53 protein-coding genes and 1 pseudogene (2 of these 54 only partly in view) are annotated in these 56,148 nt (G+C 62.7%); 25 read left to right on the top strand and 29 right to left on the bottom strand.

Annotation, left to right across the window (positions count from 1 at the left end; translation table 11 throughout):
* From pcaD to pcaR, 8 genes are all read right to left on the bottom strand, one after another.
* A protein-coding gene (gene pcaD / locus F8N82_RS02705) for a 3-oxoadipate enol-lactonase (RefSeq protein ID WP_038998955.1) crosses the window boundary here: on the bottom strand, positions 1-166 show its 5' end (the start). 632 nt of this gene lie to the left of the window's left edge; only the first 166 of its 798 coding nucleotides appear in the window; the start codon lies at positions 164-166; its stop codon lies beyond the left edge, outside the window.
* Positions 167-177: 11 nt separating this feature from the next.
* A complete protein-coding gene (locus F8N82_RS02700; RefSeq protein WP_038998954.1) occupies positions 178-1,542 on the bottom strand; it encodes a 3-carboxy-cis,cis-muconate cycloisomerase in 1,365 nt (454 codons plus the stop codon).
* Positions 1,543-1,561: 19 nt separating this feature from the next.
* Complete coding sequence (locus tag F8N82_RS02695; protein ID WP_038998953.1) at positions 1,562-2,851, bottom strand: MFS family transporter; 1,290 nt, start codon at positions 2,849-2,851, stop codon at positions 1,562-1,564.
* A 120-nt stretch (positions 2,852-2,971) separates the two neighbouring features.
* On the bottom strand, positions 2,972-4,177 hold the full coding sequence (gene pcaF, locus F8N82_RS02690) for a 3-oxoadipyl-CoA thiolase (protein WP_176470436.1): 1,206 nt from the start codon (positions 4,175-4,177) through the stop codon (positions 2,972-2,974).
* Complete coding sequence (locus tag F8N82_RS02685) at positions 4,174-4,953, bottom strand: CoA-transferase subunit beta (RefSeq protein WP_038998951.1); 780 nt, start codon at positions 4,951-4,953, stop codon at positions 4,174-4,176. The genes pcaF and F8N82_RS02685 overlap by 4 nt, the downstream gene beginning before the upstream one ends.
* The gene (locus tag F8N82_RS02680) at positions 4,950-5,807 is read right to left on the bottom strand and encodes a CoA transferase subunit A (protein WP_038998950.1); all 858 of its coding nucleotides are present in this window, start codon (positions 5,805-5,807) and stop codon (positions 4,950-4,952) included. The genes F8N82_RS02685 and F8N82_RS02680 overlap by 4 nt, the downstream gene beginning before the upstream one ends.
* Positions 5,808-6,046: 239 nt before the next feature.
* Complete coding sequence (locus F8N82_RS02675; RefSeq protein WP_038998949.1) at positions 6,047-7,393, bottom strand: MFS transporter; 1,347 nt, start codon at positions 7,391-7,393, stop codon at positions 6,047-6,049.
* Positions 7,394-7,670: 277 nt separating this feature from the next.
* Positions 7,671-8,546 carry a pca regulon transcriptional regulator PcaR gene (pcaR, locus tag F8N82_RS02670; RefSeq protein WP_174242307.1) on the bottom strand — a complete coding sequence of 292 codons (876 nt, stop codon included), beginning with the start codon at positions 8,544-8,546 and terminating at the stop codon, positions 7,671-7,673.
* A 586-nt stretch (positions 8,547-9,132) separates the two neighbouring features.
* Here pcaR and F8N82_RS02665 point away from each other — a divergent pair.
* A complete protein-coding gene (locus F8N82_RS02665) occupies positions 9,133-9,333 on the top strand; it encodes a hypothetical protein (protein WP_038998948.1) in 201 nt (66 codons plus the stop codon).
* A gap of 341 nt (positions 9,334-9,674) precedes the next feature.
* Positions 9,675-11,147 carry an inorganic phosphate transporter gene (locus F8N82_RS02660; protein ID WP_038998947.1) on the top strand — a complete coding sequence of 491 codons (1,473 nt, stop codon included), beginning with the start codon at positions 9,675-9,677 and terminating at the stop codon, positions 11,145-11,147.
* 56 nt (positions 11,148-11,203) lie between these two features.
* On the opposite strand, the gene F8N82_RS02655 is transcribed toward F8N82_RS02660, so the two are convergent.
* The gene (locus F8N82_RS02655) at positions 11,204-12,682 is read right to left on the bottom strand and encodes a helicase HerA-like domain-containing protein (protein ID WP_038998946.1); all 1,479 of its coding nucleotides are present in this window, start codon (positions 12,680-12,682) and stop codon (positions 11,204-11,206) included.
* A 169-nt stretch (positions 12,683-12,851) separates the two neighbouring features.
* On the opposite strand from F8N82_RS02655, the pseudogene F8N82_RS27490 reads away from it, so the two are divergent.
* The 5 genes and pseudogenes from F8N82_RS27490 to F8N82_RS02635 all read left to right on the top strand — a co-directional run.
* A pseudogene (locus F8N82_RS27490) lies at positions 12,852-13,874 on the top strand (HAMP domain-containing protein); the annotation flags it as partial.
* Positions 13,875-13,967: 93 nt separating this feature from the next.
* A complete protein-coding gene (locus tag F8N82_RS27485) occupies positions 13,968-14,732 on the top strand; it encodes a methyl-accepting chemotaxis protein (protein WP_371128668.1) in 765 nt (254 codons plus the stop codon).
* A gap of 202 nt (positions 14,733-14,934) precedes the next feature.
* The gene (locus F8N82_RS02645; RefSeq protein WP_038998943.1) at positions 14,935-16,056 is read left to right on the top strand and encodes a glycosyltransferase family 4 protein; all 1,122 of its coding nucleotides are present in this window, start codon (positions 14,935-14,937) and stop codon (positions 16,054-16,056) included.
* Positions 16,049-16,810: a DUF2334 domain-containing protein gene (locus F8N82_RS02640; RefSeq protein ID WP_038998942.1), complete on the top strand. Its 762-nt coding sequence runs from the start codon at positions 16,049-16,051 to the stop codon at positions 16,808-16,810. Before F8N82_RS02645 ends, F8N82_RS02640 begins: the two co-directional genes overlap by 8 nt.
* On the top strand, positions 16,807-17,811 hold the full coding sequence (locus F8N82_RS02635) for a lysylphosphatidylglycerol synthase transmembrane domain-containing protein (RefSeq protein ID WP_038998941.1): 1,005 nt from the start codon (positions 16,807-16,809) through the stop codon (positions 17,809-17,811). Before F8N82_RS02640 ends, F8N82_RS02635 begins: the two co-directional genes overlap by 4 nt.
* On the opposite strand, the gene F8N82_RS02630 is transcribed toward F8N82_RS02635, so the two are convergent.
* Together F8N82_RS02630 and purU are read right to left on the bottom strand one after the other, a co-directional pair.
* The gene (locus tag F8N82_RS02630) at positions 17,786-17,959 is read right to left on the bottom strand and encodes a hypothetical protein (RefSeq protein WP_167336597.1); all 174 of its coding nucleotides are present in this window, start codon (positions 17,957-17,959) and stop codon (positions 17,786-17,788) included. The two genes, F8N82_RS02635 and F8N82_RS02630, sit on opposite strands and share 26 nt — an antisense overlap.
* A gap of 23 nt (positions 17,960-17,982) precedes the next feature.
* Positions 17,983-18,834, bottom strand: coding sequence for a formyltetrahydrofolate deformylase (gene purU, locus F8N82_RS02625; protein ID WP_038998939.1), 852 nt, complete (start codon positions 18,832-18,834; stop codon positions 17,983-17,985).
* A gap of 314 nt (positions 18,835-19,148) precedes the next feature.
* Here purU and mvaT point away from each other — a divergent pair, with 314 nt between their 5' ends.
* Positions 19,149-19,526, top strand: coding sequence for a histone-like nucleoid-structuring protein MvaT (gene mvaT, locus F8N82_RS02620; protein ID WP_010220862.1), 378 nt, complete (start codon positions 19,149-19,151; stop codon positions 19,524-19,526).
* Positions 19,527-19,601: 75 nt separating this feature from the next.
* Here mvaT and sbcB read toward each other — a convergent pair whose 3' ends face one another.
* From sbcB to F8N82_RS02605, 3 genes are all read right to left on the bottom strand, one after another.
* Positions 19,602-21,032, bottom strand: a complete 1,431-nt coding sequence (gene sbcB, locus F8N82_RS02615) for an exodeoxyribonuclease I (RefSeq protein WP_038998938.1) — start codon at positions 21,030-21,032, stop codon at positions 19,602-19,604.
* Between the two features lie 61 nt (positions 21,033-21,093).
* Positions 21,094-21,453, bottom strand: coding sequence for a PilZ domain-containing protein (locus F8N82_RS02610; protein WP_038998937.1), 360 nt, complete (start codon positions 21,451-21,453; stop codon positions 21,094-21,096).
* A 126-nt stretch (positions 21,454-21,579) separates the two neighbouring features.
* Complete coding sequence (locus F8N82_RS02605) at positions 21,580-21,966, bottom strand: tetratricopeptide repeat protein (RefSeq protein WP_038998935.1); 387 nt, start codon at positions 21,964-21,966, stop codon at positions 21,580-21,582.
* Between the two features lie 229 nt (positions 21,967-22,195).
* On the opposite strand from F8N82_RS02605, the gene pyk reads away from it, so the two are divergent.
* Complete coding sequence (gene pyk, locus F8N82_RS02600) at positions 22,196-23,647, top strand: pyruvate kinase (RefSeq protein ID WP_038998933.1); 1,452 nt, start codon at positions 22,196-22,198, stop codon at positions 23,645-23,647.
* Positions 23,648-23,794: 147 nt separating this feature from the next.
* Here the strand turns inward: pyk and F8N82_RS02595 are convergent, their stop codons facing one another.
* On the bottom strand, positions 23,795-24,733 hold the full coding sequence (locus tag F8N82_RS02595) for an iron-sulfur-binding ferredoxin reductase (protein WP_038998932.1): 939 nt from the start codon (positions 24,731-24,733) through the stop codon (positions 23,795-23,797).
* A complete protein-coding gene (locus F8N82_RS02590; RefSeq protein ID WP_038998931.1) occupies positions 24,726-25,838 on the bottom strand; it encodes a GGDEF domain-containing protein in 1,113 nt (370 codons plus the stop codon). The genes F8N82_RS02595 and F8N82_RS02590 overlap by 8 nt, the downstream gene beginning before the upstream one ends.
* A gap of 316 nt (positions 25,839-26,154) precedes the next feature.
* Between F8N82_RS02590 and F8N82_RS02585 the strand changes: the two genes are divergently transcribed.
* A complete protein-coding gene (locus tag F8N82_RS02585; protein ID WP_038998930.1) occupies positions 26,155-27,678 on the top strand; it encodes a fumarate hydratase in 1,524 nt (507 codons plus the stop codon).
* A 142-nt stretch (positions 27,679-27,820) separates the two neighbouring features.
* On the opposite strand, the gene F8N82_RS02580 is transcribed toward F8N82_RS02585, so the two are convergent.
* The 6 genes from F8N82_RS02580 to F8N82_RS02555 all read right to left on the bottom strand — a co-directional run bounded on the left by F8N82_RS02580 (position 27,821) and on the right by F8N82_RS02555 (position 32,573).
* On the bottom strand, positions 27,821-28,402 hold the full coding sequence (locus F8N82_RS02580; RefSeq protein ID WP_038998929.1) for a DJ-1/PfpI family protein: 582 nt from the start codon (positions 28,400-28,402) through the stop codon (positions 27,821-27,823).
* A gap of 64 nt (positions 28,403-28,466) precedes the next feature.
* Positions 28,467-29,624, bottom strand: coding sequence for a phospholipase D-like domain-containing protein (locus F8N82_RS02575; RefSeq protein WP_038998928.1), 1,158 nt, complete (start codon positions 29,622-29,624; stop codon positions 28,467-28,469).
* Position 29,625: 1 nt separating this feature from the next.
* Positions 29,626-30,207, bottom strand: coding sequence for a YceI family protein (locus F8N82_RS02570; protein WP_038998927.1), 582 nt, complete (start codon positions 30,205-30,207; stop codon positions 29,626-29,628).
* Between the two features lie 45 nt (positions 30,208-30,252).
* On the bottom strand, positions 30,253-30,549 hold the full coding sequence (locus tag F8N82_RS02565; RefSeq protein WP_038998926.1) for a hypothetical protein: 297 nt from the start codon (positions 30,547-30,549) through the stop codon (positions 30,253-30,255).
* Positions 30,546-31,622 carry a serine hydrolase domain-containing protein gene (locus F8N82_RS02560; protein ID WP_095162300.1) on the bottom strand — a complete coding sequence of 359 codons (1,077 nt, stop codon included), beginning with the start codon at positions 31,620-31,622 and terminating at the stop codon, positions 30,546-30,548. Before F8N82_RS02560 ends, F8N82_RS02565 begins: the two co-directional genes overlap by 4 nt.
* A 63-nt stretch (positions 31,623-31,685) precedes the next feature.
* Positions 31,686-32,573 (bottom strand): acyl-CoA dehydrogenase, encoded by an 888-nt coding sequence (locus tag F8N82_RS02555; RefSeq protein WP_038998923.1) that lies wholly within the window; start codon positions 32,571-32,573, stop codon positions 31,686-31,688.
* A gap of 133 nt (positions 32,574-32,706) precedes the next feature.
* Here F8N82_RS02555 and olsB point away from each other — a divergent pair, with 133 nt between their 5' ends.
* The gene (olsB, locus tag F8N82_RS02550) at positions 32,707-33,462 is read left to right on the top strand and encodes an L-ornithine N(alpha)-acyltransferase (RefSeq protein ID WP_038998922.1); all 756 of its coding nucleotides are present in this window, start codon (positions 32,707-32,709) and stop codon (positions 33,460-33,462) included.
* A complete protein-coding gene (locus tag F8N82_RS02545) occupies positions 33,462-34,247 on the top strand; it encodes a lysophospholipid acyltransferase family protein (RefSeq protein WP_038998921.1) in 786 nt (261 codons plus the stop codon). The genes olsB and F8N82_RS02545 overlap by 1 nt, the downstream gene beginning before the upstream one ends.
* On the opposite strand, the gene F8N82_RS02540 is transcribed toward F8N82_RS02545, so the two are convergent.
* On the bottom strand, positions 34,244-34,816 hold the full coding sequence (locus F8N82_RS02540; protein ID WP_038998920.1) for an ACP phosphodiesterase: 573 nt from the start codon (positions 34,814-34,816) through the stop codon (positions 34,244-34,246). The genes F8N82_RS02545 and F8N82_RS02540 overlap by 4 nt on opposite strands.
* Positions 34,817-34,971: 155 nt before the next feature.
* On the opposite strand from F8N82_RS02540, the gene F8N82_RS02535 reads away from it, so the two are divergent.
* Genes F8N82_RS02535 through F8N82_RS02525 form a run of 3 tightly spaced genes read left to right on the top strand, consistent with a single transcriptional unit; the run spans position 34,972 to position 37,524 of the window.
* Entirely contained in the window at positions 34,972-35,274 is a 303-nt protein-coding gene (locus F8N82_RS02535; protein WP_038998919.1) for an ArsR/SmtB family transcription factor, read from the top strand.
* Between the two features lie 13 nt (positions 35,275-35,287).
* Positions 35,288-36,457 (top strand): MFS transporter, encoded by a 1,170-nt coding sequence (locus tag F8N82_RS02530; RefSeq protein ID WP_038998918.1) that lies wholly within the window; start codon positions 35,288-35,290, stop codon positions 36,455-36,457.
* Between the two features lie 17 nt (positions 36,458-36,474).
* Entirely contained in the window at positions 36,475-37,524 is a 1,050-nt protein-coding gene (locus F8N82_RS02525) for an alkene reductase (protein WP_038998917.1), read from the top strand.
* Between the two features lie 24 nt (positions 37,525-37,548).
* On the opposite strand, the gene F8N82_RS02520 is transcribed toward F8N82_RS02525, so the two are convergent.
* The 3 genes from F8N82_RS02520 to F8N82_RS02510 all read right to left on the bottom strand — a co-directional run bounded on the left by F8N82_RS02520 (position 37,549) and on the right by F8N82_RS02510 (position 40,426).
* Complete coding sequence (locus tag F8N82_RS02520) at positions 37,549-38,391, bottom strand: hypothetical protein (RefSeq protein WP_038998916.1); 843 nt, start codon at positions 38,389-38,391, stop codon at positions 37,549-37,551.
* 87 nt (positions 38,392-38,478) lie between these two features.
* Positions 38,479-39,483 carry an NAD-dependent epimerase/dehydratase family protein gene (locus F8N82_RS02515; protein WP_038998914.1) on the bottom strand — a complete coding sequence of 335 codons (1,005 nt, stop codon included), beginning with the start codon at positions 39,481-39,483 and terminating at the stop codon, positions 38,479-38,481.
* A 52-nt stretch (positions 39,484-39,535) separates the two neighbouring features.
* Positions 39,536-40,426: a LysR family transcriptional regulator ArgP gene (locus tag F8N82_RS02510; RefSeq protein WP_038998913.1), complete on the bottom strand. Its 891-nt coding sequence runs from the start codon at positions 40,424-40,426 to the stop codon at positions 39,536-39,538.
* A 122-nt stretch (positions 40,427-40,548) separates the two neighbouring features.
* Between F8N82_RS02510 and F8N82_RS02505 the strand changes: the two genes are divergently transcribed.
* The 10 genes from F8N82_RS02505 (at position 40,549) to F8N82_RS02460 (ending at position 54,494) form a co-directional block, all read left to right on the top strand.
* The gene (locus F8N82_RS02505; protein WP_038998912.1) at positions 40,549-41,148 is read left to right on the top strand and encodes a LysE/ArgO family amino acid transporter; all 600 of its coding nucleotides are present in this window, start codon (positions 40,549-40,551) and stop codon (positions 41,146-41,148) included.
* A gap of 189 nt (positions 41,149-41,337) precedes the next feature.
* Positions 41,338-41,934 carry a superoxide dismutase gene (locus tag F8N82_RS02500; RefSeq protein WP_038998911.1) on the top strand — a complete coding sequence of 199 codons (597 nt, stop codon included), beginning with the start codon at positions 41,338-41,340 and terminating at the stop codon, positions 41,932-41,934.
* Between the two features lie 295 nt (positions 41,935-42,229).
* Positions 42,230-42,487 (top strand): hypothetical protein, encoded by a 258-nt coding sequence (locus F8N82_RS02495; protein WP_150776757.1) that lies wholly within the window; start codon positions 42,230-42,232, stop codon positions 42,485-42,487.
* Positions 42,488-42,831: 344 nt separating this feature from the next.
* Positions 42,832-44,883, top strand: coding sequence for a putative bifunctional diguanylate cyclase/phosphodiesterase (locus F8N82_RS02490; RefSeq protein ID WP_038998908.1), 2,052 nt, complete (start codon positions 42,832-42,834; stop codon positions 44,881-44,883).
* Positions 44,884-45,031: 148 nt separating this feature from the next.
* Positions 45,032-46,372 carry an imelysin family protein gene (locus tag F8N82_RS02485; RefSeq protein ID WP_038998907.1) on the top strand — a complete coding sequence of 447 codons (1,341 nt, stop codon included), beginning with the start codon at positions 45,032-45,034 and terminating at the stop codon, positions 46,370-46,372.
* Between the two features lie 171 nt (positions 46,373-46,543).
* A complete protein-coding gene (locus F8N82_RS02480) occupies positions 46,544-47,971 on the top strand; it encodes a di-heme oxidoredictase family protein (protein WP_038998905.1) in 1,428 nt (475 codons plus the stop codon).
* A gap of 15 nt (positions 47,972-47,986) precedes the next feature.
* Complete coding sequence (locus F8N82_RS02475) at positions 47,987-49,051, top strand: imelysin family protein (RefSeq protein WP_038998904.1); 1,065 nt, start codon at positions 47,987-47,989, stop codon at positions 49,049-49,051.
* Between the two features lie 2 nt (positions 49,052-49,053).
* Positions 49,054-50,151, top strand: coding sequence for a DUF1513 domain-containing protein (locus F8N82_RS02470; protein ID WP_038998903.1), 1,098 nt, complete (start codon positions 49,054-49,056; stop codon positions 50,149-50,151).
* Positions 50,152-50,275: 124 nt separating this feature from the next.
* Entirely contained in the window at positions 50,276-51,433 is a 1,158-nt protein-coding gene (locus F8N82_RS02465; protein ID WP_038998902.1) for an efflux RND transporter periplasmic adaptor subunit, read from the top strand.
* A gap of 13 nt (positions 51,434-51,446) precedes the next feature.
* Positions 51,447-54,494, top strand: coding sequence for a multidrug efflux RND transporter permease subunit (locus F8N82_RS02460; RefSeq protein WP_038998901.1), 3,048 nt, complete (start codon positions 51,447-51,449; stop codon positions 54,492-54,494).
* 55 nt (positions 54,495-54,549) lie between these two features.
* Here the strand turns inward: F8N82_RS02460 and F8N82_RS02455 are convergent, their stop codons facing one another.
* The 3 genes in view from F8N82_RS02455 to F8N82_RS02445 are tightly spaced (at most 7 nt apart) and all read right to left on the bottom strand, a layout consistent with a single transcriptional unit that may run on beyond the window.
* The gene (locus F8N82_RS02455) at positions 54,550-54,777 is read right to left on the bottom strand and encodes a hypothetical protein (protein WP_038998900.1); all 228 of its coding nucleotides are present in this window, start codon (positions 54,775-54,777) and stop codon (positions 54,550-54,552) included.
* Entirely contained in the window at positions 54,777-55,487 is a 711-nt protein-coding gene (locus F8N82_RS02450; RefSeq protein WP_038998899.1) for a lipopolysaccharide kinase InaA family protein, read from the bottom strand. Before F8N82_RS02450 ends, F8N82_RS02455 begins: the two co-directional genes overlap by 1 nt.
* Positions 55,488-55,494: 7 nt before the next feature.
* Positions 55,495-56,148, bottom strand: partial view of a class I SAM-dependent methyltransferase gene (locus tag F8N82_RS02445; RefSeq protein ID WP_038998898.1) — the 3' portion only. The gene runs 27 nt beyond the window's last position; the window shows 654 of its 681 coding nt (coding positions 28-681); its start codon lies off the right edge, out of view; it ends in the stop codon at positions 55,495-55,497.

Genomic DNA, 56,148 nt, shown 5'->3' with positions numbered 1-56,148 from the left:
GGGTGTCATAGCGCAGCACGCGAAAATGCGCGGTCAGGGCCGGTACCTGGGTGTCCCACATGTGCAGGTCGGTACCCAGGGAGTTGGACAGCACCAGCACCGGCAGGTGCTCCGGGCCTTCGAGTTGATAATTGAGTACGCCATCGGCGAGTTGTACCTGTGCCACTGCAGCCTCCTTCAGGCATTGACGCGGTGATGTTCAGCCAGCGCCCGCTCGACCCAGGCGCGGGCCTGGCCGAGGTAATGGGCTGGGTCGAGCAGACGATCGAGTTCGTCTGGCGAAAGTTCGGCGCTGACTTGCGGATCGTCACCCAGCACGGCGCGCAGGTGGCGCTGCTCGGCCACTGCACGCTGGCAGCAGGTTTCCAGCAAGTGGTGGGCGCGGTCACGGCCCAGGCGTTGGGCCAGGACGATACTCACCGCTTCCGCCAACACCAGGCCCTGGGTCAGGTCGAGGTTGCGGCGCATGCGTTCGGCGTCCACTTCCAGGCCGTCGGCGATGATCTGTGCCTGGCGCAGCGCGCCGGAGACCAGGCAGCAGATCTCCGGCAGGGTTTCCCATTCGGCATGCCACAGGCCGAGGCTGCGCTCGTGTTCCTGGGGCATGGCGGCAAACAGCGTGGCCAGCAGTCCGGGCACACGGGTGGCGGCGCCGATCAGCACCGCAGCACCAACCGGGTTGCGCTTGTGCGGCATGGTTGAGGAGCCGCCCTTGCCGGGCGCCGAAGGTTCGAACACCTCGGCAGCTTCAGTCTGCATCAGCAGGCTGACATCACGGCCGAGCTTGCCGAGGCTGCCGGCGATCATGCCGAGTACCGATGCAAACTCCACCAGACGGTCGCGCTGGGTGTGCCAGGGTTGTTCAGGCAGCGTCAGCTTCAACTCTGCGGCCAAGGCTTCGGCCACCGGCAACGCCTTGTCGCCCAGCGCCGCCAGGGTGCCGGATGCGCCGCCAAACTGCAGGGTCAGCAGGCGCGGCTTGAGTTCCTGCAGGCGCTCGCGGTGGCGGCTCAAGGCGCCCAGCCAGCCGGCGATCTTCATGCCCAGGGTGACCGGCGTAGCATGCTGCAGCCAGGTGCGCCCGGCCAAGGGGGTTTCGGCGTAGGTCTGGGCCTGGCGCGCCAGGGCATCGGCCAGCCGCGCCAGATCCGTCTCGATCAAGGCCAGTGCCGCCCGCAGTTGCAGCACCAGGCCGGTGTCCATGGCATCCTGGCTGGTGGCGCCCAGGTGCACATAACGCTCGGCCTCGGGTACGCCACTGGCAATCACCTTGCCCAGCGCCTTGACCAGCGGGATCGCCGAGTTACCGGCCAGCGCAATGGCTTCGGCCAACGCGGCAAAGTCATAGCGCTCGGCATGGCAGGCGGTTTCGATCGCCGCCACGGCCACCTGGGGGATGACCCCGGTGGCGGCTTCGGCACGGGCCAGGGCCGCTTCGAAATCAAGCATGCCCTGGACCCGACCACGGTCGGAGAAAATCTCGCGCATCCCCTGCGCGGTGAAGTAGGCATCGAACAGCTGATTGCCCGGACGCGGGTTCATTGGCGGGTCCTTGAACAGGTCAATGGTCGTGGTGCAGGTACGCAGCCTGCTTCGGCAGGCGCAGGCTGAACAGGAAGGCAATTGCCATCATCGCCGTAACGTACCAGTAAAAGGTGTTTTCCATGCCCATGGATTTCAGCCCCAGGGCCACGTACTCGGCCGATCCGCCGAACAGCGCGTTGGCCACCGCATAAGCCAGGCCGACACCCAGGGCGCGTACCTGCGGCGGGAACATCTCGGCTTTGACCAGGCCGCTGATCGAGGTGTAGAAGCTGACAATGCACAGCGCCAGGGTGATCAGCACGAAGGCCAGGAACGGGCTGGTGACGGTTTTCAGCGCCAGCAGGATCGGCACGGTGAACAACGTGCCCAGGGCGCCGAACAGCAGCATCGAGTTACGCCGGCCGATGCGGTCCGAGAGCTTGCCGAACAGCGGCTGCATGCACATGTACAGGAACAGCGCGCCGGTCATGATGAAGCTTGCGGTCTTGGCGCTCATACCGGCGGTGTTGACCAGGTACTTCTGCATGTAGGTGGTGAAAGTGTAGAAGATCAGCGAGCCGCCGGCGGTGTAGCCGAGCACGGTGATAAACGCCGCCTTGTGATTGCGGAACAACCCGGCGATGCTGCCAGCGTCCTTGTCGTTGCGGGTTTCGGCGCTGCTGGTCTCTTCCAGCGAACGGCGCAAGAACAGCGAAATCACTGCAGCGATGGCGCCGACCACAAACGGTATACGCCAGCCCCAGGCGCGCAGTTCATCCTCACTGAGCAGTTGCTGAAGAATCACCACCACCAGTACTGCCAGCAACTGGCCGCCGATCAGCGTCACGTACTGGAACGAGGCAAAAAAACCACGCTGGCCGCGCAGGGCCACTTCACTCATATAAGTGGCGGTGGTGCCGTACTCACCGCCCACCGACAGGCCCTGGAACAGCCGCGCCAGCAACAGCAGCGCCGGCGCCCAGGCACCGATCGAGGCATAGGTTGGCAGGCAGGCGATGACCAGGGAACCGGCGCACATCATCAGCACCGAGATCATCATCGAATTCTTGCGCCCGTGGCGGTCGGCGACACGGCCGAACAGCCAGCCACCGATCGGTCGCATCAGAAAGCCGGCGGCGAACACCCCGGCAGTGTTGAGCAACTGCACCGTCGGATCATCGGAGGGGAAGAAGGCCGGGGCGAAATAGATGGCGCAGAAGGCATAGACGTAAAAGTCGAACCATTCGACCAGGTTGCCCGAGGACGCACCGACAATGGCAAAGATGCGTTTACTACGTTCCTCACCGGTGTAATAGGCTGTTGTCATGGCTTGGTACTCTTGGTGGGTTCTGAGAGTCTAGACACACTCAGTAACACTCACGTTCCACAGAACAATCACCCCGACCGCGCAGCCTTGCGTGGAGGCTGCGCGACCGGAGTCATTGATTTACACCCGCTCGATGGCCAGGGCCAGGCCCTGGCCGACGCCGACACACATGGTCGCCAGGCCTTTGCGCCCGCCGGATTTTTCCAGTTGGTGCAAAGCGGTGAGGATCAAACGCGCGCCGCTCATGCCCAGCGGATGGCCAAGGGCGATAGCGCCACCGTTAGGGTTGACCTGCGGCGCATCGTCGGCCAGGCCCAGTTCGCGCAGCACCGCCAGGCCCTGGCTGGCAAAGGCTTCATTGAGTTCGATGACATCGAAATCGGCCACCGCCACACCCAGGCGTTCGGTCAGTTTGCGCACCGCCGGTACCGGGCCGATGCCCATCACCCGCGGCGCAACGCCAGCACTGGCCATACCCAGCACCCGCGCCCGCGGGGTCAAGCCGTGTTTTTTCACCGCCTCTGCCGACGCCAGGATCAGCGCTGCGGCACCGTCGTTGACGCCCGATGCATTGCCGGCGGTAACGGTCTTGTCCGGGCCGTTGACCGGCTTGAGCCGGGCCAGGGCTTCGAGGGTAGTATCGGCGCGTGGGTGCTCGTCGTGCTCGACCAGGGTCTCACCCTTTTTATGGGCGATGCGCACCGGCACGATCTCTTCGGCAAAAAAACCCGCAGCCTGGGCGGCCGCCGTGCGCTGTTGGCTACGCAGGGCAAAGGCGTCCTGATCGGCACGCGATACCTGGTAATCGTCGGCAACGTTGTCGGCGGTCTGCGGCATGGCGTCAACACCGTACTGGGCCTTCATCAGCGGGTTGATGAAGCGCCAGCCGATGGTGGTGTCTTCCAGCTTCATGTTGCGCGAGTAGGGGTTGTCGGCCTTGCCCATGACAAACGGAGCTCGGGACATCGACTCGACGCCGCCGGCAATCGCCAGCTCCATCTCACCGCTGGCGATGGCGCGAAAGGCCGTACCCACCGCGTCCATGCCCGAGGCGCAGAGGCGGTTGAGGGTCACCCCCGGCACGCTTTGCGGCAGGCCGGCCAACAGCAGCGCCATGCGCGCGACGTTGCGGTTGTCTTCACCGGCCTGGTTGGCGCAGCCGAGGAACACTTCGTCGAGCTGCTCCCACTGCACCTGCGGGTTGCGCTCGATCAGCGCCTTGAGCGGCGCCGCCGCCAGGTCGTCGGCGCGCACGCCGGCCAGGGCGCCGCCGAAGCGGCCAATGGGGGTGCGAATGGCATCGCAGATGAATACGTCACGCATCAGGCTTCTCCTGGCGCTTGGCCGTGGGCGGCAGCGGTACGTGCTTCGAGATCACGCAAGGCGTTGAGCTCGACGTCGCTCGGTTCCACGGTGGTTTGCACGTCATCGGCAAAACGGATGGCCCAGCCAGTGGCGGCAACAATCTGCTCGCGGGTCACGCCCGGGTGGATCGAGGTCACCACGAACTCATGGGTGCCGGCTTCAGGTTCCATGATGCACAGGTCGGTGATGATCCCCACCGGCCCTTCGCCTGGCAGGCCCAGGCGCTTGCGTGAGTCGCCGCCTTCGCCGTGGCCGACCGAGGTGATGAAGTCGAGCTTGTCAACAAAGGCGCGGTTGGACTGCTTGAGGATAATCAGCACCTGTTTGGCGGAGCCGGCGATCTCCGGCGCACCACCGGCACCCGGCAGGCGTACTTTGGGCTGGTGGTAATCACCGACCACGGTGGTGTTGATGTTGCCGAAGCGGTCGACCTGGGCAGCGCCGAGAAAGCCCACGTCGATGCGCCCGCCCTGCAGCCAGTAGCGGAAGATCTCGCCGGTCGGCACCACGGTGTCGGCGGTTTCGGCCAGCTCGCCATCACCGATCGACAGCGGCAGCACGCTCGGCTTGGCGCCGATCGGGCCGGATTCATAGATCAGCACCACATCCGGCGACGAGGTCAGGCGCGCCAGGTTGGCGGCCTTGGACGGTAGGCCGATGCCGACGAAACAGACGGCGCCATTGCGCAGGCGACGGGCAGCGGCAACGGTCATCATTTCATGGGTGGAGTAGCTCATTGTGCAGCCTCCGCGCTGGCCAGTTTTGCCTTGAATTCGGTGAAGTCGGCGGTGCCGCGAATGTACTGCTCGATCCATGCCGTGAAGCTTTCGCGGCTGCGGGCAATCGGGTCCCAGGCCTGATAGAAACGGTTGTCACGCTCGTAGTAACCATGGGCGTAGGACGGATGCGCCCCACCCGGTACCAGGCACACCGCAGACAGCGCCCAGGTCGGCAGCACGCAGGCATTCATCGGCGCCTTGAGGTCGTCGACGATCTCCTCGACGGTGACGATGCAGCGTTTGGCCGCCAGGGCCGCTTCCTTCTGCACGCCGAGGATGCCCCAGAGCAGCACGTTGCCCTTGCGGTCGGCCTTCTGCGCGTGGATCACGGTGACGTCCGGGCGCACCGATGGCACGGCGGCGAGGACTTCACCGGTAAATGGGCAAGTAACGCTCTTGATCAGCGGGTTGACCTTCGGCAGATCGGAACCGGCGTAGGCGCGCAGCACCGCGAACGGCAGGCCCGAGGCGCCGGCGACGTAGGCATTGGCCAGGTCGGCGTGGCTGTGTTCTTCGATCTCGATCGCGTGCGGCCACTGCTTTTCAACGGCGTCGCGCAGGCGATGAAGGGAACCGACACCCGGGTTGCCGCCCCAGGAGAAGATCAGCTTGCGGGCGCAACCGGCGCCGATCAGCTGGTCGTAGATCAAGTCAGGCGTCATGCGTACCAGGGTCAGATCTTTCTTGCCCTGACGAATGATTTCATGCCCGGCGGCAGTCGGAATCAAATGCGTGAAGCCTTCGAGGGCGACGCTGTCACCGTCGTTGACGAACTGCTTCACGGCGTCGTGGAGCGAGAGGATTTCAGCCATTGCAGACTCCTGGATATGCTGAGTCGGGGTCGGTTTCAAGGCGCCTTGGACGGCGCCGGGTATGGATTCAGATTAAGGTGGGCTTGGGGGCGGTTCAATCCGATAATCGACTAACTGTTCGATTATCGAACTGATTGTTGTCTTGCTAAGAACCCTTGCCAGCGATGCGGGCACCGCGCAAAGCCTGGCATAGCGTCGATACCATCGCCGGCAAGGCCGGCTCCCACACGCTGCCGATATCAGGTCGCATCCGCATGGCTGACCATGCCCTTGATGATCACCGCGATCGTGGCCAGCGCCGCCGGAATCACCAGTGCCGTCAGCACCTGCTCGAAATTCCAGCCCAGGCCCAGCAGGGTCGCCCCCATCCACGCCCCGAGAATCGCGCCGAAGCGGCCGATACCGAGCATCCACGAGACACCGGTGGCACGCCCCTGGGTCGGGTAGAAACGCGCGGCCAGCGAGGGCATGGCCGACTGCGCACCGTTGACGCACATTCCGGCAATCAGCACCAGGGTCGCCAGTACAGTGATGTTGCCCAGGCTCTGGCCTACCGCGTAGGCAAACACCCCAGCCAGCAGGTAGAAAGTGCCGATGACCTTGTGCGGGTTGTAGCGGTCCATGGCCCAACCCACTGCCACGGCACTGAGCACCCCGCCAAACTGGAACAGCGCGCCGATGAAGGCAGCCTGCTCCATGCTCGCGCCACTGTCGCGCATCAGGGTTGGCAGCCAACTGGTCAGCAGGTAGACAATCACCAGGCCCATGAAATAGGTCAGCCACAACAACAAGGTGCCGACGCTGTAGGTACCGGAGAAGATCACCGCGAACACGTTGCGGGCTTTTACCGTCTTCTGTTCAGGCACGCTGAAGCTCGATGCTTGGCCGACGATGGCCGGCTCGATCGGCGCCAGGGTTTTGCGCACCTTGTCGGTGCCGCGGTTGCGTACCACCAGATAGCGGGCCGACTCCGGCAACCACACCACCAATACAACCGCCAGGATCAGCGGCAATACACCGCCAATCAGCAACAGGCTATGCCAGCCAAACGCCGGGATCAGTTTGGCGGAGATGAAGCCGCCACCAGCCATGCCCAGGTTGAAGCCGCAGAACATGCTGGTCACCAGCAGTGACTTGTGCCGCTCTGGGGTGTATTCGGACAGCAGCGTGGTGGCATTGGGCATGCCCGCGCCCAGGCCCAGCCCGGTCAGAAAGCGCAGCACCAGCAACTGGTCGACGTTGGTGCTGTAGGCCGAAGCCAGGCTGAAAGCGCCGAACAGCACCACCGCCCCCACCAGTACCACCTTGCGCCCAAAGCGGTCAGCCAGCGGCCCGGAGCCCAGCGCACCGAAGACCATGCCAATCAAGGCGGCGCTCATCACCGGCCCGAGGCTTGCACGATCAATGCCCCAGTCCTGGGACAGGGCCGGGGCGATAAAACCCATGGCCGCGGTGTCGAGGCCGTCGAGGAAGACGATCAGAAAGCACAGGAGCACCACCCGCCATTGGTAGCGCGACAGCGGTTGGTTATTGATAAAGGACTGCACATCTAGGCAGTTTCCGACAGCAGCTTGAGGACTATTCATTATTTTTATCCAGAAGAAGCGCGCGAGTGTGCAGGTGCGCGCATGAACGGCACAGGCGAACAGGTACAGGTTCGGAAAGCTGGATCAGCTGCCGCGCAGTCCAGCGTAGGACAGGTGCAAGCCGTGCGGGGACAGGAAGTCGGTCATGGGGCGTTTGCCTCTCGCTCATTATTATGGGCGGTCAAGGCAGGTTGACCGCTGCGAGGGACATTAATAAGCAGGCGGGCGCGGCGCAATTCGATAAACGCATCTCTGTGCGTTTATCGAACAGGAACGTTCAGGCGAACAGTTGCGCACTGAGGTCACGGCTGGCGGCGAGCATGATCGGCAGGAAGCGCTGCTCAAGCTCGGTGCGGCTGACCCGGCCGGCGTGGGTACTGACGTTAAGCGCTGCCAGCACCTGGCCGGAGGCGTCGTAGACCGGTACCGCGATCGAGCGCAAGCCTTGCTCAAGCTCCTGATCGACCACGCACCAGCCCTGCTGGCGAACCAGTTGCAGGCACTCGAGCAGGGCCACCGGGTCATGGATAGTGCGGCTGGTCTTGGCCTGCAGGTCGGCGTGCTCAAGGTATTCGTGCAGGGTCGCGTCGTCCAGTGCCGCCAGCAAGATGCGGCCCATGGAGGTGCAATAGGCCGGCAGGCGACCGCCGACTGACAGGTCGACCGAAATCAGGCGCTGCACAGTGGCCGAGCGGGCGATGTAAAGAATGTCGTCGCCTTCCAGGGTGGCCATGTTGCAAGCCTCGTGCAACTGATCGCTCATGCGGTCCAGGTAAGGCTGCGCCGAGACCGCCAGGGGCGTCGACGACAGATAGGCATGGCCAAGGGTCAGCACCTTGGGCAGCAGCGAGTAGGTGCGCCCATCGGTGGTGGCGTAGCCCAGCTTGATCAGGGTATGCAGGCACCGGCGTACCGCCGCCCGGGGGATTTCCGTGCGGTGGCTGATCTGGGCGATGGTCAGGTGGCGCTTGCGCTCCTGGAACGCCTGCACCACGGCAAGGCCGCGGGCCAGCGAGGTCATGAAATCGGGGTCACCGGTAAAGGCCTGGATGCGCTTGGCCGGCGAGGCGACGATGGGCGGCGCCAGGGACGCAAACGAGCTACGCACGTTGTCGTTCAATCCTGGCCCTTTGGGCGTTGTTTCTTCTGTCATGGCTAGCCTCGGCAACACGGTCACTGGGGCGATTATCGAACCATCGACCGATAATCGCAATTGACCGCTACCCTCAATTGCTTATACCTTTCTCCCGCCACTATGTGGCTTCTTGGAGAGACTGGTCAGGTACCCACCGTAGAAGTCCCAGGCACGGCCTTGCCCACGAAGCGAGGCCGTTTTTCCTTCCTCCGTACAACGCGGGGTTTGTCGCCGGAGAACTTTTTCTTTGCTCCCGGTTCGAATTTCATACTCGGCTGACTGACCACATTCATAATGTGGTAACAAATCAGGCGCTCTTATCAACAATAGAGCGTGCTACTGTCAGGCAATCTACTTGCTATAATAAAAATTCGTATCCCCGCCCATGGGCAGGGATAGGGCGGATCCAATCTGCTAGACACAACCGGATCGCTGCAAGTGCCATCAACGTGAACACCTCGATGCTCACTTTCGCTTTCACCATCAAAACCTACTGTTGCTGCGACAGTTATGCCGCTCTGGCTGCGTAGCCGTGTGCATGTTGCGCCCCGCGCAGACAATTGCCCACGTAATCGCCAGGGTTTATATCCATACAGGTAATACTGTGACCAAAGATGAACTGCGCGCAGAACTAGAGCGCCAGGAACAACGTTACAAGGAAGTCTATGGCGGTGAAGTAACCACTTACGCCGCGCAACCCGACCCGGAGCGCAAGCCATGGCGCAAACGCGCAAGCGTGCTTGACCAGGCATTCGCTCAGGAACTGGAAAAAATCGAGAAAGAACTCAAGGATCAGGCGCCCTGACCCACCGTTGCGGGCAACTGGAGCATGCCGTTCAGCGGTGTGCGGGGGAGCTTTTCGCTAGGCACAATGCGGCCTATTTTTGCGCTGTCACCGGCCTTCGGTAACGGAATTTCACAAATTTCATACGGCCGTTTGATTTTTTTATGACAAACATTAAATCGCACAAACATTTAATTTTTATCGATTTTTTCGCATTTTAGCCGACGATCAGCGACGCATCGCCGACTCAGAGGCTCGGACACTCGGGTAGAAAAGGCGTCGACCGGTCAGCAGCAGGGGCATCGATTACCGGGGATTTCTGGCATAATCGCGCCCCCTTATGACCGGGTCAGAATTCCTTCATGATCGATTTATTCAGCGGACTTGATGCCTGGGTACTGGTGAGCTTGCTGCTCGCTCTGACCTTCGTACTCGCCTTCGAGTTCATCAATGGCTTTCATGACACCGCTAACGCGGTAGCTACAGTCATCTATACCAAAGCCATGCCGCCGCACCTGGCCGTGTTCTTCTCCGGCGTGTTCAACTTCCTCGGCGTTCTGCTTGGCGGTGTCGGCGTGGCCTATGCCATCGTCCACCTGCTGCCGGTCGAAATGCTGATCAATGTGAACACCGGCCACGGGCTGGCGATGGTCTTCTCGCTATTGGCTGCCGCCATTACCTGGAACCTGGGTACCTGGTACTTCGGTATTCCGGCGTCCAGCTCGCACACGCTGATCGGTTCGATCCTTGGCGTGGGCCTGGCCAATGCCCTGATCAACGACATTCCACTGGGTGACGGGGTCAACTGGCAGAAGGCAATCGACATCGGCATGTCCCTGGTGCTGTCGCCCATGGCCGGCTTTGCTGTCGCTGCCCTGGTGCTGATCGGCCTGAAATGGTGGCGCCCGCTGTCGAAGATGCACAAGACGCCGGAACAGCGTCGCAAGCTCGACGACAAGAAGCACCCGCCATTCTGGAACCGCCTGGTCCTGGTGATTTCGGCCATGGGCGTAAGCTTCGTGCACGGCTCCAACGACGGTCAGAAAGGTATCGGCCTGATCATGCTGGTGCTGATCGGTATCGTTCCGTCCGCGTTCGTTCTCGACCTGAACAGCACCACCTACCAGATCGAGCGGACCCGCGACGCCACCCTGCACCTGAGCCAGTTCTACCAGCGCAACGAAGCGACCCTGGGCGAGTTCCTGGCCCTGGGCAAAGCCAAAGATGGCGACCTGCCCGAGCAGTTCAGCTGCAACCCGCAGCAGACCGAACCGACCATCAATGCCCTGCAGCAATCGCTCAAGGGTGTAGCGGACTACCACTCGCTGCCGTCGGAAAAACGTATCGAAGTCCGTCGCTACCTGCTCTGCCTGGACGACACCGCGAAGAAGGTCGGCAAACTGCCGGGCCTGCAACCGCGTGAAAAGGCCGACCTGGAAAAGCTGCGTAAAGACCTGACCGCCACCACCGAATATGCCCCGTTCTGGGTCATCCTCGCGGTCGCCCTGGCCCTGGGCCTGGGTACCATGGTGGGCTGGAAGCGCGTGGTACTGACCATCGGTGAGAAGATCGGCAAACAGGGCATGACCTACGCTCAGGGCATGTCGGCACAGATCACCGCAGCCTGCGCCATCGGTATGGCCAACATCTTCAGCCTGCCGGTTTCGACCACTCACGTGTTGTCGTCCGGTGTAGCCGGGACCATGGTGGCGAACAAGAGCGGCCTGCAAGGCGGCACCGTCAAGACCATCTTGCTGGCTTGGGCCCTGACCCTGCCGGCGTCGATGGGCCTGGCAGCCGGGCTGTTCTGGCTGGCGACCAAAGCCATCAGCTAAAGCACCCCGCAGTAAAAAGGCGCCCCGAGGGGCGCCTTTTTTATGCCTGTGTAGAATCAGCGCCGCTTGCTGCCGCCCAGCAACGAGCCCATCAGGCCGCGCACCAACTGGCGGCCGAACTGGTTGGCCGCCTGGCGTACCGCCGACTTGATCGCCTGCCCCGCCGCGCTCTGCAGGAACTCGCCGGCCTTGTCGGCCAAGCTCTCTTCAGCCGCGGCCGGCGCCTGCTCAGGCTCGGCAACACCGCCTTTGCGGGCGTTGAGCATTTCATAGGCCGACTCGCGGTCCACCGGCTTGTCATAACGTCCGAGCAAAGGTGACGCGGCAATCAGCGCTGCCCGTTCAGCGGCGCTCAGCGGCCCGATTCGCGACTGCGGCGGCGCAATCAGTACACGCTGGACCATACCTGGCGTGCCCTTTTCCTGCAGGGTACCGACCAGCGCCTCACCGATGCCCAGCTCGGTGAGCACGCTCAAGGTGTCGAATTCCGGGTTGGGACGAAAGCCATCGGCCACGGCCTTGAGGGATTTCTGCTCTTTGGCGGTGAATGCCCGCAGGCCATGCTGGACGCGCAAGCCCAGCTGTGCCAGGACATCATCTGGTAGGTCGCTTGGTGACTGGGTGACGAAGTACACCCCCACGCCCTTGGAACGAATTAGCCGCACCACCTGTTCCAGGCGGTCCTGCAGGGCCTTGGGCGTACCGCTGAACAGCAGGTGGGCCTCGTCAAAGAACAGCGCCAGCAACGGTTTGTCGGCATCGCCGCGCTCGGGCAATTGCTCGAACAATTCGGCCAGCAGCCACAGCAGGAAGGTCGCATAGACCTTCGGCGCCTCATGCACCAGGCGACTGGCATCGAGCAGGTGAATGCGCCCGCGACCATCGGCGTCCGGCTGCAGAATGTCTTCCAGTTGCAAGGCCGGCTCGCCAAACAACGCCTCGGCGCCCTGCTGTTCCAGGGTTGCCAAGCGCCGCAACAGGGCCTGGCTTGAACCTGTGGTCATCAGCGCACTGTCTTCACCAAGCAGCTGCGGGTTGTCCTTCAGATGCGCAAGCAGCGCCTTGAGGTCCTTGATGTCCAGCAGCAACAGGCCTTCACGGTCGGCGACCTTGAACGCGGCATACAGCGCCGCCTGCTGACTGTCGGTCAGCTCCAGCAGGTTGCCCAGCAGCAACGGGCCCATTTCGCTGAGGGTGGTGCGCAATGGATGACCGGACTGACCATGGATATCCCACAGGCTGACCGGATAAGCCTGCGGCCGATGGTTCAGCCAGGGCATGCCGGCAATGCGTTCAGCCACCTTGCCCTGGGGGTTGCCCACTGCGCCGAGGCCGCACAAGTCGCCTTTGACATCGGCGGCAAACACCGCCACGCCCGCATCGCTGAAAGCTTCGGCCATATGTTGCAGGGTCACGGTCTTGCCGGTACCGGTCGCCCCGGCCACCAGGCCGTGACGGTTGGCCAGGCGCATGGCCTGGGCCACCGGCTGCCCGGCAAGGTCGGCGCCGAGCACGAATTGCGAAGAGTCAGGCATGTTTTTTCACCCTCTGTTTAAAGCTTTGGCTTGAAACGGCCGATATTAAATAGCGATAGACCACCAGGAAGACAGGAATATCCCGACAAGGAATTGGGACCTGCACTGCTTTCACGCTGTTCTTTGTGCGAACGACCCGGACAACAAGACCTTAGCGGACCGACACGTTATGAACAAAAGCCTCCGATTCAGCCACAAGATCCTATTAGCCGCCTCGCTGATCGTCATGATCGCCTTTACCCTGTTTACGTTGTACAACGATTTCTTGCAGCGTAATGCCATTCGCGAGGATCTGGATAACTATCTTGAGGAAATGGGCGAAACCACTTCGACCAATATCAAGAACCTGTTTGACGGTCGTATTCTGCTGGTACAAAACGTTGCACAAAACATTGCCGCGTTTCCCGAGGCTGACAAGATCGGCACGCTGCTCGGCCAACAAGCCCTGGTCTCAAGTTTCCTGACCATTTACCTGGGTGACGTCAACGGCGGTTTCACCATTCGCCCACAGACCAAGATGCCGGACGGCTACGACCCGCGCGTTCGTCCCTGGTACAAGGACGGCATGGCGGCCAACGGGCCGATCCTGACCGAACCTTACATTGATGTCAGCACCGGCAAGATGGTTATCTCGGTGGTGGCGACCGCAGCCCGCAATGTCGGCGTGGTCGGTGGCGACCTGGCCCTGGACGGCCTGACCGAAATCATCAACTCGCTGAACTTCGGCGGCATGGGCTATGCCTTCCTGATCAACGATCAGGGCAAGATCCTCGTGCACCCGGACAAGAACCTGGTGATGAAGTCGCTGTCGGACCTGTTCCCGCAAAACACCCCGCGCATCAGCAAGGAACCGAGCGAAGTCCAGCTCGACGGCAAGACCCGGATCCTCAGCTTCGCCCCGGTAAAAGGCCTGCCTTCGGCCAACTGGTACATCGGCCTGTCGGTAGACAAGGACGAGGCCTACTCGATGCTGAGCAAGTTCCGCACCTCGGCGGTAATCGCCACCCTGGTCGCCGTGGTCATCATCATTGCCCTGCTCGGCTTGTTGATCCGCGTACTGATGCAACCGCTGCACACCATGACCCGGGCCATGGAAGACATCGCCGAAGGTGAAGGCGATCTGACCAAGCGCCTGGCTATTCACAACCACGACGAGTTCGGCATCCTCGGCACTGCTTTCAACCGCTTCGTCGAGCGTATCCATGGTTCGATCCGCGAAGTGTCCTCGGCCACCGAGCAGGTCAACGAGGTCGCCCTGCGGGTGGTCAGCGCCTCCAACTCGTCGATGGTCAACTCCGACGAGCAGTCCAACCGCACCAACAGCGTGGCCGCAGCAATCAACCAATTGGGCGCCGCCGCCCAGGAAATCGCCCACAACGCCGCGCAAGCATCGCAACAGGCAAGCTCGGCGCGCCATCTGGCCGAAGAAGGTCAGCAGGTGGTCGATCGCAGCATCCAGGCGATGAACCGTCTGTCGGACCTGATCTGCACGTCCAGCGCCCACATCGAGACGCTTAACAGCAAAACGGTGAACATCGGCCAGATCCTCGAAGTGATCACCAGCATCTCGCAGCAGACCAACCTGCTGGCACTCAACGCCGCCATCGAGGCTGCACGGGCCGGTGAAGCCGGTCGCGGTTTTGCCGTGGTCGCCGATGAAGTGCGCAACCTGGCGCACCGCACCCAGGAGTCGGCGCAACAGGTGCAGAACATGATCGAGGAACTGCAGGTCGGCGCCCGCGAGTCGGTCGACACCATGGGCCAGAGCCAGCGCCACAGCCAGGACAGCGTCGAGATTGCCAACCAGGCCGGCGAGCGCCTGGGCAGCGTGACCCTGCGCATCGGCGAGATCGACGGCATGAACCAGTCGGTGGCCACCGCCACTGAAGAACAGACCGCCGTGGTTGATTCGATCAACATGGACATCAACGAAATCAACATGCTCAACCAGGAAGGCGTCGAGAACCTGCAGTCGACCCTGCGCGCCTGCGCCGACCTGGAGCAACAGGCCAGCCGCCTGAAACAACTGGTGGGCAGCTTCCGTATCTAAACTTGAGCTGCAAGCGGCAAGCTTTAAGCTGCAAGAAGAACCAGAGCCGAGTGCGCTGGTCTTTTTCTTGCAGCTTGTAGCTTGCAGCTAGCCGCTGCCGAACCCCATCGAACAAACTATCCTTCATAGAGGTCAACCTTAGGGCGCGTCATCCATCGCATAGCCATGCGGGACGACACACTCTGGAGACGATCTCGGAGGGATGCTGATCGTGCACATCGCTGACATCACCATGTTCTACGCGCCTGCCAGTGGCGGCGTGCGTACCTATCTTGATGCCAAACACCGCCGCCTGGGCCTTACCCCCGGTGTCCGCCACAGCCTGTTGATCCCCGGCGCCAGCGCCAGCCACGACAACGGCATCTACAAGGTGCCGGCACCCGCCTTGCCATTCGGCAACGGTTATCGCTTCCCCCTGCGCCTGGCCCCTTGGCGAAATGTCCTGCAAGATCTTCAGCCGGATCTGATCGAAGTGGGCGACCCCTACCTGACCGCCTGGGCGGCGCTGGATGCCAGACGCCAGCTGGATGTACCGGTGATCGGCTTCTACCACTCCGACCTGCCGTTACTGGTGAGCAACCGCATGGGCAACTGGTTCACGCCCAACGTCGAAGCCTATGTCAGCAAGCTCTATGGCAACTTCGACCGGGTGCTGGCGCCAAGCCAGGTGATGGCCGACAAGTTGCGCGGCCTGGGCATCGACAATGTCCACGTGCAGCGCCTGGGCGTCGACCTGACGACCTTCAACCCCCTGCACCGCGACCTGTCCTTGCGCCGTGAGCTGGGCATTGCCGATACCACCCGGCTGCTGGTATTTGCCGGGCGTGGCTCGCGGGAGAAAAACCTGCCGGTGCTGCTCGACTGCATGAAGCGCCTGGGCAAGCACTACCATCTGCTGCTGGTCGGTTCGCATATGCCGACCAATGTGCCGGCCAATGTCAGCGTTATCGACCACTTCTGCCCGGCCAGCGAAGTCGCCCGCCTGCTGGCCAGTGCCGATGCGCTGCTGCATGCCGGCGACCAGGAAACCTTCGGCCTGGTGATTCTCGAAGCCATGGCCAGCGCCATTCCGGTGATCGCCGTGGCGGCCGGAGCCTTCACGGAAATCGTCAACGACCAGTGTGGTCGTCTGTGCACGCCCAACGACGGTCAGGCGATGGCCCGTACAGTCAGGGAAGTGTTCGAAGCCGGTGCGCGACAGATGGGCCAACAGGCACGCACGTATGTCGAGCAGCACTACGCCTGGGACACCGTGGTCAACGGCCTGCTGGAACATTACCGGGCGGTGTTGGGCCACCCGATGCCGGTGCGCGTCCATGCCTGAGCCTGCTGATCGACCAAGCCTGCTGCTGGTGCTGCATGACGTTGCGCCGCAAACCTGGCCGGACTACCAGCCCTTCGTCGAAGCGGTCGATGCCCTGGGCGACATCCCCATGACCTGGCTGGTGGTGCCAGACTTTCACAAGCGCAATGCCCTGGAGCAGTCGCCCGGTTTTCGCCTGATGCTCGACCGGCGCCTGCAGCGTGGCGACGAAATGGCCCTGCATGGCTACTTTCACGCTGATGACAGCCCGCCGCCGCGCTCGCTACAGGAGTACCTGATGCGCCGTGTCTACACCTGGGAAGGCGAGTTCTATAGCCTCGACCAGGCCCAGGCGCGCGAACGGCTGGAGGCCGGCATCGCGCTGTTTCGCCGTTATGACTGGCCATTGGCGGGCTTCGTCGCCCCCGCCTGGCTGATGAGCGAAGGCACCCGCCAAGCCCTGCGCCAATTGCCGTTACGCTATACCAGTGATCCGCAGTACCTCTACCGCCTGCCCGACTTCACCCCGATCCCGGCACCTGGCCTGGTCTGGAGCGCCCGAAGCAGCTGGCGCCGCGGCCTGTCGAAAGTGCTCTGTGATGTCCGTGAAACGCGCCTGCGCCAGGCGCCGGTGATACGCCTTGGCCTGCATCCAGTGGACATGCGCCATGACTTTTCCCGCCGCTACTGGCTACAGACCTTGAAACGTCTGCTGCGCCAGGGTCGCGAGCCCATGACCAAATCCGCCTGGCTGACCAGCAGGCACGGCCAGTGAACCGCCTGCTCTGGCTGCTCCTGGCACTGATGGTGGCGGTGCTGGTACCGGCTGTGCTCGGCGGCGGCGAACTGTTGCCGCGTCTGTGGGGTTTTGCTCCGCCGTTGTTGCTGGGCCTGTTCGCCATGATCGTGCTGTGCTGGATCATCAACGCCATTCGCCTGCGACTGCTGCTAGGCAGCCAGGGCGCAGCACTGGGACGCCTGCGCAGCCTGGGGGTGATCATGGCCACCGAGTTCGCCATCTGCACCACCCCCGGAGGCAGCGGCGGCCCGCTGGCGCTGATGGCCTTGCTGGCCCGCGACCGCATCGGGCCTGCGCGCAGCAGCGCGGTGTTTGCCGCCGACCAGCTCAACGACCTGCTGTTCTTTTTCTGCGCCATGCTGGGAATCGCCGGCTACGCGCTGTTTCACAGCCTCAACCGCAGCCTGGAAGGCATGTTGCTCGCCAGCGCGCTGTTGATGTTCTCAGCCTTTGGCGCGTTGCTCGGGTTGGTGCGCTACCGCCGCGCACTGCTGCGCCTCAATGGCCGGCTGCTGCACAGGCTCAGGGTGTCCGGCCCCAGACGTCGGCGCTGGACGCGCAAGCTGCTGCACTTCTTTCGCGCCTTCGGCGAAACCTGGCGCCTGCCCAAACGCACCCTGGCCCTGGTGTTTGCCCTGACCTGCGTGCATTGGGGGCTGCGTTACAGCGTGCTGTACCTGGCACTGCGCGGGCTGGGCGTGGACCTGCAATGGATACCGAGCTTTCTGGTGCAGATGCTTTCGCTCAGCGCCGGTCAGTTCAGCCTGCTGCCGGGAGGCGCAGGCGCTGCCGAAATGACCTCGGCCGCGTTGCTTTCGCCCTTGGTGGGTACATCCACAGCGGCGGCGGCAATCCTGATCTGGCGGGTGGTGACGTACTACTTCTACCTGGTCGCCGGTGGCCCGGTGTTTCTCTGCCTGTTGGGCCGGCCGCTGCTGGAGCGCTTGCGGCTCAGTCAGGCGCGGGCTCGTCGCTAGCCGGTTTGTGCTGCTCCCAGAGCTCGGCGGCACCCGGGAAATCGGTGCCGTCTTCGCTGTCCAGCGCATCCGGGTCGTAGCGGCTCAGGCAGCCCTCGCCGAGGGTCGGCGGGGCTTTGGAGGTGGCTTTGTCGAGGGGATCGGCCATTGCCCAACCTCCTGCACTTAGGCTTAGTTGAACACCACGGTCTTGTTGCCGTGCACCAGCACACGGTCTTCCAGGTGATAGCGCAGGCCACGGGCCAGGACCATCTTCTCGACATCGCGACCGAAACGCACCATGTCTTCGATGCTGTCGCTATGGCTGACGCGAACCACGTCCTGCTCGATGATCGGGCCGGCATCCAGCTCTTCGGTGACGTAGTGGCAGGTCGCGCCGATCAGCTTGACCCCGCGCAGCGAAGCCTGGTGGTACGGCTTGGCACCGACGAACGACGGCAGGAAGCTGTGATGGATGTTGATCACCTGCTGGGCGTACTCCTGGCACAGCTGCGGCGGCAGGATCTGCATGTAGCGCGCCAGCACCACCACGTCGGCACCGTGCTCCTTGACCAGGCGCGATACTTCGGCAAAGGCCGGCTGCTTGTTCTGCGGATCGACCGGTACGTGGAAGAACGGGATGCCGTGCCACTCGACCATGCTGCGCAAGTCGTTATGGTTGGAGATCACGCAGGGAATGTCGCAATCGAGCTCTTTGGCGTGCCAGCGGTGCAGCAGGTCGGCCAGGCAGTGGGATTCACGGCTGGCCATCAGCACGACGCGCTTCTTCTGGTCGGTATCGGTGATACGCCAGACCATTGAGAACTCTTCGGCGATCGGTGCAAAGGCCTCACGGAATTGCTCAATGCCGAACGGCAGGGTCTCAGCGCGGATTTCGTGGCGCATGAAGAACCAACCGCTCTGCTCATCGGAGTGATGGTTGGCTTCGTTGATCCAGCCGTTGTAGGACGCCAGGAAATTACTGACTTTGGCGACGATGCCAACGCGGTCGGGGCAGGCAATCACCAGCCGGTAGGTGCGCATGAAATGGACTCCAGAAACTTTCGCAAAGGCGCACATTCTAGCGAGTGCCCGGCAAAACTGCAGTACTCATTGCTTGCGTCCCGCCGACTGACCCGGTGCCGCCGCAGCCGCCAGGTACCGGCGCTGCACAGGGCATCAATTTAAGTTAACTTTTGAAGAATCGTCTTAGTTTGTAAATTTTTCTTAACCTACTCTATCGCCGCGATAAAGAACTCATTGAGCTAATTGCCTGCTTTAATGTTTACTTGGCGAGGACGTCTGATTACTATTGCCGCACTGTCTGTCTAAAAACCTTCATCTCCAAGGAACGCCTCATGTCCCTGATCAACGAATATCGCGCCACCGAAGAAGCCATCAAAGAACTGCAAGCGCGTTTGCAGAACCTGTCGCAAGACGACAAGCTGAAAACCGAGCTGGAGTTCGAAGGCAAACTGCGCGCACTGATGGGCGAATATTCGAAGTCCCTGCGTGACATCATTGCGCTGCTGGATCCAGAAGCCAAACTGAGCAAAGCCCCACGCGGCGCGGTAAAAACTACCGGCACCAAGCGTGCACGCAAGGTCAAGCAATACAAGAACCCGCACAACGGCGAAGTCATCGAAACCAAAGGCGGCAACCACAAAACCCTGAAAGAATGGAAAGCCAAATGGGGTGGCGATGTGGTTGAAGGCTGGGCAACCCTGCTGGGTTAATTAGCCCGCTGGTAACCTTGTGTTACTCGCTTAAAAACGCCAGCCACGCTGGCGTTTTTTATTTTCAACGATTGCTTACATTCCCAACTGCAACTTCAATGTCTGCACATGGCTACGCCATTGGCCGAGCAATGCCTGTTGACCGGCATCGGCTTGCACCCAGCAGTCCTGCAGGGCCCGCTCGAAATCACCAAGGGTATTAGGCGCGCCCATCAGCGGATCGCTCAGGCGTTGCTGGACGAAGGATTGCCAGCGCTGGCGCTCCTCGGCATTCAGGGTTTCGATGAAATTACGTGCGCGATAGCGGAACAACAGTTCCGGTAAACGTTCATCATCGAACATCCACTGGCCCTGCCCCAATTGCTGTGGATCGACATTGCGCACTTGCTCGCACAACCGACGATCGCGGTCGCCAAGAAAACCATCGTACAACTGCTGTTCCGGGTCTTCGCTGGGGGCAAACTCCTCAGCGCTGTAGATCACCGGCAGTTTGTCTTGCCATTGTCCGGCGGCACCAATCAGGCGGGCGGCACGCGCCTGATAAACAGACATATCCAGTTCCAGACGCTGCTGATCTTCGCTGCGCAATACACTCAACGGCGCGACCACCGGGCATCGATTGATATGGATTAGTTTCAGCGGCACCGGCAATTGTCCGTCAGGCATTTCCTCGCGACGGGTGTATAAACGCTGACGCAGAGAATCCGCATCCTCATCTATCAAGGGTTGAGCATCCAGATGCAGGTCACAGACAATCAGGGCATTGCGATTACGCGGATGCCAGGCCAGCGGTAATACCACCCCCAGATAATTGCGGGCCGCAGAGAAGCGTCCGGAAATATGCACCAGCGGTTGTAATAATCGAACCTGGTCGAGGACTTTCTGCTTGCTGCGCAGTTGAAACAGCCAGTCATAGAGCTTGGGCTGTTTCTGTCGGATCAATCGCGCAAGTGCAATTGTCGCACGCACATCTGACAACGCTTCGTGTGCCTGACCATGGTCGATGCCGTTGGCGGCGGTGAGCAACTCCAGACGCAAACTGGTACGCCCATCCTGTTGCGGCCATTCAATCCCGTCCGGACGCAGGGCATAGGCGGTGCGCACGATGTCGATCAAATCCCAGCGGCTGTTGCCGCCCTGCCACTCGCGAGCGTACGGGTCAAAGAAGTTGCGATACAGGCTGTATCGGGTGACTTCATCGTCGAAACGCAGGCTGTTATAACCGGCGCCGCAGGTGCCAGGACGTGCCAGTTCGGCATGCACCCGGGTCATGAACTCGGCTTCGCTCAGGCCCTGGCTGGCCAGTTGCTGCGGGGTGATGCCAGTGACCAGGCAGGCCTTGGGATGCGGCAGGATGTCGTCGCTGGGTTGGCAATAAAAGTTGATCGGCGCCTCGATCTCGTTGAGGTCAAGGTCGGTGCGCACACCGGCGACCTGCAAGGGCCGGTCGTTGCGCGGGTTGATGCCGGTGGTTTCGTAGTCGTGCCAGAAAATGCTGGAGCTCACGGGGTCGTCCTGAACAGAAGATCGACCAGAGTCTAGGGCCAGGAGCCCTTCACGGCCAGCGTCAAGCCGAGGCGTTCAACGGATGGAAGCTGAAATAGTTGCGCAGGGCACGCACCAGTTGCTCGTAGTCGCGTGGCGCCTGCAACAGCATGAAGCCAGAGTCATAATGCCCGGGCGTCTGGTCTTCATGGCTCCACAGGCAACTGGCGGTGAGATTGATCGGGTGCACAGTGCCGTCGCGACCAGGGACTTTGAGTTGCAGCTCGAAATCCGGGCCGACCAGCATCGGCAGCTGACTGATCAGCATCAGGCCGTCTTCAGACACGTTGCCCAGATAGCCGATGGGCTGGTCGGTGAAACGGTTGAAGACTCTGAGAAAGTAAGGGAGCTGGTGTCGCTCGATGCGGCGCTCGTCAAACATGGTCGGGATCGCTGTCGAAGACCCTTTTAGCAGGGCCGCGCTAGGGCTGCTGTTTTTCATTCATCTCAGCAACAAGATTAGCGCACCCTGACCCATGCGTCACAATCAGACCTGCTGACTTTAGTATTAACGCCAAGGCGTGGTCGTGGCCGGGCGGGCGATCGCTGCCTCGCCGGTACGGTAGTGGCCCAGTTGTTCGAGGGTCTGCAGGCGCGCGCGGGCGCGGAAAGCGTATTCGCTCTGCGGGTAGCGCTGGATGATGAACTGGTAGGTCTGCGCCGCATCGACGAACAGCTTCTGTCGTTCCAGGCACTGGCCGCGCAGCAGCGACACTTCCGGCTGGATGAACGGTCGGGCACGGCTGGTGCGGTCGACCTGGGACAGCTCCAGCATCACCTTCTCGCAGTTGCCCCGGTCATAGGCGCGGTAGGCATTGTTCAAATGATGGTCCATCGACCAGCGGGTGCAGCCGACGACGCTGGTGGCCAGGGCTAAAACGATCAAGGCTCGCATGGGGGATCTCCTGTGTTGAGCAGTGTATCGGCTTTGTGCGGAAAATCTGTAGACGTTGCTGGCTGTACTGGCCTCATCGCGGGGCAAGCCCACTCCCACAAGGGCTGCGCTCGGGCCCTGCCGCCGTTCAAATGCCACCCCCGCTAACCGGCAGGTAGTGCAAAGGAACAATGACTACAGCGATTTTCCGGAGTAGCCTTTCGCTGCGCTTCACTATAGGAGTCTGTGCATGACCATCCGCCGTACCAAAATCGTCGCCACCCTTGGCCCCGCCAGCAACTCACCGGAAGTGATCGAGCAACTGATCCTTGCCGGCCTGGATGTCGCTCGCCTGAACTTCTCCCACGGCACGCCTGACGAGCACAAGGCTCGCGCGCGCCTGATCCGTGATATCGCTGCCCGCCTGGGCCGCCACGTGGCGCTGCTCGGTGACCTGCAAGGGCCGAAGATCCGCATCGCCAAGTTCAGCAACAAGCGTATCGAACTCAAGGTCGGTGACCGCTTTACCTTCTCTACCGCCCACCCGCTGACCGAAGGCACCCAGGATATCGTCGGCATCGACTATCCGGACCTGGTCAAGGACTGCGGCGTCGGTGACGAACTGCTGCTCGACGACGGCCGTGTGGTCATGCGCGTAACCAGCGCCACTGCCGACGCCCTGCACTGCGAAGTACTGATCGGCGGCCCGCTGTCCGATCACAAAGGCATCAACCGTCGCGGCGGCGGCCTGACCGCTCCGGCCCTGACCGAAAAAGACAAGGCCGACATCAAGCTGGCAGCCGAAATGGACCTGGACTACCTGGCCGTTTCCTTCCCGCGCGATGCCTCCGACATGGAATACGCCCGTCGCCTGCGCGACGAAGCCGGCGGCAGCGCCTGGCTGGTGGCCAAGATCGAGCGCGCCGAAGCAGTTGCCGATGACGAGACCCTCGACGGTCTGATCGCCGCCAGTGACGCGGTCATGGTTGCCCGTGGCGACCTGGGCGTGGAAATCGGCGATGCCGAGCTGATCGCGATCCAGAAGAAGATCATCCAGCACGCCCGCCGCAACAACAAGGCGGTGATCGTTGCGACCCAGATGATGGAGTCGATGATCCAGAACCCGATGCCGACCCGTGCCGAAGTGTCGGACGTGGCCAACGCCGTGCTGGACAACACCGACGCAGTGATGCTGTCGGCCGAAAGTGCCGCCGGCGCCTACCCGATCGAAGCGGTACAGGCCATGGCGCGCATCTGCCTGGGTGCGGAAAAACATCCGACCAGCCAGAAGTCCAGCCACCGTCTGCACACCCGCTTCGAGCGCTGCGACGAAAGCATCGCCCTGGCGGCCATGTACACCGCCAACCACTTCCCCGGCGTCAAGGCGATCATCGCCCTCACCGAAAGTGGCTACACCCCGTTGATCATGTCGCGCCTGCGCTCTTCGGTGCCGATCTACGCGTTCTCGCCGCACCGCGCCACCCTGGCCCGCGCCGCGATGTTCCGTGGCGTGTACCCGGTGGCCTTCGACCCGGCAGCCCTGCCGGCCGAGAAAGTCAGCCAGGCAGCAGTCGACGAGCTGCTGCAACGCGGCGCGGTCGAGTCCGGTGACTGGGCGATCCTGACCAAAGGCGACAGCTACCACACCATCGGTGGCACCAACGGCATGAAGATCCTGCACGTCGGCGATTCGCTGGTCTGATGCTCAGGCCTTGCTGAATAAAGCCCCGCAGCTTGTGCTGCGGGGCTTTTTTTTGGTTCTTCACGGAATCCCGGGGGCTATGATTCTTGGGTTGGGTTGCGGGCTTATCCATTCGGTGTGGCGCCGCGGCTGGCCCCCCAACCCAATTCAAGCGTGACCGATAAAAACATCGGCAAGCAACTGGTTGCGCGGCAGGCCGGCAAGGAACATGCGCCGGGAAAACTGCTCGACACTGGCCGCCGAGCCGCAGGCCAGGGCCACGGTCTGGCGTGACTGCAGGCACAGCGCTGCCAGGGCCTGGGGCAACTGGGCCGGGGTCAGCAGCTCGACCTGCAGTTGCGGATGTCGGCTGGCAAGTGTCGTCAGTGCCTGCGCCAGGTAATGTTCCTGCTCGTCGTGAGCCAGATGCAGCAGGCGAATCGGCCCGTGGTGCTCCTGGCGCAAGGCTTCGCGCAGAATCCCCCACAGCGGCGCCAGGCCGGTGCCGGCGGCCAACAGCCACAACGGGCGCTCCTGCCAATCCGGGTCGTAATGCAGGGCGCCGCCGCGCAACTCGCCCAAGCGCAGGGTTGCACCAATACTCAGTTGCCGCGCAGCCGTGCAGAACGCCCCGGGTTGCCGGCAATCGAGATGAAACTCAAGAAAGCCCTCCTCTCCCGGCAAGCTGGCCAGCGAATAAGGCCGGGCGACCCCGCTCGGGCTCCACAACACCAGGTGCTGGCCGGCCTGATAGCGCAACTGTCTGTGTGGCTCTAGACGCAGGCGCAGCACCGTCGGGCTCAGCCAGTCGAAGCCGCTGACCTGGGCCGGCAAGCCATCCTCAAGCGGGTCGAACAAGGCCACCTGCAAGTCTTCGTCGACGCTGCACTGGCACGACAGGCGCCAGCCTTGCTGGCGCTTGTCCGCCGTCAGGGCATCGGGCCGGGCATCCCCCGGCCGGCCTTGCAGGCAGCGCACCAGGCAGGCGTGGCAGCTGCCGGCACGGCAACTGTAGGGCACCGCCAGCCCGGCATCATTCAAGGCGTCGAGCAGGTTGCTGCCCGGCGCCACCGTCCATTGCCGCGCACCGACCCGCAACTCAGGCATCGACAACCTCCCAGGCGGCCAGGCAGCGATTGCGCCCGCTGCGCTTGGCCCGATACAAGGCCTGGTCGGCGCGCTGCAAAGCGTCATCGAGGTCGTCGCCGGCGCCCAGCAGGGTCAACCCGGCCGACAGGCTCAACGGCTCGACACGCAAGCCGACCGCCGGCGGCTGAGCCAGGGCAAAGGCCTTGCGCAGCCGCTCGCAACAGCTGGTCAGTTGCGCTTGGGTACAATCGGGCAGCAACAACACGAACTCCTCGCCACCGTAACGGGCCAACACCGCCGTGTCCTCCAGGCAGTCCCTGGCGACCGCGGCAAAGGCCTGCAGTACCTGGTCACCGGCGGCATGGCCATAGACATCATTGATGCGTTTGAAATGGTCCAGATCGATCAACGCCAAGCCATGGCAACTCTGTGCGCGCATGCGCTCCAGCTCGCGGCTGGCCAGGGTCAAAAAGTGCCGACGGTTGAACAGGCCGGTCAGCTCGTCGGTGGCTACCAGGTCTTCAAGCTGACGCATCATGCCGCGCAAGATGTCCTGGTGGGCCTGCAGGGCGTAGCGCCGCTGGCGCATGCGCTGACGAGCGGCCTGCACATAACGGGCATACAGGCATAACCAGCCCAGCACCACCAGCAAGGCACAGGCCTGCAATGCCAGCAGCGACCCGGCGAAATGCGGCGCCTGCCAGGCCTCCCAGGCGATCACGCCGAAGAAACTGCACAACACCAGCAGCGCGCAGCGCACAAACACCCGCCCGCTCAGGTGAAACAGGCCGAACATCAGGATCAACGGATAAAACATCAGAAAGGTGCCGCGGCCCTGGTCGAGCTGGGCCAGCAGCCAGGTCTGCCAGGCGATCGCCAGCAACACCTGGAATTCGGTCAGGCTCGGGTCGCTAAAACGCAGGTTGCGACCGCTGGCAAATACCCAGCCGAGCAATAGCTGGCACAGCAGCAACAAGCCGCTGCCCAACAGCAAAACGTTGCTGGAGGCTTGCAGATGACCGCTCAAAAGCGCGACCCAGACCAGCGCCAACACCAACAGATAGGTGCCAGCCGCCAGGAGAAAGCGTTTGAGGAGAAGCTTCTGCAGGGCTGTTTCGGTCACTGGTGGCTCACCGTGCTCTGGCCAGGGCAGAGGAATAAGGCATGGCCAACCGCCACTTTAGGGTGTGTGAAGAATAATTGCCATATTTGCACAAATCGCTCCCGACTGGCGCTCAGGCAAGAACAGTGCCCGGCCACTGCCGACCTTGGTGGGGACCTTTGGTACGTGTACCGGCGGCGGATGCGCGCTATACTGCCGCGCCTTTTTTGCGCCGACAGCCTTGCGTTGGCGCCTGTTGAAGGTCGTTTCGACACCTCGGCCAGTCCGCGTCGGAATACCTTAATGAATGTTCCCGTCTTTAAGAGGAGCGCGCTGCATGACCGTGATCAAGCAAGACGACCTGATTCAGAGCGTTGCCGACGCCCTGCAGTTCATTTCGTACTACCACCCCGTTGATTTCATCCAGGCCATGCATGAGGCCTATCTGCGTGAAGAGTCGCCGGCTGCGCGCGATTCCATCGCCCAGATCCTGATCAACTCGCGCATGTGCGCCACTGGCCACCGGCCGATCTGCCAGGACACCGGTATCGTCACCGTGTTCGTGCGCGTCGGTATGGACGTGCGCTGGGACGGCGCGACCATGAGCCTGGACGACATGATCAACGAAGGCGTGCGCCGCGCCTACAACCTGCCGGAAAACGTCCTGCGCGCCTCGATCCTGGCCGACCCGGCCGGCGCGCGTAAAAACACCAAGGACAACACCCCTGCGGTCATCCACTACTCCATCGTCCCGGGTAACACCGTGGAAGTGGACGTGGCGGCCAAGGGCGGCGGTTCCGAGAACAAGTCGAAAATGGCCATGCTCAACCCGTCCGACTCGATCGTCGACTGGGTGCTCAAGACCGTTCCGACCATGGGTGCTGGCTGGTGCCCACCGGGCATGCTCGGCATCGGCATTGGCGGTACCGCCGAAAAAGCCGCGGTGATGGCCAAGGAAGTGTTGATGGAGTCCATCGACATCCACGAGCTCAAGGCCCGTGGCCCGCAGAACCGCATCGAAGAGATCCGCCTGGAGCTGTTCGACAAGGTCAACCAGCTGGGCATCGGCGCCCAGGGCCTGGGCGGCCTGACCACCGTGCTCGACGTCAAGATCATGGATTACCCAACCCACGCCGCCTCGTTGCCGGTGTGCATGATCCCCAACTGCGCCGCCACCCGTCACGCCCACTTCGTGCTCGACGGTTCCGGCCCTGCCGACCTGGAAGCGCCATCGCTGGACGCCTACCCGGAAATCGTCTGGGAAGCTGGCCCGTCGGCCCGCCGTGTCAACCTCGACACCCTGACCCCGGAAGACGTGCAGAGCTGGAAGCCGGGCGAGACCATCCTGCTCAACGGCAAGATGCTCACCGGTCGCGATGCTGCGCACAAGCGCATGGTCGAGATGCTCAACAAGGGCGAACAACTGCCGGTCGACCTCAAGGGTCGTTTCATCTACTACGTTGGCCCGGTTGATCCGGTCGGTGACGAAGTGGTTGGCCCGGCCGGCCCGACCACCGCAACGCGGATGGACAAGTTCACCCGTCAGATCCTCGAGCAGACCGGCCTGTTGGGCATGATCGGCAAATCCGAGCGCGGCCCGACCGCCATCGAAGCGATCAAGGACAACAAGGCCGTGTACCTGATGGCCGTCGGCGGCGCTGCCTACCTGGTGGCCCAGGCGATCAAGAAATCCAAGGTCCTGGCCTTTGCCGAACTGGGCATGGAAGCGATCTACGAGTTCGAGGTCAAGGACATGCCGGTCACCGTCGCGGTCGACAGCAACGGCGAGTCAGTACACATCACAGGGCCCGCGATCTGGCAGCACAAGATCGCTCAAAGCCTGGCGGTGGAAGTGAAGTAAGCCCCAGGGCTTGCGGATAGAAAAAAGCGGCAGGTGGAGTATTCCCCTGCCGCTTTTTTTATTGCCTGTCAGGACCTCATCGCGGGTCAAGCCCGTACACAGTGGGAGCGGGCTTGACCCGCGATGAGGCCAGCACCTTTGTTCACAGGATAATGCGCGTCCCCAGTAGTTGCAGGAAGCCCGCCAGCCATGCCGGGTGCGCCGGCCAGGCTGGCGCCGAGGCCAGGTTGCCCTGCACGTGGGCCTGGTCGACGGCGATTTCGACATACTGCCCGCCAGCCAGGCGCACTTCCGGGGCGCAGGCCGGGTAAGCGCTGCACTCGCGCCCTTCGAGCACGCCAGCCGCCGCCAGCAGTTGCGCGCCATGGCACACCGCCGCAATTGGCTTGCCGGCCTGATCGATCGCCTTGACCAGCGCCAGCACCTGCTCGTTCAATCGCAGATACTCCGGTGCCCGGCCCCCCGGGATCAGCAGCGCGTCGTAGTCGTCCGCCTGAACCTTGGCAAAATCGAAGTTCAGGACAAAGTTGTGCCCAGGCTTTTCGCTGTAGGTCTGATCCCCTTCGAAATCGTGAATCGCCGTGCGCACCGTCTGCCCGGCGCTCTTGCCCGGACACACCGCGTGCACGGTATGGCCAACCATCTGCAGGGCCTGGAACGGCACCATCACTTCGTAATCTTCGACGTAGTCGCCAACCAACATCAGAATCTTCTTCGCAGCCATGTCATCAACTCCTTCAGGTGCAGTGAAAAGTAAAGACACCATAGACCGCCAACAGGCGACCGGCTCAATCACGCCGGTCGAGCATGTTGACCACCAGGCGGTCGAGCCAACCCCACAAGCGTTGCTGCACGCGCTTCCACAACGGCCGTGCATGCCAGTGGGCCAGGTCGATAGCCAGGCTCTGTGCAAAGTCGCGCTCGAAGCTCGCCGTCACATCGGCGGTCAGTGGCGGGTCGATCGCTTCGACGTTGGCTTCGAGGTTGAAGCGCAGGTTCCAGTGGTCGAAGTTGCACGAGCCGATGCTCACCCAGTCATCCACCAGCACCATCTTCAGGTGCAGGAAACACGGCTGGTATTCGAAGATTTTCACCCCGGCACGCAACAGCCGCGGGTAATAGCGATGGCCGGCATAACGCACCGACGGGTGATCGGTACGCGGCCCGGTCAGCAGCAAACGCACATCAACCCCTCGGGACGCGGCGCGGCGCAGGGAGCGACGGACCTTCCAGGTCGGCAGGAAATACGGCGTGGCCAGCCAGATGCGCCGCTGGCCGCTGTTCAGGGCGCGCACCAGCGACTGCAGGATATCCCGGTGCTGGCGGGCGTCAGCGTAGGCCACCCGGCCCATACCGGCGCCACTGAGCGGGATCCGCGGCAATCGCGGCAGGCCGAAATGGGTCGGTGGCCGCCAGGCCGTGCGGCGCAGGTTAGCCCGCCACTGGCGGTCGAACAGCATCTGCCAGTCGGCCACCAGCGGGCCTTGCATCTGCACCATCACTTCGTGCCATTCGCTGACGTCTTCGTTGGGCGTCCAGAACTGGTCGGTAACGCCGGTGCCGCCCACCACTGCCCAGTGCTGGTCGACCAGCAGCAGCTTGCGGTGATCGCGATACAGATTGCGAAAGCCCCGACGCCAGCGCAGGCGGTTGTACCAGCGCAATTCCACACCCGCAGCCAGCAGGCGCTGGCGCAAGCTCAAGGTGAAGGCCAGCGAGCCGTAGTCATCGAACAGGCAGCGCACCTGCACCCCGCGCTCGGCGGCCTGTACCAGAGCGCGGACCATGGTTTCGGCACAAGCCCCCGCCTCGACCAGGTACAACTCCAGGTCCACCTGGTGCTCGGCGCGCACGATTGCGGTGAGCATGCGCGGAAAAAACTGCGGACCGTCGATCAATAGCTCGAACTGATTGCCATCGCGCCAGGGAAAGACCGGTCCGGCCATATCAGCGCGCCGTAAAGATCAGTACCGCAGCCACCGGCACCGACGGACTGATGGACTTGAGCCCGGCCAGCTTGCGCAGGGTGGCAAGGCCGGGAAGCAGATCGAAATCATCGACGCGCAGCATCAACGGCTCCAGGGTTACCACCTGAAAGCGCCGGTCATCCAGGCGCGTGGCCAGCAACAGGGCACTGTAGCTGTGCTGCTTGCCATGCAGGCTGACGGTCAGCGGCAGGCGCAGCTCCACCTGGGCACCGTTGGCCAGGTCATTGATCGGGCGCAGGTCGATCTGCGCGGTGACCGTGGCTTCGGGGAATTTAGCGAACTCGAACAGCTCCTTGCGCATGCGCTCGTCACGCAGCGGTACCCCACTGCTGTTGGAGTCCATCTCGATCTGCAGCTCGGCGGCGCCCTTGCGATCGACCTTGCCATGCAGGACGAGGAAGCGATGCACTTCGGCGGTGTCGCCATTCTTGCTGGAGACGAACGACAGGCGCGACGATTCGCCGTCCAGGTGCCAGTTGGCCTGGGCAGGGAGACTTAGAACGACCAGCAGGGCAAGCAGAAGACGCGGCAGACTGAACATGTGAAATCCTGTAACACAATGGTCGTCAACCTTACCCGGCTGCCTTCACGGCAGCAAGCGACAGCCCACACGCGGGCCCAGCCACTGCGCACGATTCTCTACCCCGAGCCCCACAGCGCTGATCAGACGCTGCTGCGCATCCTCGTCCAGGCGGCTCAACGGCAGGTACTGCTGCACGTAGCCCCGGCAATACTGCGAATCAAAGCCCATGACATACCGGCAAGAACAGTACTCCTTGGCCGAGTAGGCGCTGAGAATACCGGGGAAATCCGCCAACGCCTGGCGTTCGTACCACGCCCAGCCGCCTGCCAGCAGCAACAGCACCAGCAACACGCGCTTCATGGCTGCACCTCGTTGACCGCGGCCAGTACCCGCTTGAGCAGCTCGTTGTGGGTGAAACTGGCGTCGCGGTCATCGGCATAGCGCACGATCAGCAGTTTGCGCGCCGGCAGCACATACAGCGCCTGGCCCCAGTGCCCAAGGGCTGCATAGGTATCCGGCGGCGCATCCGGCCAGGGTGGCGGGCTGCCGGGCAACGGCTGGTTGAGCCACCAGTGCCCACCCGGGTTGGCTTCACCGGGTTGCGCGGTGGCCTTCAAGAACGGCTGGCGATTGAAAGCAACCCAGTCGCTGGATAGCAATTGCCGCGAGCGCCAGCGCCCTTCGCGCAGCATCAGCAAGCCGATACGGGCCAGATCGCGGGCGCTCATATACAGGTAGGAGGAACCCACCAGGGTGTTGTTACCGTCCCGCTCCCACACTGCGCTGCTGATGCCCAGCGGGTCGAACAAGGCCTGCCAGGGATAGTCGGCATACCCTGCATTGCCGAGCATGCCGCGCAAGGCCGCTGCCAGCACGTTGCTGTCTCCGCTGGAGTAGCGAAAGCGTTGCCCGGGGCTGGCCGCTTCGGGCCTGGCCGCCGTGTAGCCGGCCATATCGCCGCGCCCGCGGGTGTAGAGCATGGCCACCACCGAGGACTTGAGCGGCGCATATTCGTAGTCTTCCTGCCAGTTCAGGCCGCTGGCCCAGTGCAGCAGGTCTTCGATGCGCACCAGGGGATGGCCACCCATCGGCGGATAGAAGCGCGCGAGCGGATCCTGCAGATCAAAGCGGCCCTCGGCATGGGCGACGCCCAGCAGGGTCGCCAGCACGCTCTTGCTGATCGACCAGGTCAGGTGTGCGGTGTCAGCTGTACTGGGCGCGGCATAGTGCTCATAGACAATGCGCCCGTCGGCGATCACCAGCAGTGCGTCGGTGCGCACGCCCTGGCGCTGCTGATCATCGCGTGGGGCGAAGGCATAGCTTTCGACTGCCTGCCAGGTGCCAGGATTGGCAGCGTGCGCCACCGTCCAGTCAGGTACCGGCCATTGCTCCTCGGCCGACACTGCCTTGCTGAAAACCAACACAGCCAGCATCCACCACGCCACTTTGCTCATGCCACTTACTCGAGGCCAGGGTTCGCCCAGACTGCCAGCGTTTCATGACAGTCCGGCGGCGGCCCAGGCCTTGGCCAGGCGTTTGGCCCGGGCGGCGCTGGCGATCTCCAACAGGCCCTGGTCGCGTTGCCACAGGCTTGCCCATTCGCCAGAGCTTGCCAGCAGCGCCTGGTTGATTTCCTCCTTCAAGGCGTTGAACTGGGCAAACAGGCCGCCCAGCAGCAAATGGCTGGCTGCGACATCAGCACACTGGCGGGTACTTTCGGCGCACGCACCGAGCAGGCCGATCAGGCGCAATTGCAGGCTTTGCGGCCAGCCCGTTTCCTGGCCGACGCCATATAACCAGGCACACAGGGCACTGAGCACATAGAGATCTTCCAGCGAGCGAAAGGGTTTGACGTAAGCGTCCCAGCCGTCCCCCGCCAGGCGCTCGCACAACGCCGCTTGCAGATGCAGGCGGGCATGGCCGACTTCCGGCATCAGCGGCAAGGCCGGCAGCGGTTCGAGGCGCACGCCCGGTTCACCGGCGTAGACCACCGCCAGGCTCAGTTCCACCGGCTGCCCTTGCGCCTCGCAGCGCGCCGCCACCAATAGCCATTCGGCATCGAGCCCGGCGGTGACGAAGTCCTTGCTGCCACGCAGGCGCAGATCCTCCAGGCGCACCTGCATATCGGCCGGGCGCACGCTGCGCCGTTCACTGGCGCACAGGGCACCGAGACTCGGCGGCGCACTCGGCCACAGCACCCGCAGGGCTGCCTGGTAACCGACCAGAAAGGCCAGTCCCGGAGTGGCCATGGCCCGCCCGCCGAGCACCGCCAGCTCGAACGGGCTGACCGGGCCCAGGCGCGCCAGCAGGCTGGAATAAGTGTCGGCCAGCGAGGCCGCCTGGGGGTGTCGCTGTCGGTCGTTGAGTCGTTGCAGCCAGGCCATCGGAGCGCTCCTTGAGGGCTGTCATACAAGCATCACCAATTGTTCACGGGGGTGACACCCCATCTACCTAGGCTGAGCTTGCACAACAAAGTCGACCGGCCGCAACCCCATGGCTGGCTTATGGAGACACGCAATGACTCGGATCGCTCGCTCTGGCGACAACAGCACTGAACGCCGTCTGCAAGCCGAACGCCTGGTCGGCCCGGCAGCCCTGCAGGAAGCACAGGCCCTTCGATTCAGCGTATTCAGCGGTGAATTCAAGGCCAAACTCAAAGGCGCCGAGCTGGGCCTGGACATGGACGACTACGACATTCATTGCCGCCATATTGGCGTGCGTGACTTGAGCAGCGGGCGGCTGGTCGCCACCACCCGCCTGCTCGACCATCAGGCCGCCAGCAGCCTGGGGCGCTTCTACAGTGAAGAAGAGTTCAGCCTGCATGGCCTCGGCCACCTGCAAGGGCCGATCCTCGAACTGGGCCGTACCTGCGTCGACCCCGCCTACCGTAACGGCGGCACCATCGCCGTGCTCTGGGCGGAACTGGCCGAAGTGCTCAACGAAGGCCGCTACAGCTACCTGATGGGCTGCGCCAGCATTCCCATGCAGGATGGTGGTGTGCAGGCCCATGCGATCATGCAGCGCTTGCGTGAACGCTACCTGTGCACCGAACACCTGCGCGCCGAACCGAAAAACCCATTGCCGAGCCTGGCCCTGCCGGGCAACGTCATCGCCGAGATGCCGCCGCTGCTCAAGGCTTACATGCGCCTGGGGGCGAAGATCTGCGGCGAACCGTGCTGGGATGAAGACTTCCAGGTCGCCGACGTGTTCATCCTGCTCAAACGCGACGAGCTGTGCCCGCGCTATGCCCGGCACTTCAAGGCGGCGGTCTGATGCGGCGCCTGCGCGTTTATGCGCGCGTGGCCCGGGTGCTGCTGGTGGTGCTGTTCGGCCTGGCCATGGCCGCGCTGTTCACGCTCTATGAGCGCCTGCGCGTACCGGCCTCGACCGAGCGCCGCCAGCGCTGGTCGCAACTGTTCATGGGCAAACTGAGCAACGCCCTGCCGTTCAAGGTGCGGGTGGTGGGCCAGTTACCGCAACAGCCGATGCTGTGGGTCAGCAACCATGTCTCGTGGACCGACATCCCGCTGCTGGGCATGCTCGCGCCGCTGTCGTTCCTGTCCAAGGCCGAAGTGCGCACCTGGCCGATTGCCGGCTGGCTGGCGCTCAAGGCCGGCACCCTGTTCATCCGTCGTGGCGGCAACGACAGCCAACTGCTGCGCAAGCAGATCAGCCAGCACCTGCAACAGGACAGCACGCTGTTGATTTTCCCCGAAGGCACCACCACCGACGGGCGCAGCCTGCGCACCTTCCACGGCCGCCTGCTGGCCAGCGCCATCGATACGCAAACACCGCTGCAACCGGTCGCCCTGCGCTACCTGCGCAATGGCCAAAGCGATGCAATCGCACCGTTTATCGGTGATGACGATCTGCTCTCGCACCTGTTCCGACTGTTTGCCAATGATTGCGCCGAGGTCGAGATCCATTTGCTCGCACCGATCGCCAGCGCCGGTGAGGAACGCGCCGCTCTGGCCTTCAAGGCGCAGCAGGCGATCCAGCAGGCATTGTTCGGCAGCGAGCCGGTTGCCGAGGGGCAACGTCGGGCCAGGGCTGCCTAGGTATTGGCCCTGGCAAAGCGCTGCAGCTCTGGATAGAAGTTGCGAAAGTCATCCAGCAACGGCTGGTACAGCGCCGCCACCTCCTCCACCGCGCCGTCCATGCCTTCGGGCCGCGACAGGCGCCGGGCGATCCCGCGAAACACCTGCTCGAGCACCGCGAACTCGCGGTAAGACCCCAACCAGTCATCGGCCGCCATGTATGGCGCTATCTGCGCCAGGCGCCCGGGCAAGGCCGGCTCTGCGGCGAGTACCTGGTACACGCGGTCGGTGAACTGGCCCAGCGGCTGCTCGGCATAATCCTGCCAGTGCAAGGCCAGGCAGTGATCGAAAAACACATCGAGAATGATCCCGGCGTAACGCCGCCGCTCCCGCGGAAAACGCGCCAACGCCGCCAGCACCAGCGGATGGCTGTCGGTGTAGACATCGATTTGTCGGTGCAGGCGAATCGCTGCTTCCAGCGGCGCAGGGAAGCGTCCCTGCAGCGGCCCCTTGACGAAATCGCCATAAAGACTGCCGAGCAATTGCTCGGGTCGCTGACCGCCGAGATGAAGGTGTGCAAGGTAGTTCATAGACAGGGATTCTAGCACCTCACGGCCTATATCGTTATAACCCGATATAGCGATTTAAGCTGAACTCAGAACCACATCATATTTGTATATCGCGAAATATCGATTTATATTTCGCTCCATCGCGATATACCGCTACACACACCACGAGCCCAACCATGCCTCTCGATCTCGACGAAATAATAAAAGCCCTGGCCCACCCAGTACGGCGAGAAATTCTCAACTGGCTGAAGGACCCCGACGCGCAGTTTCCCGACCAGCACCACAGCACCGAACACGGTGTGTGTGCCGGGCAGATCGATCAACGCTGCGGCCTGTCGCAGTCGACCGTTTCTGCCCACCTGGCGACCTTGCAGCGGGCGGGCCTGATCAGCAGCCAGAAGATTGGCCAGTGGCATTTTTTCAAACGCAACGAGGAAACCATCCAGGCCTTCCTCCAGCAGATGAGCCAAGAGCTCTGACAAGGACCTTGCAATGCCCCTTTCGTTGATAATCCTGGCGCTCAGCGCCTTCGCCATCGGTACCACCGAGTTCGTCATCATGGGTCTGTTGCCCGATGTGGCGGCAGACCTGGGTGTATCGATTCCTGGCGCCGGCTGGCTGGTCACCGGTTACGCCCTGGGCGTGGCCATCGGTGCGCCGTTCATGGCCCTGGCCACCTCGCGCCTGCCGCGTAAAGCGGCGCTGATTGCGCTAATGGGCGTGTTCATCGTCGGCAACCTGCTGTGTGCGGTGGCCAGCGACTACAACCTGCTGATGTTCGCCCGGGTGGTGACCGCCCTGTGCCACGGTGCCTTCTTCGGTATCGGCTCGGTGGTGGCGGCAAGCCTGGTGCCGGCCAACCGCCGTGCTTCGGCAGTCGCCCTGATGTTCACCGGCCTGACCCTGGCCAATGTCCTCGGCGTGCCGCTGGGTACTGCGCTGGGGCAGGAATACGGCTGGCGCTCGACTTTCTGGGCGGTGACCGTGATCGGTGTGATCGCCTTGATCGGCCTGATCCGCTTCCTGCCGTTTCGCCATGACGAAGAGAAACTCGACATGCGCGCTGAACTTGCCGCGCTCAAAGGCGCCGGTATCTGGTTGTCGCTGTCGATGACCGTGCTGTTCTCGGCCTCGATGTTTGCCCTGTTCACCTATGTCGCACCGCTGCTCGGTGATGTCACTGGCGTCTCGCCCAGTGGCGTGACCTGGACGCTGCTGTTGATCGGCCTGGGCCTGACCCTGGGCAACATCCTCGGCGGCAAGCTGGCCGACAAGCGCCTGGGCGCTACCCTGATCGGCGTGTTCGCCAGCATGGCGGTGGTCTCCACCGTCCTGAGCTGGACCAGCGTCGCCCTGATCCCGGCAGAAATCACCCTGTTCCTCTGGGCTACCGCTGCCTTTGCCGCCGTGCCTGCCCTGCAGGTCAACGTGGTGACCTTCGGCAAGGCCGCGCCGAACCTGGTCTCGACCCTGAACATTGGCGCTTTCAACCTGGGCAACGCCCTCGGCGCCTGGGTCGGCGGCACCGTCATCGCCCAGGGCCTGGGCCTGACCCGCGTGCCCCTGGCCGCCGCAGCGCTGGCAGTACTGGCGCTGATCGTCACCCTGATCACCTTCAGCCAGAGCGGTAACAAATCCGCACTGGCACCCGCCACCCACTGATAAGCCTTGAGGTATTTATGACGACGCTTTTTGATCCGATCACCCTCGGCGACCTCCAGTTGCCGAACCGCATCATCATGGCCCCGCTGACCCGCTGCCGCGCCGACGAAGGCCGGGTGCCCAACGCACTGATGGCCGAGTACTACGTACAACGGGCCAGCGCCGGGCTGATCCTCAGCGAAGCGACTTCGGTCACGCCAATGGGCGTCGGCTACCCGGACACCCCGGGCATTTGGTCCAACGATCAGGTACGTGGCTGGACCAACGTCACCAAGGCCGTGCATGGCGCCGGCGGGCGGATTTTCCTGCAGCTGTGGCACGTCGGGCGTATCTCCCACCCCAACTACCTCGAGGGTGAAAGCCCGGTCGCACCGAGCGCGATCCAGCCTAAAGGCCATGTCAGCCTGGTGCGTCCGCTGTCCGACTACCCGACTCCACGGGCGCTGGAAACCGCAGAAATCGCCGACATTGTCGAGGCCTACCGGACCGGTGCCGAGAATGCCAAGGCAGCCGGTTTCGACGGCGTTGAAGTGCATGCAGCCAACGGCTACCTGATCGACCAGTTCCTGCAGAGCAGCACCAACCAGCGCAATGACCAATACGGTGGTTCGCTTCAGAACCGTGCACGTCTGCTGCTGGAAGTGACTGACGCGGTGATCGAAGTCTGGGGCGCACAACGGGTTGGCGTGCACCTGGCGCCACGGGCCGATGCCCATGACATGGGCGATGCCAACCGTGCCGAGACCTTCACTTATGTCGCCCGGGAACTGGGCAAGCGCGGCATTGCGTTTATCTGCTCGCGGGAGAAAGAGGCCGACGACAGTATCGGCGCGCTGATCAAGCAAGCCTTTGGCGGCCCGTACATCGTCAATGAGCGCTTCACCAAGGCCAGCGCCAATGCTTCGCTGGCCTCTGGCAACGCTGATGCGGTGGCCTTCGGCATTCCGTTCATTGCCAACCCGGACCTGCCGGCCCGACTGGCGGCGGATGCACCGCTGAACGAGCCACACCCGGAGACCTTCTATGCCAAGGGGCCGGTGGGCTATATCGATTATCCGCGGATGTAGATGCTAAAAGCATCGCGGGTCAAGTCAAGGCCGGGCGTTGATCTGCTGTTGCAGGTTCTGCACCTGGCTTTGCAGGGTATTGATGTTGCGGGTCACCTGGCCACGAAACGCGTCGAACTCAGCCGTCGAGGCGCCACCGCTTGCCGCAGGCGCCGGGCGGTTCTCCTGCTCGCTCTTGAGCACGATCAGGTCCTGCTCCAGGCGCTGGATCGCCGCGGCCGGGTTGCCCTGTTTCTTCAACGCTGCCACATCAGCGTTCAGGCTCTTGAGCTCACCATTAAGCTTGCCGCCATCCACCTGCGCCGACTTCAATGCAGTCAGCTCGTCGTTCACACGCTTGAGCTGTGCCTGCAACTGCTCCTGCAACTTGGCATTGGCCGCCTGTTGCTCACTGGCCTGCGCCAGCACCTGCTCCAGACGCTTGCCCAGATCACCGGTCTGCCCCGCCACACCCTGCTGTTGCCGGCCCTGCTCGGAGAGGCTCGACTGCAACTGCTTGATCTGCAACTTCAGGGCTTCGCTGTCGGTGCTGACACTGGTCTCGCTGGCCGCGACCTTGCCACTGATTGCCTGCAAGCGCCCCGCCGCTTCTTCACTGATGCGCGCGAAGCTCTCCTGGGTGGCAACCAGTTGCTGCTCCATCAGCGAAATCTGCTGAAAGCTCCACCAGCCAAGGCCACCCAGGGCAATGAACGAAGCGCCGAGCAATGCCCACAACGGGCCACTGCTCGCCGCCTTGGGCTGGACGCGCGAGGCCGCCGAGCCGCCACGACGCACACCCGCTACCGGGACGAAATCATCGTCATCGCGGCTACCGGCACTCAAGGTCGGTACGTTCTCGAAATCATCTGGGGCATTGTTACGCATGGGATCCCTTCAACCACGGTGATAGCAAATGGTCAGTAGTATAAAGCCTGATCAGCGCTCTGATCGACCGCAAAGCCTTGATCCGGTTCAGTGCTTGCCGGACGGAAGGTCCTGGGCTTTCCACCAGCCGCAGAACTCATCCAGCGCCGACCACAGGCTGACGCTGGGGCGGTAATCAAGAAACTGCCTGGCGCGGTTGATGTCGAGGGTGAAGTCCTTGCTCATCACCTGCATCCCCAAGCGCGACAAGGTCGGTTGCGGGCACCCCGGCCAGAGCAGGCAGGCGCCTTCGTTCAAGGCGGCCAGGCTGTAGGCCAGACCGTAGGAACGGTAACGGGTGACTTGCGGCAGGTGCATTTGCCGCATCACGTAATTGACCACATCCCACAACGGCAAGGGGTGACCGTTACTGATGTTGTAGGCCTGGCCCAGTGCCGCGTTGTCGGCGAGCAGGGCACTGATCAGCGCCTCGTTGAGGTTCTGCACGCTGGTGAAGTCGACTTTGTTCAGGCCGTTGCCGATGATCGCCAGGCGCCGCTTGCGCTGCATCTGCAACAAGCGCGGGAAGATACTCACATCACCCGCTCCGGTGACAAAGCGCGGACGCAGGGCCAGCACTTCGAGACCGAACTCCTGGGCGCCGAAGACTTTCTGCTCGGCCAGGTGCTTGGTGGCCCCATAATGGTCATGGAAGCGTCGCGGCACCTGCTCTTCGGTGATGCCCAGCTGCGAGCGGCCATTGAAATAGATCGACGGCGAAGACAGGTGCACCAACCGCCGCACATGCTCCTTCAAGCACGCCTCGACAACGTTTTCAGTGACCACCACGTTGCCTTGATAGAAGTCCTGGTAACGCCCCCAATTGCCGACCGCACCGGCACAATGCACCACCGCCTCGACGCCCTGGCACAGGCGTCGGGCCAGGTCCGGGTCGTTCAGGTCACCCGGGATGAACTGCGCGCCGCGCCGCACCAGGTGCTCGACGCCTTCGGCGCGGCGGCCGTTGACCCGAACGTCAAAGCCCTGCTCCAGGGCAAAGCGCGCAAAGCGCCCGCCAATGAAGCCGCTCGCGCCGGTGACCAGAATTTGCATGTAGCACTCCGCCTAAAACAGGTTTTTCAGATACTGCTGACGCCGCCAGTGCCTACAAGGGCACCAGCCACTGCCCGGCTGTAAGACGCAGGTGATCCGTCAGTTGGCCGAGCAACTGCCCGCCGTTGCGCCAATGATGCCAGTACAAGGGCACGTCGATGGGTTTATCCGCTGATATTTCTACCAGTCGCCCGCTGGCCAGTTGATCGCGCACCTGCAGTTCCGGCACCAGGCCCCAGCCCAGGCCTGCTTCGGTCATGCGCAAAAAACCTTCGGACGACGGACACAGGTGGTGAAGGAAACCGTCCTGAATTCCCAGGGAAGCCAGGTAACGGTGCTGCAGGAAATCATCCGGCCCGAACACCAGCGCCGGAGTCCGCGACAATCGCGCAGCATCGAAGCCCGCTGGAAAGTAGCGGGCCATGAACGCCGGGCTGGCCAGCGCCCGATAGCGCATGGCGCCAAGCAACAGGCTGCGCGCACCGGCCACCGGCCGTTCACTGCCACACAGGCAGGCCGCCACTTCGCCGGCGCGCATGCGCTTGAGGCCGACCTCCTGGTCTTCCACCACCAGGTCCAGCAGCACTTGCTGATCGGCACAAAATTCACCCACCGCGCCTGCCCACCAGGTCGCCAGGCTGTCGGCATTGAGGGCAATGCGCAGACGCTCGGGCATGCCCTCTTCGTCCAGCGCCGGCACCTGGCTCTGCAGGTCACGCTCAAGCAGGCGCACCTGCTGCACATGGTTGAGCAGACGCCGACCGACATCGGTGGGGCTCGGCGGATTGGCGCGCACCAGTACCGGCTGGCCGACCCGCGCCTCAAGCAACTTGATGCGCTGGGAAATCGCCGACTGGGACAGTCCAAGCACCTGGGCGGCACGTTCGAAACCGGCCTGCTCGATAACGGCAGCAAGGGCAGAAAGCAGTTTGTAATCGAACATTATTTTTCCTAATGCCGGATCAGCTTTATTTGTTTTTCTTATACAGATGAAATCCCCACAATAGCCAGCATCTTCTTTGTATTTGCGCCCGCGCCCTGCGGGCGTTTCCTGGAGTTCCCCCTATGTGGCAAAGCTACCTGAACGGCCTCTTGGTCGCCTTCGGCCTGATCATGGCGATCGGCACGCAAAACGCCTTTGTCCTGGCGCAAAGCCTGCGCCGTGAACATCACCTGCCGGTGGCGGCGCTGTGCGTGGTCTGCGATGCCCTCCTGGTAGCGGCGGGCGTGTTTGGCCTGGCCACGGTCCTGGCGCAGAACCCGACGCTGCTGGCGGTTGCGCGTTGGGGCGGTGCGGTATTTCTGATCTGGTACGGCGCCAAGGCCCTGTTGCGCGCCTGCTCGCAACAAAGCCTGCAACAGGGCGAAGGCCAGGGCCTGCGCTCGCGCCGGGCGGTGCTGCTCAGCGCCCTGGCGGTAACCCTGCTCAACCCGCATGTGTACCTCGATACGGTGTTGCTGATCGGCTCGCTGGGCGCCCAGCAATCCGTGCCCGGTGCCTACGTGGCCGGCGCCGCCAGCGCCTCGCTGCTGTGGTTCTTCACCCTGGCCCTGGGCGCTGCCTGGCTGGCACCGTGGCTGGCGCGCCCCGGCACCTGGCGGCTGCTCGATCTGATGGTGGCGGTGATGATGTTTGCCGTGGCAGCGCAACTGATCTTTACCTGAGACGCCGCTCGTCCGGCACCGGCAAAGGCTCTGGAACCTCTTTCCCGTACACTTGTTGCGTGGTTAAGCACCGGGCCCGGTGCTATGATCCAGCCCTTGCGTCGCAAAGAGTACAAACTCGCCGACGCACACCGGCCGCCCGTGATCGGCCTTGCGCTCACCGCAACAGACCTGATTAGGAGAATCACCATGGCTTTTGAATTGCCGCCGCTGCCTTACGCCCACGACGCCCTGCAGCCGCACATTTCCAAGGAAACCCTGGAATACCACCACGACAAGCACCACAACACCTATGTCGTGAACCTGAACAACCTGGTGCCTGGCACCGAGTTCGAAGGCAAGACCCTGGAAGAGATCGTCAAGACCTCCTCGGGCGGTATCTTCAACAACGCCGCTCAGGTCTGGAACCACACTTTCTACTGGAACTGCCTGGCGCCAAACGCCGGCGGCCAACCAACCGGCGCCCTGGCTGAAGCCATCAACGCCGCGTTCGGTTCGTTCGACAAGTTCAAGGAAGAGTTCACCAAGACTTCGGTCGGCACCTTCGGTTCCGGCTGGGGCTGGCTGGTGAAAAAAGCCGACGGCTCCCTGGCCCTGGCCAGCACCATTGGCGCCGGCAACCCGCTGACCAACGGCGACACCCCGCTGCTGACCTGCGACGTCTGGGAACACGCCTACTACATCGACTACCGCAACCTGCGTCCGAAGTATGTCGAGGCGTTCTGGAACCTGGTCAACTGGAAGTTCGTTGCCGAGCAGTTCGAAGGCAAGACCTTCACTGCCTGAGCCGGCTGCTGAGCGATACTTTGCATAAAGTATCGAGCGACCGAAAAGCCCACCCTAGCGGTGGGCTTTTTTATGGTTCTTCACGGAATCCTGGGTTGGGATGTTGAGGCTGCGGGCTTATCCATTCAGTGTGGGGCTGCTGCTGGCGCCTTCCGGGGCATCGCGGCCTACGACTTGCTACGCCAAGTCTACGTCTCGCGTCTTCGGCTGACGCCGAAGGTGCTGCGCACCGCCCCTACAGGCACCTTCGCTAGGCCTCCTGAAGTCGCTTTTCGCGGCGCCTGGAAGTACGTGCATGAACATCAAGATCAAGATCAAGACCAAACAAGTTGGTGCTCGTTTTATCAGCGGGCTTGTCCCGCTCCTGCGTCAGCATGGCTTCGCCAACATCTGCTTTCGCAGATACGCCAGTGCAGGCGCCGTAGCGAAGGAACCCGGAGCGCAGCGTAGGGCCGTATGCTGGAGCGAGCGGTTTTGGTTCCTGTTGCCAAGACAAAAGGGACCCGCCGTAAGGGCGGAAGGGGCCGGCAGCGGCGCCACAGTGAATGGATAAGCTAGAAGCCTTAACATCCCGACCCAACCCAAGGATCATAGCCCCCGGTAAGCCGTGAAGAACCTTTTTTATGGGCGCCCTGGCTGCAACATTTTTCATCCTATTCGCGCACTGTGCATCTTGCCGCACACGCAGAGCGCGCTAACATCAAACGTTGGGAAACTCGTTCCCACAGATTAAAGTCGCAAGGCCGGGCAACCGATACAGTGACGATAGGTAACCAACCTGCTCCCGGTGCAAAAAATGCACCCTCAAGGAGCTGGAGAAGTCCTGTTGACGGCCGATAGTGGATTGCCAAGTTTGATGGCAAAATGATGCCATGCGCATGGATTAAGGAAACCCCATTGAAGCTGGAACTCAAGAACAGCTTATCGGTCAAGTTGCTCAGGGTAGTACTGCTCTCGGCGTTGGTCGTCGGTGTAGTTCTCAGTTGTGCGCAGATCGTCTTCGATGCCTACAAGACCCGCCAGGCCGTCGCCAATGACGCCCAACGGATCCTCGACATGTTCCGTGATCCTTCGACCCAGGCGGTCTACAGCCTGGACAAGGAAATGGGCATGCAGGTCATGGAGGGCTTGTTCCAGGACGAGTCCGTGCGCATGGCCTCCATCGGCCATCCCAACGAGACCATGCTGGCGGAAAAATCCCGCCCGTTGCAGGAAGTCTCCAGCCGCTGGCTGACCGACCTGATTCTTGGCCAGGAGCGCAGCTTCACCACCCAGCTGGTCGGTCGGGGCCCCTATAGCGAATATTACGGCGACCTGAGCATCACCCTCGACACCGCATCCTATGGCGAGGGTTTCCTGATCAGTTCGGTGATCATCTTCATTTCTGGCGTGCTGCGCGCCCTGGCCATGGGCCTGGTGCTGTACCTGGTCTATCACTGGATGCTGACCAAGCCGCTGTCGAAGATCATCGAGCACCTTACCCAGATCAACCCCGACCGCCCCAGCCAGCATCAGCTGCCGCTGATCAAGGGCCACGAAAAGAACGAGCTGGGCCTGTGGGTCAACACCGCCAACCAGTTGCTGGCGTCGATCGAGCGCAACACCCACCTGCGCCACGAAGCCGAGAACAGCCTGTTGCGCATGGCCCAGTACGATTTCCTCACCGGCCTGCCCAACCGCCAGCAACTGCAGCAGCAACTGGACAAGATCCTCGTCGACGCCGGCCGCCTGCAACGCCGGGTGGCGGTATTGTGCGTCGGCCTGGATGACTTCAAGGGTATCAACGAGCAATTCAGCTACCAGGCCGGCGACCAGTTGCTGCTGGCCCTGGCCGACCGCCTGCGTGCCCACAGTGGCCGGCTCGGTGCCCTGGCACGCCTGGGTGGCGACCAGTTCGCCCTGGTCCAGGCCGATATCGAGCAGCCCTACGAAGCGGCCGAACTGGCCCAGAGCATTCTCGATGACCTCGAGGCGCCGTTCGCCCTCGACCATCAGGAAATCCGCCTGCGCGCCACCATCGGCATCACCCTGTTCCCCGAAGACGGCGACAGCACCGAGAAGCTGCTGCAAAAGGCCGAGCAGACCATGACCCTGGCCAAGGCCCGCTCGCGCAACCGTTACCAGTTCTACATCGCCAGCGTCGACAGCGAGATGCGCCGCCGCCGCGAGCTGGAAAAAGACCTGCGTGAAGCCCTGCCGCGCAACCAGCTGTTTCTGGTTTATCAGCCACAGATCAGCTACCGAGACCACCGCGTGGTCGGCGTCGAAGCACTGCTGCGCTGGCAGCATCCGGAGCTGGGCATGGTCCCGCCAGACCAGTTCATCCCCCTGGCCGAGCAGAACGGCAACATCATCACCATCGGCGAATGGGTGCTCGACCAGGCCTGCCGGCAACTGCGCGACTGGCATGACCAGGGCTTCAGCGAACTGCGCATGGCGGTCAACCTGTCGACTGTACAGTTGCATCACAACGAGCTGCCGCGAGTGGTCAACAACCTGCTGCAGATCTACCGCCTGCCACCGCGCAGCCTGGAACTGGAAGTCACCGAAACCGGCCTGATGGAAGACATCAGCACCGCGGCCCAGCACCTGCTTAGCCTGCGCCGCTCCGGGGCGCTGATCGCCATTGACGACTTCGGTACCGGCTACTCATCGCTCAGTTACCTGAAGTCGCTGCCGCTGGACAAGATCAAGATCGACAAGAGCTTCGTCCAGGACCTGCTCGATGACGACGACGATGCCACCATCGTTCGCGCCATCATCCAGCTGGGCAAGAGCCTGGGCATGCAGGTCATTGCCGAGGGGGTCGAGACGGCGGAACAGGAGGCCTACATCATTGCCCAGGGTTGCCATGAAGGTCAGGGCTACCACTACAGCAAACCCTTGCCAGCCCGGGAGTTGACCGCGTTCCTCAAGCAGGCGCAGCGCAATCAGGTTTCGATCCTGTAACACCTTTCCGCATTGCCCGAAGTGGCCGAAACACGCATTTGAATATTTACGTGACTGCCCCTTTACACAAAATGCAAATCTTTCGCATTATGTTGCAGTTTTGCGTGCCCCGGTACGCCTGTCCAACCTCTCGACGCAGGAATTCGCCATGATTCGTATGCCTCTGGCCACCGCCAGTCTGTTGGCCATTGCCATCTCTCTCGCCGGTTGCGGCGACAGCAAGGACAAGGACAAGGCCGCCGCACCGCAAGCTCCGGCTGCCACCTCTTCGGCTGCCGCACCGGCCGCCGCTGGCGCCGTCGACGAGGCAGCGGCAAAAGCCGTGGTCAAGCATTACGCCGACATGGTCCATGCCGTGTACAGCGACTCGCTGAGCACCGCCAAGACCCTGCAAACCGCTATCGACGCCTTCCTCGCCAAACCCAACGACGAAAACCTGAACGCCGCCAAGGCCGCCTGGGTGGCTTCCCGTGTGCCGTACCTGCAGAGCGAAGTGTTCCGCTTCGGCAACACCATCATCGACGACTGGGAAGGTCAGGTGAACGCCTGGCCGCTGGACGAAGGCCTGATCGACTATGTCGACAAGAGCTACGAGCATGCCTTGGGTAACCCTGGCGCTACCGCCAACATCATCGCCAACACTGAAGTTCAGGTCGGCGAAGACAAGGTAGACGTCAAGGACATCACCCCCGAGAAACTGGCCAGCCTGAACGAGCTGGGCGGCTCCGAAGCCAACGTTGCCACTGGCTACCACGCTATCGAATTCCTGCTCTGGGGCCAGGACCTCAACGGTACTGGCCCAGGCGCTGGTGCCCGTCCGGCTTCCGATTACCTCGAAGGCAAGGGCGCTACCGGCGGCCATAACGAACGCCGCCGTGCCTACCTGAAAGCCGTGACCCAACTGCTGGTCAACGACCTCGAAGAAATGGTCGGCAACTGGGCACCGAACGTCGCTACCAATTACCGCGCCACCCTCGAAGCAGAACCTGTGACCGACGGCCTGCGCAAAATGCTGTTCGGCATGGGCAGCCTGTCGCTGGGCGAACTGGCTGGCGAGCGCATGAAGGTGTCCCTGGAGGCCAACTCGCCTGAAGACGAGCAAGACTGCTTCAGCGACAACACCCACAACTCGCACTTCTACGACGCCAAGGGCATCCGTAACGTCTACCTGGGCGAGTACACCCGCGCCGACGGCAGCAAGCTGACCGGCCCAAGCCTGTCGTCGCTGGTGGCCAAGATCGACGCGGCTACCGACACCACCCTCAAGGCCGACCTGGAAGCGACCGAAGCCAAGATCCAGGTTATGGTCGACCACGCCGCCAAAGGCGAGCACTACGACCAGTTGATCGCTGCCGACAACGCTGCCGGCAACCAGATCGTGCGTGACGCCATCGCCGCCCTGGTCAAGCAGACCGGCGCGATCGAGCAGGCCGCGAGCAAACTGGGCATCGCCAACCTGGCGCCAGACAACGCTGATCACGAGTTCTGATTCAGCGGCGATTGAAAGAGGCGACCTTCGGGTCGCCTTTTTTATATCTGCAACCGGCTCCCACAGGGCATGAGCACAGATTTCATCCAGCAAACGCAAATCCCTCTTATTCAATCACCCTGAGCCTGCTAAGCTTGCACGCCGGTTTTTGCCCAAGCCCCAGGATTATTGATGTCCTCGTTGCTTCCCCGCCTCAGTCCCCTGCTTCTGGCCTTCCTTCTGGCCGGCTGCGACGACGCACCGCGTTTCACCCAGGCCGAGCCCGGTGAGGCGCTGGCCGGTGGCAAAGCGACGGTGAACAAGCGCGACCAGAACGCCTACTCCATGCCTTCGGCCAACCTGACGCCGAGCCGGCGCCTGGACTTCAGCGTCGGCAACAGCTTTTTCCGCAGCCCCTGGGTGATCGCCCCGTCGACCACCACCGCCCGCGACGGCCTGGGCCCGCTGTTCAATACCAATGCCTGCCAGAACTGCCACATCAAGGACGGTCGCGGCCACCCGCCGGGGCCCAACGCCGCCAATTCGGTGTCGATGCTGGTGCGCCTGTCGATCCCGGATCAACCGCAGTACGCCAAGGTCATCGAGCAACTGGGCATCGTCCCGGAGCCGGTGTATGGCGGTCAGTTGCAAGACATGGCAGTGCCCGGTGTAGCACCCGAAGGCAAGGTGCGGGTCGAGTACGACATGCAACAGGTCAGCTTCAAGGACGGCACTGAAGTCGAACTGCGCAAGCCACGGCTGCAGATCAGCCAACTGGGCTACGGCCCGATGCACCCCGATACCCGTTTCTCCGCCCGGATCGCCCCGCCGATGATCGGCCTGGGCCTGCTCGAGGCCATCCCCGAAGCGGCGATCCTGGCCAATGCCGACCCCGATGACCGCAACGGCGATGGTATCCGTGGTCGCGCCAACCAGGTCTGGGACGACGCCCAGGGCAAGACCGTGCTCGGCCGCTTCGGCTGGAAGGCCGGGCAGCCGAACCTCAACCAGCAGAATGTCCACGCGTTTTCCGGCGACATGGGCCTGACCACCAGCCTGCGGCCGATGGACGATTGCACCCCGGCGCAGACCGACTGCCTCAATGCCGCCAACGGCAACGGTGCCAACGGCGAGCAGGAAGTCAGCGACAACATCCTGCGCCTGGTGCTGTTCTATACCCGCAACCTGGCGGTGCCAGTACGCAAGGACATCGACTCGACCCAGGTGCTGGCCGGCAAGAACCTGTTCCACCAGGCTGGCTGCCAGAGCTGCCACACGCCGCAATTCACCACCGCCAGCGACGCCGCCGAGCCGGAGCTGGCCAATCAGTTGATCCGCCCCTACAGCGACTTGCTGCTGCATGACATGGGCCCGGGCCTGGCGGATAACCGCACCGAGTTCGCCGCCAGCGGCCAGGACTGGCGCACCCCGCCACTGTGGGGCATCGGCTTGAACGAGACCGTCAGCGGTCACACCCAGTTTCTTCACGATGGTCGTGCCCGCAACCTGCTCGAAGCCGTGCTCTGGCACGGTGGCGAGGCGCAAGCGGCCAAGCAGCACGTACTGACTTTCAATGCCGAGCAGCGCGCCGCGTTGCTGGCGTTCCTGAATTCACTTTAAGCAAAGGAGCCGGGCATGTTCCGTCCCAAACTGTTGTTCACCAGCCTTGCCGCCCTCGCCCTCGGCGCCTGCTCGCCGCAAGACCCACAAGCGGTGACTTCGGCGGCAATCGCCCAACAGGTGATCCTGCCGACCTACAGCCGCTGGGTCGAAGCCGACCGCCAGCTGGCCGTCAGTGCCCTGGCCTTCTGTGAAGGCAAGGCGGACCTGGCCACTGCCCGTGCCGACTTCCTCCACGCGCAAAAAGCCTGGGCCGAGCTGCAACCGCTGCTGATCGGTCCGCTGGCTGAAGGCAATCGCGCCTGGCAGGTGCAGTTCTGGCCCGACAAGAAGAACCTGGTCGGCCGGCAGGTCGAACAGCTGGTCAATGGCGACAAACCGGTCGACGCCCAAACCCTGGGCAAATCCAGTGTCGTCGTGCGCGGCCTGTCGGCTTACGAGTACATCCTCTTCGACAGCAAGCCGGATGCCGCCAACGCCGAACAGAAAGCCCGCTACTGCCCGCTGCTGGTAGCCATCGGCGAGCACCAGAAAGCCCTGGCCGAGGAAATCCTCAAAGGCTGGAACACCACCGACGGCATGCTGGCGCAGATGACCAAGTTCCCCAACCAGCGCTATGCCGATTCCCACGAGGCCATCGCCGACCTGCTGCGTGCCCAGGTCACCGCCCTGGACACTCTGAAGAAAAAGCTCGGCGCCCCCATGGGCCGCCTGAGCAAGGGCATCCCGCAGCCACTGCAAGCCGAAGCCTGGCGCAGCCACTCCTCGCTGAAAAGCCTGCAAGCCAGCCTCAATGCAGCCCAGACCGTCTGGGTCGGGGTCGACAACAAGGGCCTGCGCGGCCTGCTGGGCAAAGACCAGCAAGCCCTGGCCGACAAGATCGACGCAGCTTACGCTAACGCCACCACGCTGCTGGCCAGCAACCAGAAAACCCTGGGCGAGTTGCTCGACGACGAAGCCGGTCGCCAGCAACTGAACACCATTTACGACAGCCTCAACGTCGTCCACCGCCTGCACGAAGGCGAGCTGGCCAAGGCGCTGGGCATCCAGCTGGGCTTCAACGCCAACGACGGTGACTGATCATGTTGCGACGCCAGGCTCTCAAACTCGGTAGCGTTGTGCTCAGCGCCCTCACCCTCGGCGGCTGGACCCTGTTTCGCAACAAGAGCAGCACGCCGCTGCTGCTCTCGGCGCGTGACGATGGCGACGGCAAGCACTACGCCGTCGGCTACCGCCTGGACGGTACCCAGGTGTTCGCCACCCAGGTGGGCCAGCGTTGCCACGACATCATCAACCATCCCGAGCAGCCGATTGCCCTGTTCGTTGCCCGCCGCCCGGGCACCGAGAGCTACCTGATCGACCTGCGCGATGGCCGCTTGCTGCAGACCATCACCTCGCAGCCGAACCGGCACTTCTACGGCCATGCGGTGATGCACAAGAGCGGCGAATGGCTGTACGCCACCGAGAACGACACCACCGACCCCGGCCGTGGCGTGCTCGGGGTCTATCGGTTCGACGGCGAACGCCTGCAGCACAGCGGTGAAATCTCCACCCACGGCATCGGCCCGCACCAGGTGTCGTGGATGCCCGACGGTGAAACCCTGGTGGTGGCCAATGGCGGTATCCGTACCGAGGCCGAAAGCCGGGTAGAGATGAACCTCGACGCCATGCAGCCGAGCCTGGTGCTGATGCAGCGCGATGGCACCCTGCTGAGCAAAGAGGTGCTCAGCCAGCAGATGAACAGCGTGCGCCACCTGGCAATTGCCAGCGATGGCACCATCGTCGCCGGCCAGCAGTTCATGGGTGCCAGCCACGAGACGGCCGAGTTGCTGGCGATCAAGCGTCCGGGCCAGGCCTTCGAAGCCTTTCCGGTGCCTGAGCAACAGTTGCAATCGATGGCCCACTACACCGCCAGCGTCGCTATCCACAGCGAGCTTCGCCTGGTGGCCCTGACCGCGCCGCGCGCCAATCGCCTGTTCATCTGGGACCTGGATAGCGCGCAAGTACGCCTGGACGCACCGATGCCCGACTGCGCCGGGGTAGGCGCGGTGGCAGACGGTTTTGTCGTGACCTCCGGCCAGGGCCGTTGCCGTCTGTACGATTGCCGCAAGCCCGAACTGATCGGCCAGCCGCTGCAGTTGCCTTCGGCGTTCTGGGACAACCACTTGCACCTGGTCTGAAAATACCCGGGAATTCACCCTTCCCAGGCCTGGTCAAACGAGTAATATCGGCTACATCGCACGTGGGCAGGATCGCCCGAAGTCGTGCCATTCGAAGAATAATTCGTCTCCAAGGAACTGGACTATGCTGCGCCGCCGCATGCTGATCATGTTGGGTGTTGTCCTGTTGCTGGTGCTGATTCTGGGGGGCTACAAAGCCTTTTCCATCTATCAGCAGGTCCAGATGTTCTCGGTCCCCAAGCCACCGATCAGCGTGGCGGCGACCGAGGCCAGTGAACGCGCCTGGCAGAACCGCCTGCCGGCAGTGGGCAGCCTCAAGGCGCTGCAAGGGGTCGACCTGAGCCTGGAGAACGCCGGCACGGTCAAGGCCCTGCTTTTCGAATCCGGGCAGAAGGTCAGTAAAGACCAGCTGTTGCTGCAACTGGACAGCGCCGTCGAAACCGCCCTGCTCGGCACCGCCCTCGCCGACCTCGGCCTGGCCCAGGTCGATTACAGCCGCGGCAGCCAGCTGGTGGGCAGCCAGGCCATCTCCAAGGGCGAGTTCGACCGCCTCAGCGCCCAGTTCAAGCGCACCAAGGCAGTGGTCGATCAGCTCAAAGCGGCACTGGCGAAAAAAAGCATCAATGCGCCGTTCAGCGGCACCATCGGCATCCGCCAAGTGGATGTCGGCGACTACCTGGCCAGCGGCACGGTGATCGCGACCTTGCAGGACCTGAGCAGCCTCTACGTCGATTTCTTCGTCCCCGAACAGTCGATTCCCAAACTGAGCATCGGCCAGCAGGTGCTGGTCACTGTCGCCGCCTACCCGCAGGAACACTTCCCCGGCACCATCAGCGCCATCAACCCCAAGGTCGAGGACAGCACCCGCAACGTGCAGGTTCGCGCCACTCTGGCCAACCCTGACGGCAAGCTGCTGCCCGGCATGTTCACCAGCCTGCAGGTACTGCTGCCTGACCCGCAGCCCCAGGTGGTGGTGCCGGAAAGCGCGGTCACCTACACCCTCTATGGCAACTCGGTATACGTCGCCGTGGCGAAAAAGCCGGAAACGGCCGAGGACGCTAAAGCGCAAGACACCGCCGAAGCCCAGCCGATCCTGATTGCCGAGCGCCGCTTCGTCGAGACCGGCGAGCGCCGCGATGGCCTGGTGGTCATCAGCAAAGGGCTCAAGGCCGGTGAAACCGTGGTCACCGCCGGCCAGCTGAAACTCACCCAGGGCGCGCCGATCAACATCAGCCCGGACAAAGCCCTGCAAGCTCCCGACAGCCAGCCGCGCAGCAACTGATCAAGGAACCGTCATGGCCTTTACCGATCCGTTCATCCGCCGCCCGGTACTGGCCAGCGTGGTCAGCCTGCTGATCGTGCTGCTCGGCTTCCAGGCCTGGAGCAAGCTGCCGATCCGTCAGTATCCGCAGATGGAAAACGCCCTGATCACGGTGACCACCGCCTACCCCGGGGCCAATGCCGAGACCATCCAGGGTTACATCACCCAACCGCTGCAGCAGAGCCTGGCCAGCGCCGAAGGCATCGACTACATGACCTCGGTAAGCCGGCAGAACTTTTCGGTGATCTCGATCTACGCGCGCATCGGCTCGGACAGCGACCGGCTGTTCACCGAGCTGCTGGCCAAGGCCAACGAGGTCAAGAACAAACTGCCCCAGGACGCCGAAGACCCGGTGCTGAGCAAGGAAGCCGCCGACGCTTCGGCGCTGATGTACGTGAGTTTCTACAGCAGCGAGCTAAGCAACCCGCAAATCACCGACTACCTGTCGCGGGTCATCCAGCCCAAGCTCGCGACCCTGCCGGGCATGGCCGAAGCCGAGATCCTCGGCAACCAGCTGTTCGCCATGCGCCTGTGGATCGACCCGGTGAAGCTCGCAGGCTACGGCCTGAGCGCCAACGACGTGACCCAGGCCGTGCGCGGCTACAACTTCCTGTCGGCGGCCGGCGAACTCAAGGGCGAGTACATCGTCACCAGTATCAACGCCACTACCGAACTGAAGAGCGCCGAAGCCTTCGCCAACATCCCGCTCAAGACCAGCGGCGACAGCCGGGTGCTGCTCGGCGATGTGGCGCGGGTCGAAATGGGCGCCGAGAACTACGACACGGTCAGCTCCTTCGACGGCACGCCCTCGGTGTACATCGGCATCAAAGCCACCCCGGCGGCCAACCCGCTGGAAGTGATCAAGGAGGTGCGCAAGCTCATGCCCGAGCTGGAAAGCCAGTTGCCACCGAACCTGAAATCCTCGATCGCCTACGACGCCACGCTGTTCATCCAGGCCTCGATCGACGAAGTGGTGAAAACCCTGGTCGAAGCGGTGCTGATCGTCATCGTCGTGGTCTTCCTGTTCCTCGGCGCCCTGCGCTCGGTGCTGATCCCGGTGGTCACCATCCCGCTGTCGATGATCGGCGTACTGTTCTTCATGCAGTTGATGGGCTATTCCCTGAATTTGCTCACCCTGCTGGCCATGGTCCTGGCCATCGGCCTGGTGGTCGATGACGCCATTGTCGTGGTGGAAAACATCCACCGTCACATCGAAGAAGGTAAATCGCCCCGCGACGCGGCCTTGGAAGGCGCCCGGGAGATCGCCATGCCGGTGGTGTCGATGACCATCACCCTGGCGGCGGTCTACGCCCCTATCGGCTTTCTGGAAGGGCTCACGGGTGCGCTGTTCAAGGAGTTCGCCCTGACCCTGGCCGGCGCTGTGGTGATCTCCGGAGTCGTGGCCCTGACCCTGTCGCCGATGATGTGCGCCCTGCTCCTGCGTCACGAACAGAACCCCACGGGCCTGGCCCACCGCCTGGACCTTTTGTTCGAGCGGCTCAAGCAGCGCTACCAGAAAAGCCTTCACGGCACCCTCAACACCCGGCCGGTGGTGCTGGTGTTTGCGCTGATCGTGCTGTGCCTGATTCCGGTGTTCCTGATGTTCACCAAGAACGAACTGGCACCCGACGAAGACCAGGGCGTCATCTTCATGATGGCCACCGCGCCGCAGCCGACCAACCTTGACTACCTGAACAGCTACACCGACGAGTTCCTCAAGATCTTCAAGGACTTCCCCGAGTACTACTCGTCGTTCCAGATCAACGGTTTCAACGGCGTGCAGTCGGGTATCGGCGGCTTTCTGCTCAAGCCGTGGAACGAGCGCGAGCGCACCCAGATGGAGTTGCTGCCGCTGGTACAGGCCAAGCTTGAAGGCATCAGCGGCCTGCAGATCTTCGGCTTCAACCTGCCCTCGCTGCCCGGCACCGGTGAAGGTTTGCCCTTTGCCTTCGTGATCAACACCGCCAATGACTACGCCTCCTTGCTGGAGGTCGCCGAACGGGTCAAGGCCCGCGCCCAGGCGTCGGGCAAGTTTGCTTTCCTCGACATCGACCTGGCCTTCGACAAGCCGGAGGTGGTGGTCGATATAGACCGGGCCAAGGCGGCGCAGATGGGCGTGTCCATGGATGCCCTGGGTGGCACCCTGGCAACGCTGCTGGCTGAAGCGGAGATCAACCGGTTTACCATCGACGGGCGCAGCTACAAGGTCATTGCCCAGGTCGAGCGGCCCTTTCGCGACAACCCCGACTGGCTGAACAACTACTACGTGAAGAACCAGCAAGGGCAGATGCTGCCGCTATCGACCCTGATCAGCATCAGCGACCGCGCCCGCCCGCGTCAGCTCAACCAGTTCCAGCAACTGAACTCGACGATCATCCAGGGCTTTGCGCTGGTCAGCATGGGCGAGGCACTGGACACCGTGCGTACCATCGCCCGCGAGGAAGCGCCGGAAGGCTATGGTTTTGATTATGGCGGCGCGGCGCGTCAGTTCGTCCAGGAAGGCAGCGCCCTGTGGGTAACCTTCGGCCTGGCCCTGGCGATCATCTTTTTGGTGCTGGCGGCCCAGTTCGAGAGTTTTCGCGACCCGCTGGTGATCCTGGTGACCGTACCGCTGTCGATCTGCGGGGCGTTGATCCCGCTGTTCCTGGGTATTTCGAGCATGAACATCTACACCCAGGTGGGCCTGGTGACCCTGATCGGGCTGATCAGCAAACACGGCATCCTGATCGTCGAGTTCGCCAACCAGTTGCGCCAGCAAAAAGGCCTGAGCGCCCGCGAAGCGGTGGAGGAAGCTGCGGCCATTCGTCTGCGTCCGGTGCTGATGACCACGGCGGCGATGGTGTTCGGCATGGTGCCGCTGATCCTCGCCACCGGCGCCGGCGCGGTCAGCCGCTTTGACATCGGCACGGTGATCGCCTCCGGGATGTCGGTGGGCACCTTGTTCACCCTGTTCGTGCTGCCGTGTATCTACACCTTGCTGGCCAAGGCTGATGCACCGCAAGCGGCCGCCCAGACGGCGTAAAAACGCAAAAGGCCTCGTCAATGACGAGGCCTTTGCCAGTTCAGCATTCACAGATTCAGCCGCTGGCGCGTACACCCTGGCTGAGCCCGAACAGCAACAACAATATATCGTGGTCGGGTTTGGCATCGACCTGGGGTTTCATTACCCGTGGCAGCGGGCATTGCGCACCCGTGTCGACCTTGCTGAAAATCTGCGGGCGCGGCTCTTCCCACGCGGCTACGGCGGCGGTTGCCACCCCCAGCGCGATCAGCAGAAAAACACCTCGAGCTATTTCTAGTTTCATTACTCTAAACCTTTGACAGCGCTGCCAAACGCCATCTGGTAAAAATAGAGCAGTTTTTGCCACTCTGCGTCAGTGAAAGACGAATGGCGGCGCAATTGTTTAAGGTCATTGGCCGCAGCACGCTGGCAACTGATGCGCCGACGACACTTCTCCAGATCGAGCAATGCCACCTCGGCCCTGGCCTCGGCACCCTCGCCGACAACCTTGACGAACACATGCTTGCCATACAGGCAGCCATGTTGCCAATGACCCCGGTGCATCCGCGCCAGGTTCTGCGCCAGGTCCTGCAGAACCCGCTCATGCAGTGACGGGTGGTAGCGCTCACGGGCGCCGGCGGCGAACCAGCTGTCGATGTCCTCGAAACCTTCCAGCGCCTCGCTGACCAGCAAAGCCCGCCACTGATGTTCGGCATCACGGTCAACGCCGCAATAGACGATATGCGGCACCCGCACTCCAAGCTGCTCAAAGCTGTTCAGGGCATCGTATTCACGCAGCACGGTAGGGCGCCCGAACGGGTGCAACAGGCTGCGGTAGATATGGCCGATCTGACGCTTGGCATAAAACGTATGGCCGGCGTCGTCGCTCAGTCGCTGTACACCACTCTCGCCGCCGCGACGCTGATTGGGCTCCTCGACCCATTCACCCTGCTGCTGCCAGAAATGATCGAACTGATCCTTGTTCGTCGTTGCTGCTGTGCGCTCAAACCCCATGCCCCGCTTACCCCTTACGCAATAGATAGACTCGCCACATGGCGTAGAACGGCAAGAAGTCCAAACGTTCCTGAATGCGGAAACCGGCGGCTTCGAATTCTTCTTCAACCGTAGCAGCGGGTAACACAAAACGATTCTGGTAACTGCCCTGCCCGCTTTCAGCGTAACGCCGCTGCTCGAGCTTTTTGCGCCGCCAGGCTTTGAAATTGCCGTCGACCCACAGCGAAACGATCACGCTGTCGCGTGTAACTCGTTGAAATTCAGAGAGTATTGCTTTGCGATGAGCTGCTTCACCGATGTGATGGAGCAAGCGCATGCAGAAAATGCTGTCGACCGAGTTGTCCGGCAAATCGATGGCGAACGCAGATGTCTGCAAAGTACGTACCCGTTCCACCACTTCGGCCGGTTGCGAGGCACGCGCCGTTTCGAGCATGGCTTCGGAATTGTCGGCGCCGATGATCACCCGGTTGGGTTTTTCTGCCAGCAATGGCCAGAAACGCCCGGCGCCGCACGGCAGGTCGAGGACCAGCCCGGGCTCGCCAGCCAGCGCCAGGGCGCGACGGGCCAGTTGCTCGTCACGCTGATGGGACATCCTGCGCGCCAGGCCATCTTGATGCTTGAGGAAGTACTCCTGGGCGTGCTGCTGGTCGTACTTTTGCGA

It is taken from the genome of Pseudomonas fluorescens (assembly GCF_902497775.2).
GTDB lineage: Bacteria > Pseudomonadota > Gammaproteobacteria > Pseudomonadales > Pseudomonadaceae > Aquipseudomonas > Aquipseudomonas putida_F.
The sequence above is the reverse complement of the archived record's forward strand: the minus strand, read 5'-3'. Positions and strand labels throughout refer to the sequence as shown.

What these genes read in the sequence shown, in the direction of transcription:
- F8N82_RS02640 (WP_038998942.1), top strand. Translation starts at nt 16,049, where the DNA reads ATGCCTGAGCCTGCTGATCGACCAAGCCTGCTGCTGGTGCTGCATGAC.
- pcaR (WP_174242307.1), bottom strand. Translation starts at nt 8,546, where the DNA reads ATGACAGAAGAAACAACGCCCAAAGGGCCAGGATTGAACGACAACGTG.
- F8N82_RS02460 (WP_038998901.1), top strand. Translation starts at nt 51,447, where the DNA reads ATGGCCTTTACCGATCCGTTCATCCGCCGCCCGGTACTGGCCAGCGTG.
- F8N82_RS02455 (WP_038998900.1), bottom strand. Translation starts at nt 54,777, where the DNA reads ATGAAACTAGAAATAGCTCGAGGTGTTTTTCTGCTGATCGCGCTGGGG.
- F8N82_RS02655 (WP_038998946.1), bottom strand. Translation starts at nt 12,682, where the DNA reads ATGCCTGACTCTTCGCAATTCGTGCTCGGCGCCGACCTTGCCGGGCAG.
- F8N82_RS02675 (WP_038998949.1), bottom strand. Translation starts at nt 7,393, where the DNA reads ATGAATAGTCCTCAAGCTGCTGTCGGAAACTGCCTAGATGTGCAGTCC.
- F8N82_RS02535 (WP_038998919.1), top strand. Translation starts at nt 34,972, where the DNA reads ATGCCTCTCGATCTCGACGAAATAATAAAAGCCCTGGCCCACCCAGTA.
- F8N82_RS02495 (WP_150776757.1), top strand. Translation starts at nt 42,230, where the DNA reads ATGAACATCAAGATCAAGATCAAGACCAAACAAGTTGGTGCTCGTTTT.
- F8N82_RS02475 (WP_038998904.1), top strand. Translation starts at nt 47,987, where the DNA reads ATGTTCCGTCCCAAACTGTTGTTCACCAGCCTTGCCGCCCTCGCCCTC.
- F8N82_RS02565 (WP_038998926.1), bottom strand. Translation starts at nt 30,549, where the DNA reads ATGAAGCGCGTGTTGCTGGTGCTGTTGCTGCTGGCAGGCGGCTGGGCG.
- F8N82_RS02480 (WP_038998905.1), top strand. Translation starts at nt 46,544, where the DNA reads ATGTCCTCGTTGCTTCCCCGCCTCAGTCCCCTGCTTCTGGCCTTCCTT.
- mvaT (WP_010220862.1), top strand. Translation starts at nt 19,149, where the DNA reads ATGTCCCTGATCAACGAATATCGCGCCACCGAAGAAGCCATCAAAGAA.
- F8N82_RS02680 (WP_038998950.1), bottom strand. Translation starts at nt 5,807, where the DNA reads ATGGCTGAAATCCTCTCGCTCCACGACGCCGTGAAGCAGTTCGTCAAC.
- F8N82_RS02540 (WP_038998920.1), bottom strand. Translation starts at nt 34,816, where the DNA reads ATGAACTACCTTGCACACCTTCATCTCGGCGGTCAGCGACCCGAGCAA.
- F8N82_RS02525 (WP_038998917.1), top strand. Translation starts at nt 36,475, where the DNA reads ATGACGACGCTTTTTGATCCGATCACCCTCGGCGACCTCCAGTTGCCG.
- F8N82_RS02470 (WP_038998903.1), top strand. Translation starts at nt 49,054, where the DNA reads ATGTTGCGACGCCAGGCTCTCAAACTCGGTAGCGTTGTGCTCAGCGCC.
- F8N82_RS02485 (WP_038998907.1), top strand. Translation starts at nt 45,032, where the DNA reads ATGATTCGTATGCCTCTGGCCACCGCCAGTCTGTTGGCCATTGCCATC.
- F8N82_RS02585 (WP_038998930.1), top strand. Translation starts at nt 26,155, where the DNA reads ATGACCGTGATCAAGCAAGACGACCTGATTCAGAGCGTTGCCGACGCC.
- F8N82_RS02555 (WP_038998923.1), bottom strand. Translation starts at nt 32,573, where the DNA reads ATGGCCTGGCTGCAACGACTCAACGACCGACAGCGACACCCCCAGGCG.
- F8N82_RS02520 (WP_038998916.1), bottom strand. Translation starts at nt 38,391, where the DNA reads ATGCGTAACAATGCCCCAGATGATTTCGAGAACGTACCGACCTTGAGT.
- F8N82_RS02530 (WP_038998918.1), top strand. Translation starts at nt 35,288, where the DNA reads ATGCCCCTTTCGTTGATAATCCTGGCGCTCAGCGCCTTCGCCATCGGT.
- F8N82_RS02545 (WP_038998921.1), top strand. Translation starts at nt 33,462, where the DNA reads ATGCGGCGCCTGCGCGTTTATGCGCGCGTGGCCCGGGTGCTGCTGGTG.
- F8N82_RS02595 (WP_038998932.1), bottom strand. Translation starts at nt 24,733, where the DNA reads ATGCCTGAGTTGCGGGTCGGTGCGCGGCAATGGACGGTGGCGCCGGGC.
- F8N82_RS02465 (WP_038998902.1), top strand. Translation starts at nt 50,276, where the DNA reads ATGCTGCGCCGCCGCATGCTGATCATGTTGGGTGTTGTCCTGTTGCTG.
- F8N82_RS02450 (WP_038998899.1), bottom strand. Translation starts at nt 55,487, where the DNA reads ATGGGGTTTGAGCGCACAGCAGCAACGACGAACAAGGATCAGTTCGAT.
- F8N82_RS02685 (WP_038998951.1), bottom strand. Translation starts at nt 4,953, where the DNA reads ATGAGCTACTCCACCCATGAAATGATGACCGTTGCCGCTGCCCGTCGC.
- F8N82_RS02660 (WP_038998947.1), top strand. Translation starts at nt 9,675, where the DNA reads ATGATCGATTTATTCAGCGGACTTGATGCCTGGGTACTGGTGAGCTTG.
- F8N82_RS02695 (WP_038998953.1), bottom strand. Translation starts at nt 2,851, where the DNA reads ATGACAACAGCCTATTACACCGGTGAGGAACGTAGTAAACGCATCTTT.
- F8N82_RS02505 (WP_038998912.1), top strand. Translation starts at nt 40,549, where the DNA reads ATGTGGCAAAGCTACCTGAACGGCCTCTTGGTCGCCTTCGGCCTGATC.
- F8N82_RS02700 (WP_038998954.1), bottom strand. Translation starts at nt 1,542, where the DNA reads ATGAACCCGCGTCCGGGCAATCAGCTGTTCGATGCCTACTTCACCGCG.
- F8N82_RS02645 (WP_038998943.1), top strand. Translation starts at nt 14,935, where the DNA reads ATGCTGATCGTGCACATCGCTGACATCACCATGTTCTACGCGCCTGCC.
- F8N82_RS02605 (WP_038998935.1), bottom strand. Translation starts at nt 21,966, where the DNA reads ATGCGAGCCTTGATCGTTTTAGCCCTGGCCACCAGCGTCGTCGGCTGC.
- F8N82_RS02500 (WP_038998911.1), top strand. Translation starts at nt 41,338, where the DNA reads ATGGCTTTTGAATTGCCGCCGCTGCCTTACGCCCACGACGCCCTGCAG.
- F8N82_RS02515 (WP_038998914.1), bottom strand. Translation starts at nt 39,483, where the DNA reads ATGCAAATTCTGGTCACCGGCGCGAGCGGCTTCATTGGCGGGCGCTTT.
- F8N82_RS02575 (WP_038998928.1), bottom strand. Translation starts at nt 29,624, where the DNA reads ATGGCCGGACCGGTCTTTCCCTGGCGCGATGGCAATCAGTTCGAGCTA.
- pyk (WP_038998933.1), top strand. Translation starts at nt 22,196, where the DNA reads ATGACCATCCGCCGTACCAAAATCGTCGCCACCCTTGGCCCCGCCAGC.
- F8N82_RS02610 (WP_038998937.1), bottom strand. Translation starts at nt 21,453, where the DNA reads ATGTTTGACGAGCGCCGCATCGAGCGACACCAGCTCCCTTACTTTCTC.
- F8N82_RS02570 (WP_038998927.1), bottom strand. Translation starts at nt 30,207, where the DNA reads ATGTTCAGTCTGCCGCGTCTTCTGCTTGCCCTGCTGGTCGTTCTAAGT.
- F8N82_RS02560 (WP_095162300.1), bottom strand. Translation starts at nt 31,622, where the DNA reads ATGCTGGCTGTGTTGGTTTTCAGCAAGGCAGTGTCGGCCGAGGAGCAA.
- F8N82_RS02630 (WP_167336597.1), bottom strand. Translation starts at nt 17,959, where the DNA reads ATGGCCGATCCCCTCGACAAAGCCACCTCCAAAGCCCCGCCGACCCTC.
- F8N82_RS27485 (WP_371128668.1), top strand. Translation starts at nt 13,968, where the DNA reads ATGGTCAACTCCGACGAGCAGTCCAACCGCACCAACAGCGTGGCCGCA.
- F8N82_RS02580 (WP_038998929.1), bottom strand. Translation starts at nt 28,402, where the DNA reads ATGGCTGCGAAGAAGATTCTGATGTTGGTTGGCGACTACGTCGAAGAT.
- F8N82_RS02510 (WP_038998913.1), bottom strand. Translation starts at nt 40,426, where the DNA reads ATGTTCGATTACAAACTGCTTTCTGCCCTTGCTGCCGTTATCGAGCAG.
- olsB (WP_038998922.1), top strand. Translation starts at nt 32,707, where the DNA reads ATGACTCGGATCGCTCGCTCTGGCGACAACAGCACTGAACGCCGTCTG.
- purU (WP_038998939.1), bottom strand. Translation starts at nt 18,834, where the DNA reads ATGCGCACCTACCGGCTGGTGATTGCCTGCCCCGACCGCGTTGGCATC.